Genomic DNA, 57671 nt, shown 5'->3' with positions numbered 1-57671 from the left:
CCACCCTGGTGCGAGCCGTCTACCACGAGCTGCCCGAGGTGCTCGAGCGGCTGGGCATCGAGAAGGTCCAGGGGGTCCTCTTCGACCTCGGCGTCTCCTCCATGCAGCTCGACGAGGCCGACCGCGGCTTCGCCTACGCGCAGGACGCGCCCCTGGACATGCGCATGGACCAGACGACCGGGGTCAGTGCGGCCGAGGTGCTCAACACCTACCCGCCCGGCGAGCTGGTGCGCATCCTGCGCGCGTACGGCGAGGAGAAGCAGGCCAAGCGCATCGTCTCGGCCATCGTCCGGGAGCGCGAGAAGGAACCCTTCACCAACAGCGCCCGGCTCGTCGAGCTGATCCGCGACGCCCTCCCGCAGGCCGCCAAGCGCACCGGCGGCAACCCCGCCAAGCGCACCTTCCAGGCCCTGCGCATCGAGGTCAACGCCGAGCTGGCCAGCGTCGAGCAGGCCATCCCGGCCGCCGTCGCCGCGCTCGCGGTGGGCGGCCGCGTCGTCGTGCTGTCGTACCAGTCGCTGGAGGACCGCATCGTCAAGAGCGTCTTCGCCGCCGGGGCCACCAGCACCGCGCCGCCCGGCCTGCCGGTCGTGCCCGAGCGCTACCAGCCGCGCCTGAAGCTGCTGACGCGCGGCGCCGAGCTGCCCACCGAGGAGGAGGTCGCCGAGAACCGGCGGGCCGCCCCCGCCCGGCTGCGCGGCGCCGAGCGCATCCGCGAGGACGTCGTCCCGTGACGCCCGCCGCCCGCCGGGGCGCCCGGCTCGGCCGGCTGCTGCCCCCGGGGGTGGCCGGGGCCCGGCGCACCCCCTTCGTCCTGCTCGTCGTGGTGCTGCTCGGCTCCGGCCTGATCTCGCTGCTGCTGCTGAACTCCGCGCTCAACCAGGGCTCCTTCGAGCTGAGCAAGCTCCAGCGCAGGACCACCGAGCTGACCGACGAGCAGCAGGCCCTCCAGCAGGAGGTCGACCAGCTCGCCGCCCCCGACGCCCTGGAGCGCCGGGCCCGGCAGCTGGGCATGGTCCCCGGCGGCAGCCCCGCCTTCCTCAACCCCGACGGCTCGGTCAGCGGCGTCCCGGGCCCGGCCTCCTCCCAGGTCCCGGCCGCCCCCGCTGCGTTTCTCCCGCCCACCCGCCCGGCGTTTCTCCCGCCCACCCGCCCGGCGTTTCTCCCGCCCACCCGCCCGGCCTTCGTACCGCCCGCACTCCCGCCCGCCGTCCCGCCAGCCGCCGTCCCGGCGCCGGTCCCCGCGGCGCCCATGGTCCTCCAGCCGCCGCTGCGGCCCGCCCTCGTCCGCCCCCCGGCGGGCACCGTCCCCGCCCTCCCCCCGCCACCGGCGGAGGGGAACCTCCGACAGATCAGGTAGGTGAGGCCGTGACGGCGCCCAGGCAGCCCCGCCGCCCGGTACCCGGGCCCGCGCGCCCCGTCGCGCGCCCGGCCCGCCCCCGGCCCGGCTCGCAGACCCTGCGGCTGGGCAGCCCGCGGCCCCGGCTGCGGCTGATCGGGGTCGGGTTCACGCTCGTCCTGATGGTCTTCACCGTCCGGCTGCTCCAGGTGCAGGCCGTCGACGCCAGCGCGTACGCGGCCCGGGCCAACGTCAACCGCTACATCCCGGTCACGCTGGCCGCCGAGCGCGGCGCCATCACCGACCGGGCCGGCATCGACCTGGCCACCACCGTCGACGCCTACGACATCACCGCCGCTCCCGACCTGCTCACGCCCGAGCGGGCCAAGACCCAGGGCGCCGCCCGGCAGGCCGCCGGGCTGCTCGCGCCCGTCCTCGGCGAGGACGCCGGGGTGCTGGAGCGCAAGCTCACCGCCAACCCCAAGTCGAAGTACGTCGTCCTCGCCCGCCGGCAGACCCCCCAGGTCTGGAAGAAGATCACGGAGCTGAAGAAGGCGCAGCAGGAGAAGGCCCGGCACACCAAGGGCACCAACGTCCTCGCCGGGGTCAACCGCGAGTCCCACAGCAAGCGCGTCTACCCCAACGGCGAGCTGGCCGCCGGCCTGCTGGGCTTCGTCAACGGCGACGGCCAGGGCGGCGGCGGCCTGGAGGCCCAGCTCAACGAGGTCCTCGCGGGCAAGAACGGCAAGCGCGTCTACGCCCAGTCCGGCGGCCGCCAGGTGCCCACCGGCGACGTCAAGGAACAGGCCGCGGTGCCCGGCTCGGACGTGGAGCTGACCATCGACCGGGACATCCAGTGGGCCGCCCAGAACGCCATCACCCAGCAGGTGCGGGACTCGGCGGCGGACCGCGGCTACGTCGTCGTGCAGGACACCCGCACCGGCGAGATCCTGGCCATGGCCAACGCCCCCGGCTACAACCCCAACGAACTGGACCGCGCCGACCGCGGCGCCATGGGCAACTTCGCCCTCCAGGACGCCTACGAGCCGGGCAGCGTCAGCAAGGTCATGACCATGGCGGCCGTCCTGGAGGAGGGCGTCGCCACCCCCTCGACCCACGTCGAGGTACCCAACCGGCTGCCGCGCGCCGACCGCGCCTTCGCCGACGACGTCGACCACCCCACCTGGCACCTGACGCTCAACGGAGTCCTGGCGAAGTCCAGCAACATCGGCACCATCCTGGCCAGCGAGCAGCTCGGCAAGAGCCGCGAGGAGGCCAGCAAGGTCCTCTACACCTACCTGCGGAAGTTCGGCGTCGGCCGCCCCACCGGCCTCGGCTTCCCCGGCGAGACGCCCGGCATCCTCGCCCGGCCGGGGGAGTGGACCGCCTCCCGGCCCTACACCATCCCCTTCGGCCAGGGGCTGTCCCTCAACGCCGTGCAGGCCGCCTCGGTCTTCTCCACCATCGCCGCCGGCGGCGAGCGCGTACAGCCCACCCTGGTGCGCGGCACCAAGGGCCCCGACCACCGCTTCACCCCCGCCCCGGCCCCGCCCCGCACCCGGGTGGTCGGCGAGAAGACCGCCCGGGAGCTGTCCGAGATGATGGAGTCGGTCGTCGACGACCAGGAGGGCACCGGGACCAAGGCGAAGATCCCCGGCTACCGCGTCGCCGGCAAGACCGGCACGTCCAACCGGGTGGATCCGGCCACCGGCCGCTACCACGGCTACACCGCCTCCTTCGCCGGCTTCGCCCCCGCCGACCAGCCCCGGATCACCGTCTACTGCGCCATCCAGAACCCCACGAAGGGCAGTTACTTCGGCGGCCAGATCTGCGGGCCGGTCTTCAGGCAGGTGATGGAGTTCGCGCTGAAGACCCTCCAGGTCCCGCCGTCGGGCTCGCAGCCGCCCCGGCTGCCGGTGAGCTACGACGGCCAGTGAGCCACCGGACACCTGGACCCGCCGTGACGACGATCACTCCCGACCCGGGGAACCACGGCCCGGCGCGCCCCTCGCTTCGCGACGAGGCGGGTGCGCCCGGTACGCTCACCGCCGTGCCCCACGCTGATCAGTCCCACACCACCCCCCAGGACGCCCCCGCCGTGACGACGTCCGTCACGAGCCCGGGAGCGCCCCGCCCCACCCGGGTCCGCCCTGTGCCCCTCGCGGAGCTGGCCGGTCAGCTGGGCATCCCCGCACCGCAGGGCGCGGGGGACACCGCGGCCACCGGCATCACCCACGACTCGCGGGCCGTCCGCCCCGGCGACGTCTACGCCGCGCTGCCCGGCGCCCGCTTCCACGGCGCCGACTTCGCCGCCCAGGCCGCCGGCCTCGGCGCCGTCGCCGTGCTGACCGACCCGGCGGGCGCCGAGCGCGCCGCCGCCACCGGCCTGCCCGTCCTCACCGTGGCCGACCCGCGCGCCCGCATGGGCGCCCTCGCCGCCGCCGTCTACGGCGAGCCCGGCCACGACCTGCTCCAGATCGGCATCACCGGCACCTCCGGCAAGACCACCACCGCCTACCTCATCGAGGGCGGCCTGCGCGCCCTGGCCGGGCCGACCGGCCTGATCGGCACCGTGGAGTCCCGCATCGGCGACGAGCGGATCAAGTCGGAGCGCACCACCCCGGAGGCCACGGACCTCCAGGCGCTCTTCGCCGTCATGCGCGAGCGCGGCGTCCGCTCGGTCGCCATGGAGGTCTCCAGCCACGCGCTGCGCCTCGGCCGCGTCGACGGCTGTGTCTTCGACGTCGCCGTCTTCAACAACCTCAGCCCGGAGCACATGGAGTTCCACACGGGCATGGAGGACTACTTCGCCGCCAAGGCCGAGCTGTTCACCGAGCAGCGCAGCCGCCTCGGTGTGGTGAACCTCGACGACGAGTACGGCCGCCGGCTCGCCGCGGGCGAGTCCGGGGTCCCCGTCGTCACCTTCTCCGCCGAGGGCCGCGAGGACGCCGACTGGCGCGCCGTCGACGTCGAGTCCGGCCCGTTCGACTCCACGTTCACCATCCAGGGCCCCGAGGGCCGCTCCGCACGGGCCAGAGCGCCGCTCGCCGGACCGTTCAACGTCGCCAACGCGCTCGCCGCCGTCGTCGCGCTCGTCGCGGCCGGCGCCGACCCGCAGGCCGCCGCCGACGGCGTCGCGGCCGTCCCCGGCGTGCCGGGCCGGCTGGAGCGCGTCGACGCGGGCCAGCCCTACCTCGCGGTGGTCGACTACGCCCACAAGACGGACGCAGTCGAATCGGTTCTCCGCGCGCTGCGCAAGGTCACCAAGGGCCGCATCCACGCCGTGCTCGGCTGCGGCGGCGACCGCGACGCCACCAAGCGCGCCCCCATGGGCCGCGCCCTCGCCCGGCTCGCCGACACGGCCGTGCTGACCTCCGACAACCCCCGCTCCGAGGACCCCCTCGCGATCCTCGCCACCATGCTTTCGGGCGCCGCCGAGGTGCCCGCCGCCGAGCGCGGCACCGTCCTCCTGCTGGAGGACCGCGCCGCGGCCATCGCCGCGGCCGTCGCCCGCGCCGAACCCGGCGACACCGTCCTGGTCCTGGGCAAGGGCCACGAACAGGGCCAGGACATCGCCGGGGTGGTACGCCCCTTCGACGACCGCAAGGTGCTGCGCGAGGCCATCGAGGCCGAGCGGCTGCGTTCGTCGACCAAGGACCGGAACGACCAGGGATGACAGACCGCCATGCGCGCACAACCCTTCCCCCGGAAGCCCTCCTCGACGGCCGGAGGTGAGGACCGGTGATCGCACTGTCCCTCGCCGAGATCGCCGCCATCGTGGGCGGGCAGCAGCACGACATACCGGACCCGGGGCTCACCGTCACCGGCCCGGTGGTCATCGACTCCCGTGAGGTGCGGCCCGGCGGCCTGTTCGCGGCCTTCGCCGGGGAGCACGTCGACGGCCACGACTTCGCCGAGCGCGCCGTCGCGGCCGGTGCCGTGGCCGTGCTGGCCGCCCGGCCCGTCGGCGTCCCCGCGATCGTCGTCGACGACGTCGTGGCCGCCCTCGGCAAGCTCGCCCGCGCCGTCGTGGGGAAGCTGGGCACCACCGTCGTGGGCCTGACCGGCTCGGCCGGCAAGACCAGCACCAAGGACCTGGTCGCCCAGCTCCTGACGGGCCTGGGCCCCACGGTGTGGACCCCGGGTTCCCTCAACAACGAGATCGGGCTGCCGCTGACCGCGCTGCGCGCCGACGAGGGCACCCGCCACCTCGTGCTGGAGATGGGTGCCCGCGGCATCGGCCACATCCGCTACCTGGCCGAGCTGACCCCGCCGCGCATCGGCGTCGTGCTGAACGTCGGCACCGCCCACGTCGGCGAGTTCGGCGGCCGCGAACAAATCGCCCAGGCCAAGGGCGAGCTGGTCGAGACGCTGCCGGCCGCGGCCGAGGGCGGCGTCGCCGTGCTCAACGCCGACGACCCCTTGGTGCGCGCCATGAGCGCCCGCACCAAGGCCCGTACGGTGCTGTACGGCGAGGCGTCCGATGCCGACGTCCGCGCCGAGGACGTCCGTCTCGACGCGACCGGACGGCCCTCCTTCACGCTCCACACACCCACCGGGTGCGGGGACGTGACCATGCGGTTGTACGGTGAGCACCACGTGTCGAACGCGCTCGCCGCGGCCGCCGTCGCCCATGAGCTGGGCATGCCCGCAGCGGAGATCGCCGCAGCGCTCTCCGGGGCGGGCCAGCTCTCGCGCTGGCGCATGGAGGTCACCGAGCGTGCGGACGGCGTGACGATCGTCAACGACGCCTACAACGCGAACCCCGAGTCCATGCGAGCCGCGCTGCGCGCGCTGGCCGCGATGGGCGAAGCCGCACAGGCTAGGGGCGGACGTACGTGGGCAGTACTCGGTCGGATGGCCGAGCTGGGCGAGGAGTCACTCGCCGAGCACGACGCGGTCGGGCGGCTCGCCGTCCGGCTCAACGTCAGCAAGCTCGTGGCAGTCGGGGGCAGGGAAGCGGCCTGGCTGCGGATGGGCGCCTATAACGAGGGTTCGTGGGGTGAGGAGTCGGTGCACGTGTCCGACGCGCAGGCGGCGGTCGACCTGTTGCGCAGCGAGTTGCGCCCGGGAGACGTCGTACTGGTGAAGGCGTCCAGGTCGGTGGGGCTGGAGCGGGTGGCCGAGCAGCTGCTCGCCGTCGACGGTGAGGTCGCCGGCTGATGAACCAGATCCTCTTCGCGGGTGTCATCGGTCTGTTCCTGACCCTCATCGGCACCCCGCTGCTGATCAAGTTCCTCGCCCGCAAGGGCTACGGCCAGTTCATCCGCGACGACGGCCCGCGCGGCCACGCCGGGAAGAAGGGCACGCCCACCATGGGCGGCATCGCCTTCATCCTGGCCACGCTCATCGCGTACGCCGTGACGAAGGTGATCACCAGCAAGGAGCCGACGACCTCGGGCCTGCTGGTGCTGTTCCTGACGGCGGGCATGGGCCTGGTCGGCTTCCTGGACGACTACATCAAGATCGTCAAGCAGCGGAGCCTGGGCCTGCGGGCCAAGGCGAAGATGGCCGGCCAGCTGATCGTCGGCATCGCCTTCGCCGTCCTCGCGCTGCAGTTCGCCGACACCCGGGGCCAGACCCCGGCGTCCACCCGGCTCTCGTTCACCCAGGACTTCGGCTGGTCCGTCGGCCCGGTGATCTTCGTGGTCTGGGCGCTGTTCATGATCCTCGCGATGTCGAACGGTGTGAACCTCACCGACGGCCTCGACGGCCTCGCCACCGGCGCCTCGGTGATGGTCTTCGGCGCGTACGTCTTCATCGGCACCTGGCAGCACGGCCAGTGGTGCGGCAACTCGCTGACCGCGGGCGCCGCCTGCTACGAGGTGCGGGACCCGCTGGACCTGGCCGTCGTGGCCTCCGCGCTGATGGGCTCCTGCTTCGGCTTCCTGTGGTGGAACACCTCGCCGGCCAAGATCTTCATGGGTGACACCGGCTCGCTCGCCCTCGGCGGCGCCCTCGCGGGTCTGGCGATCTGCTCCCGCACCGAGCTGCTGCTCGCCCTCCTCGGCGGCCTCTTCGTGCTGATCACGATGTCCGTGATCATCCAGGTCGGCTCCTTCCGCCTGACCGGGAAGCGCGTCTTCCGGATGGCTCCGCTCCAGCACCACTTCGAACTCAAGGGGTGGAGCGAGGTCCTTGTGGTGGTCCGCTTCTGGATCATCCAGGGCCTGTGCGTCGCCGTCGGACTCGGGATCTTCTACGCGGGATGGCTGGCGGTCAAGTGACCTCTGCGGAATTCAACGGCAAGCACATCACCGTCGCCGGCCTCGGCGTGAGCGGCATCAGCGCCGCCCGCGCCCTGGCCGGCCTCGGCGCCCGTGTCACCGTCGTCGACGGCGGGGACAGCGAGGCGCTGCGCGAGCGCGCGGACGCCCTGGAGGCCCGGGGCATCACGGTCCGCCTCGGCGACGCGGCCACCCTCCCCGAGGGCACCGACCTCGTCGTCACCTCGCCCGGCTGGCGGCCCGACAGCCCGCTCTTCGCGGCCGCCGCCGAGGCGGGCGTGGAGGTCGTGGGCGACGTGGAGATCGCCTGGCGGCTGCGCGACGAGGGCTCCGCCCCCTGGCTCGCGATCACCGGCACCAACGGCAAGACCACGACAGTGCAGATGCTCGCGTCCATCCTGCAGGCCGCGGGCCTGCGCACGGCCGCCGTGGGCAACATCGGCACGCCGATCATCGACGTGGTGCTCGGCGACCGGCCGTACGACGTGCTCGCCGTCGAGCTGTCCAGCTACCAGCTGCACTGGGCGCCCTCGCTGCGCGCCCACTCCGCGGCGGTCCTCAACGTGGCGCCCGACCACCTCGACTGGCACGGCTCCATGCGCGCCTACGCCGCCGACAAGGGCCGGATCTACGAGGGCAACACGATCGCCTGCGTCTACAACGCCGAGGACCCCCGCACCGAGCACCTGGTCCGCGAGGCCGACGTGGAGGAGGGCTGCCGGGCCATCGGCTTCACCCTCGGCGCCCCCGGCCCGTCCATGCTGGGCGTCGTCGACGGCCTGCTCGTCGACCGGGCCTTCGTGGAGAACCGCCACCAGCAGGCCCAGGAGCTGGCCGAGGTCTCCGACATCGCGCCCGCCGCGGGCCCCCCGGCCCCGCACAACATCGCCAACGCCCTGGCCGCCGCCGCCCTGGCCCGCGCCTTCGGCGTGGAGCCCCGGGCCGTGCGGGACGGGCTGCGCGCCTTCCGCCCGGACGCCCACCGCATCGCCCACGTCGCCGAGGTCGGCGGCGTCGCCTACGTGGACGACTCCAAGGCCACCAACACCCACGCCGCCCAGGCGTCGCTGGCCGCCTACGAGTCCATCGTGTGGATCGCCGGCGGCCTGGCCAAGGGCGCGACCTTCGACGAGCTGGTCACCGCCGCCGCCAAGCGGCTGCGCGGCGTCGTCCTGATCGGGGCCGACCGGGCGCTGATCAGGGAGGCTCTGGCGCGACACGCCCCGGATGTCCCGGTCGTGGACCTCGACCGGACCGACACTGGGGCGATGGCCGAGGCCGTCCGGCAGGCGGCCCGGCTGGCCGCACCAGGGGACACCGTGCTCATGGCCCCGGCCTGCGCCTCGATGGACATGTTCACCGACTACAACAAGCGCGGCGAGGCCTTCGCCGAGGCGGTACGGGCCCTGGCGGCCGGCCGCGCCGCGGACGAGTAGCCGCCGGACCCGCGGCGCGGGCCGGCGGCGCGGGACACCAGCGGAGGGGAACATGCGGATGCACGCGGAGTTCGCCGACGACGCCCTGCCGGGCGGCGCCTGGACGGCCCTGCGCGGCTCCCCGGCCCGCCCCCGGCCCGCCCGCGCGCCCCGTCCGGCGCCGCGGGCGGCCACGGGCGGCCCCCGCCCGCCCCGCGGCGGCCCGGGCGGCCTGCGCGGCCTGCACCTGCGCGCCAAGCGCGCCTGGGACCGCCCGCTGACCGCCTACTACCTGGTACTCGGCGGCTCCCTGCTGATCACCGTGCTCGGCCTGGTGATGGTCTACTCCGCCTCCCAGATCAAGGCGCTGCAGAACGGCCTCGCCCCCAGCTACTTCTTCCGCAAGCAGCTGCTGGCCGCAGCCATCGGCACCGTGCTGCTGCTGGCCGCCGCCCGGACGCCCGTCCGGCTGCTGCGCGCCCTGGCCTACCCGCTGCTCGCGGGCTCGGTCTTCCTGCTCTGCCTGGTCCAGGTGCCCGGCATCGGCCAGACCATCAACGGCAACACCAACTGGATCTCCCTCGGCGGGCCCTTCCAGCTCCAGCCCAGCGAGTTCGCCAAGCTCGCGCTGGTGCTCTGGGGCGCCGACCTGCTGGCCCGCAAGCATTCGAAGAAGCTGCTCACCCAGTGGAAGCACCTGCTGGTGCCGCTGGTGCCCGTCACCTTCCTGCTGCTCGGCCTGATCATGCTCGGCGGTGACATGGGCACCACCGTCGTCCTCACCACCGTGCTGCTCGGCCTGCTGTGGGTGGCGGGCGCTCCCACCAGGCTCTTCTCCGGTGTGTTCGGCGTCACCGCCGCCCTCGCCGTACTCTTCATCAAGACCAGTGCGAACCGCATGTCCCGGCTGGAGTGCATCGGGGCCACGGACCCGGGTGATCACGACCAGTGCTGGCAGGCGGTGCACGGGATCTACGCCCTGGCCAACGGCGGCTGGTTCGGAGCCGGGCTCGGGGCGAGTGTGGAAAAATGGGGTGAACTGCCCGAGCCGCACACCGACTTCATCTTCGCGATCACCGGCGAGGAGCTGGGCCTCGCGGGGACGCTGTCGGTGCTCGCCCTGTTCGCGGCTCTAGGCTATGCGGGTATCCGCGTGGCCGGACGCACGGAGGACCCCTTCGTGAGGTATGCCGCGGGAGGCGTGACCACCTGGATCACGGCCCAGGCCGTGGTCAACATCGGTGCGGTGCTCGGCCTGCTGCCGATCGCCGGAGTCCCGCTCCCGCTGTTCTCCTACGGAGGGTCCGCCCTGCTGCCGACCATGTTCGCCATCGGGCTCCTGATCGCCTTCGCGCGCGACGAACCCGGTGCGCGGGCGGCGCTGGCCATGCGGCAGCCTGGGGTGAGATGGAAGACGATGAGACGGCGCGTCAAGAAGCGGCCGTCCGGAGAGCGGTGAATTTCGGTGCATGTCGTACTCGCCGGTGGGGGGACCGCCGGCCACATCGAGCCCGCGCTCGCCCTCGCGGACGCCCTGCGCAGGCAGGACCCGACCGTGGGGATCACGGCGCTCGGCACGGAGCGGGGCCTGGAGACCCGGCTGGTGCCCGAGCGGGGCTATGAGCTGGGGCTGATCCCCGCCGTGCCGCTGCCCCGCAAGCCCACCCCGGAGCTGATCACCGTCCCCGGGCGGCTGCGCGGCACCATCAAGGCCGCCGAGCAGATCCTGGAGCGCACCAAGGCGGACTGCGTGGTCGGCTTCGGCGGCTATGTGGCACTGCCCGGCTATCTGGCCGCCAAGCGGCTGGGCGTGCCGATCATCGTGCACGAGGCCAATGCGCGCCCCGGCCTGGCCAACAAGATCGGCTCGCGCTACGCCGCCGGCGTCGCGGTGTCCACCCCGGACAGCAAGCTGCGCAACGCCCGCTATGTCGGCATCCCGCTGCGCCGCACCATTGCCACCCTGGACCGGGCCGCCATGCGCCCCCAGGCGCGGGCCGCCTTCGGGCTCGACCCCAACCTGCCCACGCTGCTGGTCTCCGGCGGCTCGCAGGGCGCCCGCAGGCTGAACGAGGTCATCCAGGCCGTCGTCCCGTTCCTCCAGCGCTCCGGCATCCAGGTGCTGCACGCGGTCGGCCCCAAGAACGAACTGCCGCGCGCAGACAACATGCCCGGAATGCCGCCCTATATCCCGGTATCGTATGTTGACCGGATGGACCTCGCGTACGCCGCGGCCGACATGATGCTCTGCCGCGCGGGCGCGATGACCGTCGCGGAGCTGTCCGCCGTCGGCCTCCCGGCCGCCTATGTCCCGCTGCCCATCGGCAACGGCGAGCAGCGGCTCAACGCCCAGCCCCTGGTCAAGGCGGGCGGCGGACTGCTGGTCGACGACGCCGAGCTCACTCCCGAGTGGGTGCAGAGCCAGGTGCTCCCGGTGCTGTCCAACCCGCACCGGTTGTACGAGATGTCCCGTGCCGCCGCCGAGTTCGGCCGACGGGACGCCGACGAACTGCTCGTCGGCATGGTGTACGAGGCGATTGCCGCACGCAGAGCGGGCTGACGGCCCGTAGGAGCAGGAGGCTGGAGCGTGGCCGGATCGACGACCGCCCGGCGCGGTGGCGAGAAGAACGCAAGGCCCAAGTCGTCCAAGTCGTCCAAGTCGCCGAAGCCGGCCAGGGCTTCCGCGGCGTCCAGGTCGTCGAAGCCGTCCCGCCCGTCGTCCGCCCGGCCCCGGCCGGGCGGCGGCTCCCGCAACGCCCGTACGCGCCCCTCGCGGCCCCGCCCGCGCGCCCTCCGGCGGCGCAGGCTCGTGCTGTGGGGGGCGCTCGCCGTTCTGCTCGGCGCGGGCGCCTGCTGGGCGCTCTACGGCTCCGACTGGCTGCGCGTCACCCGGGTGGACGTCAGCGGCACCACCGCGCTGACGCCCGACCAGGTGCGCACGGCGGCCGAGGTGCCCCTGGGCGACCCCCTGGCGTCGGTGGACACCGACGCCATCGAGGAGCGGCTGCGCACCCGGCTGAAGCGGATCGAGTCGGTTGACGTCGTACGGTCCTGGCCACACGCGATCGGTCTCAAAGTGACCGAACGACGGCCCAAGGCGCTCCTCGAAAAGGGCGGAAAGTTCATCGAAATCGACCGCGAGGGCGTGCGGTTCGCCACAGTCGATCAAGCCGTCGAGGGGGTGCCGCGGCTGGTACTGGAGGCCGTGGACTCGCCCAGCACCCGCCGGTTCGGCACCGAGCGGCTCGAACAGGAGGCGGTCCGGGTCTCGGCCGCCCTGCCTGCGGAGATCCGCGGCGACACCCAGGTCATCCGCGTACGCTCGTACGACTCCATCACCGTGGAGCTGACGGGCGGCCGGACGGTGGTCTGGGGCAGCGGCGAGCGGGGCGAGGCGAAGGCCCGTACGCTCACCGCACTGCTCAAGGCCGCCGGGGGCGCGAAGCGCTTTGACGTCAGTGCTCCCGGTGCCCCCGCGGTGTCCGGGAGTTGACGCCGATCCCGGCTGGCCAGCACCCTGGTTGGCTACGGCTATGGGTGATCACATAGGGTGAAAAGAAAAACGGGAGGTTCGGCGTGTTCGTTGAAGCCGCGCCACTTGTCGACTTAGTGTCCTGCTTCAGAGAACCCAGGGAACAGTGGCACCGGTAACCCTAAACTTCAACGTTAGGGTTCGGGTCGGCATTGAGAACCGCCCCCAGGCATACGTAACTCGAGGCGAGAGGCCTTCGACGTGGCAGCACCGCAGAACTACCTCGCAGTCATCAAGGTCGTCGGCATCGGCGGCGGTGGCGTCAACGCCATCAACCGGATGATCGAGGTCGGTCTCAAGGGCGTCGAGTTCATCGCGATCAACACCGATGCACAGGCCCTGCTGATGAGCGACGCCGACGTGAAACTCGACGTCGGCCGGGAACTCACCCGCGGCCTCGGTGCCGGCGCGAACCCCGATGTCGGCCGCAAGGCGGCCGAGGACCACCGCGAGGAGATCGAGGAGGTCCTCAAGGGGGCCGACATGGTCTTCGTCACCGCCGGCGAGGGCGGCGGCACCGGCACCGGCGGTGCGCCCGTCGTGGCCAACATCGCCCGCTCGCTCGGCGCCCTGACGATCGGTGTGGTCACCCGCCCGTTCACCTTCGAGGGCCGGCGCCGTGCCAACCAGGCCGAGGACGGCATCGCGAGCCTCCGCGACGAGGTCGACACGCTCATCGTCATCCCCAACGACCGGCTGCTGTCCATCTCGGACCGCCAGGTGAGCGTGCTCGACGCGTTCAAGTCGGCCGACCAGGTCCTGCTGTCCGGTGTCCAGGGCATCACCGACCTCATCACCACCCCGGGTCTGATCAACCTCGACTTCGCCGACGTCAAGTCCGTGATGTCCGAGGCCGGCTCGGCCCTGATGGGCATCGGCTCGGCCCGCGGCGACGACCGTGCGGTGGCCGCGGCCGAGATGGCGATCTCCTCGCCGCTGCTGGAGGCGTCCATCGACGGCGCCCGCGGCGTCCTGCTTTCCATCTCCGGCGGCTCCGACCTCGGTCTCTTCGAGATCAACGAGGCCGCCCAGCTGGTCAGCGAGGCCGCGCACCCCGAGGCCAACATCATCTTCGGCGCCGTCATCGACGACGCCCTCGGCGACGAGGTCCGGGTCACGGTCATCGCGGCCGGGTTCGACGGCGGCCAGCCGCCGGCCAAGGGCAGCCGGGACAAGGTCCTCGGCTCCTCCTACGGCTCCGCCCGCGAGGAGGCCGCCCCGGCCGCGGCCGCCGGCCGCCAGTCCGCCGCGCCGGCCGAGCCGGCCCGCCCGGCCTTCGGCGGCCTGGGCAGCGTGACCCCGCGCACCGAGGAGCCCGCGCCGGCCGAGCCGGCCCCGGTCGCCGAGGTCCCGCCGCCCCCGGTCGCCTCGCCCCAGGTCCCCCCGGCCCGCCCGTACCAGGACTCGACCGCCGAGGAACTGGACGTTCCCGACTTCCTGAAGTGACGTCGGTGATAGGGAACTCGGCCCCGCAGGCGCGGGGCGGGCCCCAGGTGGCCCACGCGAGCGGCGCGCACTTCGCCTTCACCGACAGGTGGGGCGGGGTGAGCGCCGCTCCGTATGCGGAGCTGAACCTGGGCGGCGCGGTCGGCGACGACCCGGCGGCCGTGCGGACCAACCGCGAGCGGGCCGCCCGGTCGCTGGGCCTCGACCCGGCCGCGGTGGTCTGGATGAACCAGGTCCACGGCCGCGATGTGGCGGTTGTGGACGGACCCTGGCAAACGGGTGAAATCCCCCGGGTCGATGCCGTGGTGACGGCGCGTCGGGGGCTTTCCCTCGCGGTGCTGACCGCCGACTGCACGCCGGTCCTGCTGGCCGACCCGGTCGCCGGGATCGCGGGCGCCGCCCACGCCGGGCGGCCCGGGCTGGTGGCCGGGGTCGTGCCGGCGGTCGTCGAGGAGATGGTCCGGCTCGGTGCCGACCCGGCCCGGATCGTCGCCCACATCGGCCCCTCGGTCTGCGGCCTCTGCTACGAGGTCCCGGAGACGATGCGCGCCGAGGTCGCGGAAGCCGTGCCCGAGGCCTGGTCCACCACCCGCCGGGGCACCCCGGCGGTGGACGTGGCGGCCGGGGTCGTGGCCCAGCTGGACCGAATGGGTGTCACCATCGGCGGCAAATCCCACATTTGCACGCTGGAGTCGGCGGACCACTTCTCCTATCGGCGCGAGCGCACCACGGGGCGGCTCGCGAGCTATGTGTGGCTGGACGAGCTGTGACGGACCGTAGAACCCAGTTGGCGGACAACCTCGCTCGGGTGGAGGAACGTATCTCTGCCGCTTGCGCCGCCGCCGGTCGCAAGCGCGAGGAGGTGACCCTGATCGTGGTCACCAAGACCTACCCGGCGAGCGACGTCCGCCTCCTCGCCGAACTGGGGGTCCGGCACGTCGCGGAGAACCGTGACCAGGACGCCGCCCCGAAGGCGGCCGAGTGCTCGGATCTGCCGCTTACCTGGCACTTTGTCGGTCAGTTGCAGACCAACAAGGTCCGGTCGGTGGTGAAATACGCCGATGCGGTGCACTCAGTTGACCGGAACAGACTGGTCACGGCGCTCTCGGCGGCGGCCGTCGGGGCCGGCCGGGAGCTGGACTGCCTGATCCAGGTGGCACTTGACGCCGAGTCCGGGAACCGCGGGGACAGAGGAGGCGTCGCTCCCGACGGGGTGCCGGCTCTCGCCGCGGAGATCGCGGCGGCCGAAGGGCTGCGGCCCGCGGGTCTGATGACGGTTGCTCCGCTGGCCGGGCCGTTTGCGGGGAGACCCCGGGCGGCGTTCGGCCGGCTGATGGAAATCGCAACGGACCTGCGCGCGGCCCATCCGACTGCGAACATGGTGTCCGCAGGGATGAGCGCGGACCTCGAGGACGCCGTGGCGGCCGGTGCGACACATGTACGTGTCGGCTCAGCGGTGCTCGGAGTCCGACCCCGGCTCGGGTAACGTCGCCAAGAAGTCGGACCACAGCAGAAAATATGGTCATTCCCGCCAAAAGGCGGGCGGACCACGTGGATCCGGGCGCCGTTGACGGAGCCGATCCACCACAGAGCGGAGGATGCGGAGAATGGCCGGCGCGATGCGCAAGATGGCGGTCTACCTCGGCCTCGTGGAGGACGATGGGTACGACGGCCCGGGGTTCGACCCCGACGACGAGTTCGAGCCCGAACCGGAGCCGGACCGGCGCCGACAGCACCAAACGCATCAAGCACAACAGACGCAATCGGACGAACCGGTTCGAGTCGCCCAGCCGCCCGCGCAGCGCGAACCCGCTCCGCTCGTAGCGGAAACGGGACGACCCGCCCGAATCGCCCCCGTGTCGTCCATCACACCCGAACGCCACTCTCTGGAGAAGAACGCACCGGTGATCATGCCCAAGGTTGTGTCCGAGCGGGAGCCCTACCGCATCACGACATTGCACCCCCGGACCTACAACGAGGCCCGTACCATCGGGGAACACTTCCGCGAAGGTACGCCGGTGATCATGAATCTCACCGAGATGGACGACACCGACGCGAAGCGGCTTGTCGACTTCGCCGCCGGTCTGGTCTTCGGACTCCACGGCAGCATCGAGCGGGTGACGCAGAAGGTGTTCCTGCTGTCTCCTGCTAACGTCGATGTCACGGCGGAGGACAAGGCCCGCATCGCAGAGGGTGGGTTCTTCAACCAGAGCTGAGACGCAACACCGGGCAATCCGGACAACGGCCAGTCAGGCCGAGTACGAGCAAGGGGAGAGGGACGCGCGAGATGGGCATCGCACAGCAGGTGATCTACATCGCGCTGTACTGCTTCCTGATCGTCCTGATCTTCCGGCTGGTGATGGACTACGTCTTCCAGTTCGCCCGCTCGTGGCAACCCGGTAAGGCGATGGTGGTCCTCCTGGAGGCCACCTACACTGTCACCGATCCGCCACTCAAGCTTCTGCGGCGGGTCATCCCGCCGCTGCGTCTCGGGGGCGTAGCGCTCGACCTGTCCTTCTTCGTACTGATGATCATCGTCTACATCCTGATCACCGTCGTGAGCCGGCTGTGAACGCGGCTGTGAACGATACGGTCTTGCCGATTGCCGACGACTACGTTGAGGTGAAGAAGAGATGCCGCTGAGCCCCGAGGACGTGCGGAACAAGCAGTTCACGACCGTCCGCCTCCGAGAAGGCTATGACGAGGACGAGGTCGATGCCTTTCTCGACGAGGTCGAGGCAGAACTGACCCGCCTGCTCCGGGAGAACGAGGATCTGCGCGCCAAGCTGGCCGCCGCCACGCGTGCCGCCGCGCAGAACCAGCAGCAGAACATGCGCAAGCCCGAGCCGCAGGACCAGCGACCCGGTGCTCCCGTGCCCGCCGCCATATCCGGCCCGCAGCCGGTGCCGCCGAACCAGCAGCAGATGGGTGGCCCGCCGCAGCTTCCGGGCGGTGCCCCGCAGCTGCCGGCCGGCCCAGGCGGCCACGGCCACGGTCCCCAGGGCCCGCACGGTCCCGGCCCGATGGGACAGAACGGTCCGATGGGTGGTCCGATGGGCGGACCCGGACCCATGGGACAGAACGGACCGATGGGGCAGAACCCCATGGCGCAGAACGGACCGATGGGCCAGAACGGCCCCATGGGTCAGAACGCCATGGCGCAGAACGGCCCCATGGGCGGCCCGCAGCTGCCCCAGCCCGGCCAGGGTCCGGGCGGCGACAGCGCGGCCCGAGTCCTTTCCCTTGCACAGCAGACGGCCGATCAGGCGATCGCGGAGGCCCGTTCCGAGGCCAACAAGATCGTCGGCGAGGCCCGCAGCCGTGCGGAGGGCCTGGAGCGGGACGCCCGTGCCAAGGCGGACGCCCTGGAGCGGGACGCGCAGGAGAAGCACCGCGTGGCCATGGGCTCGCTGGAGTCCGCCCGCGCCACGCTGGAGCGCAAGGTCGAGGACCTGCGCGGCTTCGAGCGCGAGTACCGCACGCGCCTGAAGTCCTACCTGGAGAGCCAGCTGCGCCAGCTGGAGAACCAGGCGGACGACTCGCTGGCCCCGCCGCGCACCCCCGCGACCGCGTCGCTGCCGCCGGCCCCCTCCATGAGCGGGTCGATGGCCCCGGCCGGTGCGGGTATGAGCGGTCACTCCATGGGCGGCAACCAGTCGATGGGCGGCAACCAGTCGATGGGCGGCCACGCCGCTCCCTCGACGGGCGGTCCGTCGTACGGCGGTCAGCAGCAGATGTCCCCGGCCATGACGCAGCCGATGGCTCCGGTGCGGCCGCAGGGACAGCAGCCGATGCAGGCGCCGTCGCCGATGCGGGGTTTCCTCATCGATGAGGATGACAACTGATCGCGGTTGCACCGCGGTGAGCATACGGGCCGGGGCCCCTGGGAATCCCAGGGGCCCCGGCCCGTTTTGCCGCGCCTTCGGCGCGGTTTTCGCCCACCCACCCGCCCATTACCCGGCACGGTCAGCAGGATCTCTTGGGTTCGCTGAACGATCCGGGTAAACGGGCGGGTGGGTGGGCGAAAACCCCCGGCGCGTCGGCGCCGGGGGCATCACCCGATTGCTTACGCCTTACGGAGGCGGAACGTCAGTCCGAGGCCCTCGTCGACGAACGGCTCGCCGTAGGAGTCGTCCGCTTCCCCGGATGCGAAGTCCGTGGCGAGGACCTCGTCCGCGATGAGGCTCGCGTGCTCGCCCAGAGCCGTGACGACCTCCTCGTCCGCGGAGACCCACCGCAGCGCGATGCGGTCCGCCACGTCCAGCCCGCTGTTCTTCCGCGCCTCCTGGATCAGCCGGATCGCATCGCGGGCCAGGCCCGCGCGCCGCAGCTCCTGGGTGATCTCCAGGTCGAGGGCCACGGTCGCACCGGAGTCGGAGGCCACCGACCAGCCCTCGCGCGGGGTCTCCGTGATGATCACCTCGTCCGGGGCCAGCGAGACCGTCTCGCCGTCGACCTCCACCGAGGCCGTCCCCTCGCGCAGGGCCAGCGACAGCGCCGCCGCGTCGGCCGCGGCGACGGCCTTCGCCACCGCCTGGACGCCCTTGCCGAAGCGCTTGCCCAGGGCACGGAAGTTGGCCTTGGCCGTGGTGTCGACCAGCGAGCCTCCCACCTCGGACAGGGAGGCGAGCGAGGAGACGTTCAGCTCCTCGGCGATCTGCGCGCGCAGCTCCTCGCCCAGCGCCTCGAAACCGGCCGCCGCGACCAGCGCGCGGGACAGCGGCTGGCGCGTCTTGACGCCCGACTCGGCGCGCGTGGCGCGGCCCAGCTCGACCAGGCGCCGGACCAGCACCATCTGCTTCGACAGCGTCGGGTCGACGAGCGCGGTGTCCGCCTTCGGCCAGGTGGCCAGGTGCACCGACTCGGGGGCCTGCGGGTCGACCGGGACGATCAGGTCCTGCCAGACCCGCTCCGTGATGAAGGGGACCAGCGGCGCCATCAGCCGCGTCACGGTCTCGACGACCTCGTGCAGCGTCCGCAGCGCGGCCGCGTCGCCCTGCCAGAACCGGCGGCGCGAGCGGCGCACGTACCAGTTGGACAGGTCGTCGACGAAGACGGACAGCAGCTTGCCGGCGCGCTGGGTGTCGTACGCCTCCATCGCCTCGGTGACCTGGGCGATCAGTGCGTTCAGCTCGCCGAGCAGCCAGCGGTCGATCAGCGGGCGGTCGGCCGGCGCCGGGTCGGTGTCACCCGGTGCCCAGCCGGACGTACGGGCGTAGAGGGCCTGGAAGGCGACGGTGTTCCAGTAGGTGAGCAGCGTCTTGCGCACCACCTCCTGGATCGTGCCGTGGCCCACGCGGCGCGCGGCCCACGGGGAGCCGCCGGCGGCCATGAACCAGCGGACCGCGTCGGCGCCGTGCTGGTCCATCAGCGGGATCGGCTGGAGGATGTTGCCCAGGTGCTTGGACATCTTCCGGCCGTCCTCGGCCAGGATGTGACCGAGGCAGACCACGTTCTCGTACGACGACTTGTCGAAGACGAGCGTGCCGACGGCCATCAGGGTGTAGAACCAGCCGCGGGTCTGGTCGATCGCCTCGGAGATGAACTGCGCCGGGTAGCGCTGCTCGAACAGCTCCTTGTTCTTGTAGGGGTAACCCCACTGGGCGAACGGCATGGAGCCCGAGTCGTACCAGGCGTCGATGACCTCCGGCACCCGGACGGCGGTGTGCGCGCAGCCCTCGGCGGTGCAGGTGAAGGTGACGTCGTCGATGTACGGGCGGTGGGGGTCCAGGTCGCTCTGGTCGGTGCCGGTCAGCTCCGACAGCTCGGCGAGCGAGCCGACGCAGGTGAGGTGGTCCTCCTCGCAGCGCCAGATCGGCAGCGGGGTGCCCCAGTAGCGGTTGCGGGAGAGCGCCCAGTCGATGTTGTTGTTCAGCCAGTCGCCGAAGCGGCCGTGCTTGACCGACTCGGGGAACCAGTTGGTCTTCTCGTTCTCCTCGAGCAGGCGGTCCTTGATCGCGGTGGTGCGGATGTACCAGGACGGCTGTGCGTAGTACAGCAGCGCGGTGTGGCAGCGCCAGCAGTGCGGGTAGCTGTGCTCGTACGCGATGTGCTTGAAGAGCAGGCCGCGCTCGGCCAGGTCGGCGACGAGCTTCTCGTCGGCCTTCTTGAAGAACTGGCCGCCGACCAGGCCGAGCCCCTCCTCGAAGGTGCCGTCCGGGCGGACCGGGTTGACCACCGGCAGGCCGTAGGCGCGGCAGGTCCGGAGGTCGTCCTCACCGAAGGCCGGGGCCTGGTGGACCAGACCGGTGCCGTCCTCGGTGGTGACGTACTCGGCGTTGACGACGAAGTTGGCGCCCTCCAGCTCGACCAGGTCGAACGGGCGGCGGTAGGCCCAGCGCTCCATCTCGCGGCCGGTGAAGGACTGCCCGGTGGCCGTCCAGCCCTCGCCCAGGGCCTTCTCCAGCAGCTGCTCCGCGACGATCAGCTTCTCGCTGCCGTCGGTGGCCACGACGTAGGTGACGTCGGGGTGCGCGGCGGCAGCCGTGTTGGAGACCAGCGTCCACGGGGTGGTCGTCCACACCAGGAGCGAGGCCTCGCCGGCCAGCGGGCCGGAGGTCAGCGGGAAGCGGACGAACACGGACGGGTCGACGACCGTCTCGTAGCCCTGCGCCAGCTCGTGGTCCGACAGGCCGGTGCCGCAGCGGGGGCACCAGGGGGCCACGCGGTGGTCCTGGACCAGCAGGCCCTTCTGGAAGATCTCCTTCAGCGACCACCAGACGCTCTGGACGTATGCGGGGTCCATCGTCCGGTACGCGTCGTCCAGGTCGACCCAGTAGCCCATGCGGGTGGTCAGCTCGGCGAACGCGTCGGTGTGGCGGGTGACGGACTCGCGGCACTTCTGGTTGAAGGCGGCGATGCCGTACGCCTCGATGTCCTGCTTGCCGGAGAAGCCCAGCTCCTTCTCGACGGCCAGCTCGACGGGCAGGCCGTGGCAGTCCCAGCCGGCCTTGCGGCCCACGTGGTAGCCCTGCATGGTGCGGAAGCGGGGGAAGACGTCCTTGAAGACGCGCGCCTCGATGTGGTGGGCGCCGGGCATGCCGTTGGCGGTCGGGGGGCCCTCGTAGAAGACCCACTCGGGGCGGCCCTCGGACTGTTCGAGGGTACGGGCGAAGATCTTCTGCTCGCGCCAGAACTCGAGCACGGCGTGCTCCAGGGCGGGCAGGTCGACCTGAGCGGGTACCTGGCGGTACTGCGTCATCGGCTTCCTCCGGCGGGACGGTTGTGCGCTGTCCGTCGGAGGGACGAGAAGGCGGCTTGCGCCGGGCTCCCGCGGTACCACCCTCCTTGGCCGCAGGCAGGCTCTGCCTCCGGCCCCCTCATTAGGGTCGCGACGCCGGTTCTACTGACCCCGAGGGGGCGTTCTTCCGGCGGCTCCGGGTTGATCTTCACCCCGCGCACGCCCCCCGGGCTCGCACCGTCCCCGGATCGCTGATGGCTGCGTGCGGCGCTACTCGTCCCATCCACGCCTTTCGCTGCGCCCAGTGTACGGGGCGCAGCCGCGAGCGGCCGACCGATTACGGGGCCGGAGGGCGGGCACAACGCAGGAGACCGGCGTGCCCCGTTGCCGCGTGCCCTGAGCCGATTTATCTTTCCCGCACGATTCACACGCAAGATCATAAAATGTGAAGGGATCGCGGCCATGGCGGAGAAGTCGGCGACGAGGGCCGTCCGGGCCGCGCCCGTTCGGGGGACGTCCGCCCTGCCGAAGTCCGCGAATGCCGGTGCGAATGCCGGTGCGGCGGCCAGGAAGATCACCAAAGCCGACGCGGTCGGCCGGGCGGCGCCCAAGAAGACGGCCGGAGGTGCGTCCGCCGCGAAATCGGCCGCCAAGAAGGCCGTCCCGGCCGAGAAGGCCGCGGCAGCCACGGCGGGCACCGCCAAGAAGGCTGCCGCGGGCAAGAAGGCGGCCCCCGCCAAGGCCGCGTCCGCGAAGAAGTCCGCGGCCGCCGCGAAGGCACCGGCGAAGAAGGCGGCCGCCAAGGAGGCGATCGCCAAGAAAACCGGTGCGAAGAAGACCACCGCAGAGAAGTCCGCGGCGGCGAAGGTCCCGGCGAAGAAGACAGCCACCAAGGAAGCCGCGGCCAAGAAGGCGATCGCGAAGGCCTCGGCCAAGAAGGCGGCCGCCGGGAAAGCCGCCCCGGAGAAAACCGCCGCGAAGAAGACCACGGCCGGGACGGCCGCCCCGGTCAAGGAGTCCGCGTCGGTCAAGAAGGCCGCATCCGCGGTCAAGAAGGCTCCGGCGGGGAAGACTGGCACGGTGGCCGGGACCGCCCCGCAGGGGAAGGCCAGGGCGGCGGGGGCCGCCGCCGAAACCGCCCCGGCCGCGAAGGCCGGGCCGAGGAAGAGAGCCGCACCGGCCGGGAAGGCCCCGGCAGGGAAAGCCGCACAGGCTGGGGAAGCGGAGCGCGCGCACAAGGCAACGGCCGGCAAGGCGCCCCGCAAGGCCGCCGCGCCGAAGCGGGCCGCGGCCCGCACCGCACCAGCAGAGCCAGCAGAGGCAGTGGAGAAGGCCGCACCGGCCGCAACGGCGGTGCCCGCTGAGGAGACGGGAGCCAGGACGGTGGCTGCGAAGAAGACCATGGGTGAGGCACAGGCCGCCAAGAAGGTGCCGGGAGCCCGCGCCGCGGGCACCGGGGTGCTCGCCGTGCGGCCGGGGGAGGAGCCCTGGTCGCCCGCCGAGGTGGCCGAGGCCCGGACGGAGCTGCAGAGCGACGCCCTGCGGCTCCAGGCCGAGATCGACGCCGCGGACGAGGCGATCAGCGGGCTGATGCGCGACTCGGGCGACGGTGCGGGCGACGACCAGGCCGACACCGGGACCAAGAACATCACCCGGGAGCACGAGCTGGCCCTGGCGGCCAACGCCCGGGAGATGCTGATCCAGACCCGGCGGGCGCTGGAGCGGCTGGACGCCGGGACGTACGGCCTCTGCGAGAACTGCGGCAAACCCATCGGGAAGGCCCGTATGCAGGCATTTCCCAGGGCCACCCTGTGCGTGGACTGCAAACAGCGGCAGGAACGTCGCTAGACCCGCCCGGCAGCGCGTGCCGTACCCTCGTCCTCAGTCAGCAGGGACGACATCCAGGGACTCACGTGACAGAGGCGGAACAGGCCGGACGGCCCACCGGGCCCACCGAGCGCGGCGGAGCCACGGCGGTGACGGCCGCGGGCGGCGGGAACAGCGGAACCGTCGGCAGGCGGCGCATCGCGGTGCTGCTCGTGGTGGCCGCCTTCGCCTACCTCCTCGACCTGGGCAGCAAGCTGCTCGTGGTGGCCCACCTGGAGCACCACGACCCCATTCGGGTGCTCGGCACCTGGCTCCAGTTCGAGGTGATCCGCAACCGCGGTGCCGCCTTCGGCATCGGCGAGGCGATGACGGTCGTCTTCACCGTCATCGCCGCGGCCGTGATCGTGGCGATCGCGCGCATCGCCCGCAAGCTCTACAGCCTGCCGTGGGCGATCGCGCTCGGCCTGCTGCTCGGCGGTGCCTTCGGCAACCTCACCGACCGGATCTTCCGGTCGCCCGGCGGCTTCGAGGGCGGGGTGGTGGACTTCATCGCCGCCCCGCACTTCGCGGTCTTCAATCTCGCCGACTCCGCGATCGTCTGCGGCGGCTTCCTGATCGTGATCCTCTCCTTCCGGGGCCTGGACCCGGACGGCACGGTCCACCAGGACTGACCCTCCGCGGACGGCTGCGCGGGCCCGCGCGTACGGGCCCGCCGGAGCCGTCCGTCATACTCGACAGGTGAGCACCATTCCCGAGATCCGCGCCCTTCCCGTACCCGACGGCCTGGAAGGCGAGCGCGTCGATGCCGCGATCGCCCGCATGTTCGGTTTCTCCCGTACCAAGGCGGCGGAGCTGGCGGCCGCCGGCAAGGTACAGCTGGACGGGGCCGCGGCCGGGAAATCCGACCGGGTGACCGGCGGGGCCTGGCTGGAGGTCGAGATGCCCGCGCCGCCCGCGCCGGTGCAGATCGTGGCCGAGCCCGTCGAGGGCATGGAGATCGTCCACGACGACGACGACATCGTCGTGATCGTCAAGCCGGTCGGCGTGGCCGCCCACCCCAGCCCCGGCTGGACGGGCCCCACCGTGATCGGCGGCCTGGCCGCCGCGGGCTACCGCATCTCCACCTCGGGCGCGGCCGAGCGCCAGGGCATCGTGCACCGCCTCGACGTCGGCACCTCCGGCCTGATGGTCGTCGCCAAGTCCGAGCGCGCCTACTCGCACCTCAAGCACCAGTTCCGGGAGCGCATCACCGACAAGCGCTACCACGCGCTGGTGCAGGGCCACCCGGACCCGATGAGCGGCACCATCGACGCCCCCATCGGCCGGCACCCGAACCACGACTACAAGTGGGCCGTCATCGCCGACGGCAAGCCGTCCGTGACCCACTACGACCTCATCGAGGCGTTCCGGGCCGCCAGCCTGCTGGACATCAAGCTGGAGACGGGCCGCACCCACCAGATCCGCGTGCACATGTCCGCCCACCGGCACCCCTGTGTCGGCGACCTGACGTACGGCGCGGACCCCACGCTCGCCAAGCGCCTGAAGCTCACCCGCCAGTGGCTGCACGCGGTGCGGCTCGGCTTCGAGCACCCCTCGGACGGCCGCTGGGTCGAGTTCGAGAGCGCCTACCCCGACGACCTGCAGAACGCCCTGGACAAGGTGCGCGCCGAGAGCGCGTAGCCGGCCGGCCCGGAGGGCGGGCCCGAGGCGGGTGAGGCAGGCTGGAAGCCTGCCGCGGCAGTCTCCCGCACCGACCCGCCCGGAGGGCATCCGTGGACCAGCTCGCCCTGCTGTTCGTGCTGCTGCTGGGGGCGCTGGTCACCGTGCCGCTGGGGGACCGGCTGGGGCTGCCGCCCCCGGTCCTGATGACGATCGGCGGGATCGTCCTCGCGCTGCTGCCGTTCGTGCCGAACGTCGCGATCCCGCCGGAGTTCATCCTCCCGCTGGTGCTGCCGCCCCTGCTCTACGCCACGGCCCAGCGCACCTCCTGGCGGCAGTTCGCGGCCAACCTGCGGCCGATCCTCCTGCTGGCGGTCGCGCTCGTGTTCGTCACGACCGCGGCCGTCGCCGCCGTCGCCAATGCGATCGTGCCCGGCATCTCGGTCGCCGCCGCGGTGGCGCTGGGCGCGCTCGTCGCCCCGCCCGACCCCGTGGCCGCCACCGCCGTCGCGGGCTCGGTGGGGCTGCCGCGCCGCCTCGTCTCCATCCTGGAGGGCGAGGGGCTCTTCAACGACGTCACCGCCATCGTGCTCTACCACGTGGCCATCGCGGCCGCCGTCAGCGGCAGCTTCTCGGTGCCGAGGGCGGTCGGCGAGCTGGTGCTGTCCGCGGTGGTGGCCGTCGTGGTGGGGCTCGCGCTCGGCTGGACCTCCAAGCGGCTGATGGACGTCCTCGGCGACGCCACGCTCCAGATCGGGCTCACCCTGCTGGTGCCGTTCGTCGCCTACGTCCTCGCCGAGGAGCTGCGCGGCTCCGGGGTGCTCGCGGTGCTGACCACCGCGCTCTACCTCGCCGAATACGCGACGGACGCCGACGACGTGCTGGGGCGGCTGGCCGGGCACACCTTCTGGGAGGTCGTCGACACCCTCGTCACCGGCGTCGCCTTCGGCCTCGTCGGCCTGGAACTCCACACCGCCGTCGCGACCGCCTCCGGCCGCTGGGGCGCGATGCTGGGCATCGGCGGCCTCGTCGTCGCCGTCGTGGTGGGCGTACGGCTGCTGTGGCTGCTGCCAGCCGCCTGGCTGGCCAGGAAGCTCCACAACCGCCGGGACGTCGACGAGGACGTCCCGATGAGCTGGCGCGAGACGGTGGTGATGTGGTGGTCCGGCATGCGGGGCGTGGCCTCCGTGGCGCTCGCCCTGGCCATCCCCCTGACCATGCACGACAAGTCGCCCTTCCCCGCCCGCGGCGAGATCCTCTTCATCGCCTTCGCCGTCATCATCGCCACCCTCGTCCTCCAGGGCCTGACGCTGCCCCGGCTGGTCAAGTGGCTCGGGCTGCGCGTGGACACCGACGCGACCCGGGAGCTGGAGCGGCAGCTGGCCGTCCGCGCGGCGACGGCGGCCAAGCACCGCCTGTGGGAGATCGTCGAGGAGGAGGACCTGCCCGAGGACATGATGGAGATGCTCGGCCGCCGCGCCTACGACATGGGGGCCCGGATCAGCCCCGACATGGTCGACGAGGAGCGCCGCGACGCGCACGCGCATCGCCTGGAACGGCTGCGCACCCTCCACCGCGTCCAGGGCGAGCTGCTGTCGGCGGCCCGGCGCGAGGTGCTGGCGGCGCGCAGCGAGGCGGGGGCGGACCCGGAGGTGGTGGACAGGGTGCTGCGGCACCTGGACGAACGGACGCTGCGCGGGGTCTGAGCCGGGCCGGGCCCTCCGCGCCGCCCCTCATTCCGTCTTCGTATCCGTTTCCGTCCCGGGGCCGGTGTCCGCCGCGCCGGGCGCGGGGGCCGTGCTGATGCGGGGGAGTGCGTACGGGTGCTCCCGGCGCAGCCAGGACACCAGCTCCTCGCGGACCACGCAGCGCAGGGCCCATATGTCGTCGGCGTTCCTGGCCGTCATCAGCGCCCGCACCTGGATGGTGGAGGGGGTGGTGTCGGTGACCACCAGGCCCCAGGCGCGGCCGTCCCACTCCAGGGTCGCCTTGAGGACGTCGTGCAGCCGCTCGCGGAGCAGGGCGAGGGGGGCGGAGTGGTCGAGGTGCAGGAAGACCGTGCCCGTCATCCGGGGGGTGCCGCGCGACCAGTTCTCGAACGGCCGTCCGGTGAAGTACGAGACCGGCATGGTGATGCGCCGCTCGTCCCAGGTGGCGACGACCAGATAGGTGAGGGTGATCTCCTCGATGGTGCCCCACTCGCCGCCGACCACGACCGTGTCGCCGATGCGCACCATGTCCCCGAAGGCGATCTGGAGCCCCGCGAAGAGGTTGCCCAGCGTCGGCTGGGCGGCCACACCGGCGACGACGCCGATCAGACCGGCCGAGGCCAGCACCGAGGTGCCCACGGTGCGCATGCCGGGGAAGGTCAGCAGCATCGCCGCCACCGCCACCACGACGACGACCGCCGTGACGACCCGCCGGATGAGCGTGACCTGCGTCCGCACCCGGCGCATCCGGGCCGGGTCGCGGGCCCCGGCGGCATAGCGGGCGTACCCGGCCTCGACCACCGCCGTGGCCAGCCGTACGGCCAGCCAGGCGCAGGCCCCGATCAGGGCCAGGGTGAGCACCTGGCCGAGGATCGTGTCGTGGCCGCCGCTCGCCACCTCCGCGGAGGGGTACCCCGCGCGCAGCAGCGCCGCGCACAGCACGAAGCGCAGGGGCATCCGGCAGCGGCGCAGCAGGCCCCACAGCGGGTCCTCCGGGCGTCTGCGGGCGACGTGGCGCACCACCAGGTCGGCGAGCCAGCCGACCACGACGGTCACGAGGAGCGCCCCGCCGAGGACCGCGAGCGGCCGCAGCACGACGTCCATGGGCACCAGCTCCTTCCGGCGTCCGCCGGTGCGCGCCCCTTCCGAACGTAACTGGCACGATGGGGGCACGCGATCCAGCTGTAAGGAAGTGTCTTCAGTGGCGTCCCCTACCACGATTGTCCTTTTCCATTCGGCCTACGGGCTGCGCCCCGCGGTGCACGCCGCCGCGGACCGGCTGCGGGCCGCCGGCCACGAGGTGCACGTGCCCGACCTCTACGAGGGACGGACGGCCGAGACCGTCGAGGACGGCATGGCGATCAAGGACGAGATCGGCCGGGAGGAGCTGCTGCGGCGGGCCGTGACGGCCGCCGCGCCGCTGTCCGCCCGTGGCCTGGTCTACGCGGGCTTCTCCCTCGGCGGGTCCATCGCGCAGAACCTGGCGCTGAACGACGAGAAGGCGCGGGGGCTGCTGCTTCTGCACGGCACGTCGGATCTGGCGGAGGACGCGTCGGTGGACGGGCTGCCGGTGCAGCTGCACGTCGCGGATCCGGATCCGTTCGAGCCGCACGACTGGCTGAACGCGTGGTATCTGCGGATGCAGCGGGCCGGGGCGGACGTGGAGGTGCACCGCTACCACGGCGCGGGCCACCTCTTCACGGACCCGGAGCTGCCGGACTACGACGCGGAGGCGGCGGAGACGGCGTGGCGGGTGGCGGGAGGGTTTCTGGAGGAGGTCGGGCGCGGGTAGTTGGTGGCGGGTTTCTTTTCCCCACCCCGCCCCTTCCCACAACCGGGGGCTCTGCCCCCGGACCCCCGGTCCTCAAACTCCCCCAGCTACCGCTGGGGGTGCCCCCAGGAGGTGCCCCCGGACGGGCTGAATTTCAGCCCGTCCGGCGTTTGAGGCTGCGCCCGATGTGCGGCTCCGCCGCGCGGCGCGCGAAGCGCGGCCCGGGGTCTGGGGCGAAGCCCCCCACGCGGCGGAGCCGCACATCGATACAGCCGGGAAGGGGCGGGGTGGGGAAAGCCCCGCAGGGCCACCCCTACCGCACCGGCTCCCCCACTCGCTCCAGCCGCTGCGTTCCCGACAGCGTGCGGTACGAGCGTGCCCACGCCGACGTCGCCTTCGGGTCTCGCTTGTCCGACAGAACGTAGTAGTCCATCTGCGCCCGCTCCGGCGTGACGTCGAGGACGCCGTAGCCGTGCGAGTCCATGTCGATCCACTTCGCGTGCCGGTTGGACGCCCGCAGGGCGGCCGCCGCGGCGAGGGAGACCGTGTGCGGCGCCACGTGCAGCGTGTCGTCGAGGTTGTCCGCCGTCACGGACGTGACCACGAACTCCGTGGCCACCGACGGCGACAGCGGATACGTCGCCGCCGTCTTCGGCACGTCGTTGGCCCACGCCATGTGGATGTCACCGGTCAGGAAGACCGTGTTGCGGATGCCGCGGTCCACGAGGTGGGCGATCAGCTCGCGCCGGTCGTCCGTGTAGCCGTCCCACTGGTCGGTGTTGACCGCGATGCCGCCCGCCGGCAGCCCCAGCATCTTCGCCAGCGGCTCCAGGATGTGCGCGGGCAGCGCGCCGAAGGCCACCGGGGAGATCATCACGGAGTTGCCGACCAGCCGCCACGTGGTGTCCGAGCCCGCCAGCCCGTCCTTGAGCCAGTCCAGCTGCACCCGGCCGGTGATGGTGCGGTCGGGGTCGTCCACCTTGCCGCTGCCGGGCTTGACCTGCTGGGAGCGGAACGACCGCAGGTCCAGCAGGTGCAGGTCGGCGAGCTTGCCGAAGCGCAGCCGCCGGTAGGTGGTGCCCTCGATGGAGGGGCGCACCGGCATCCACTCGAAGTAGGCCTGCTTGGCGGCGGCCATGCGCACCGACCAGTCGCCTTCGGCACCGGGGGTGTGGTTCTCGGCGCCGCCCGACCAGGAGTCGTTGGCGAACTCGTGGTCGTCCCAGATGGCGACGGTCGGGTGCGTCCGGTGCAGGGTCTGGAGGTCCGGGTCCGTCTTGTAGTGGCCGTGCCGGATGCGGTAGTCGGCGAGGGTGAGGATCTCGTGCGTGGGGGCGTGCTGCCGCACGACGTACTTGGCGGCGGGGTACTCGCCGGACTTGTACTCGTAGATGTAGTCGCCGAGGTGGAACACCGCGTCCAGGTCGCGCCGGTCGGCGAGGTGACGGTACGTCGAGAACCAGCCCGACTCCCAGTTGGCGCAGGACACCACGCCGAAGCGGACGCCCGGCACGGCCGCGTCGTGGGCGGGGGCGGTGCGGGTGCGGCCGACGGGGGAGGTGACGCCGCCGGCGGCGAAGCGGAAGAAGTAGGCGGTGGCGGGCCGCAGTCCGCGCACGTCGGCCTTGACGGTGTGGTCGGCGGCGGCCGTCGCCCGGGCCGTGCCGCGGGCGACGACGCGGGCGAAGCCGCTGTCCTCGGCCAGCTCCCAGCCGAGTTCGGTGTCCGGCCCGAGCCCGGAGCCGGGGACGGCCTCGGGGACCGGGGTGACCCGGGTCCACAGCAGGATGCCGTCGGGCAGCGGGTCGCCGGAGGCGACGCCGTGCAGGAAGGCGGGGCCGGAACCGGAACCCGGCGCCGGGGGAGCGGAGTCGGCGGCGGGCGCCGTCGCGGCTGCGGCGGCCGGGGCCGAGGGCAGCAGAGCGGCGGTCGCGGTGGCTGCGGCGGCCGTGACCGCGGTGCGCCGGGATATTCGGGTGATGTCGTGGGAGGTCACGGGCTGTCACTTTACTGCCCGGTAGAACCAGCGGTAAGGCCACGGACGGGCGCAACTCCAAGAGGACTTCAGGAGTTCGCCCGTCCGTCACGTCACTGCAGGCAACAGCCGCCGCTCGGGTTTACTTCTTGAGCGCCTGGTCCACCAGGGCGGTGAACTGGTCCGCGGTCCTGGGCGACCGGCCCTGCTCGTCACCGAGCACCTTGCCGTCCAGCTTGAAGCCCGGCGTGCCCTGGATGTCCTTGCCCTGGCCCACGACCTTGTCGAAGGCGTCGGACATCGCCAGCGCCCACTTGTCGTAGGTGCCGTCCTTGACGTCCTTGTCGAAGGCGGAGTTGCCCTTCAGGGCCGGGACCTGCTGGGCGATGTCGATCAGCTTCTCGTCGTCGGAGAAGGCGTCGTCCTGCTCGTCGGGGTGGTTCTTCTTGGCGAACAGCGCCTTCTTGTACTCCAGGAAGGCATCGGGGCCGACGTTGAGCGCCGCACCCAGCGCGCTCAGCGCGTTCTTCGAACCCGAGCCCTTGATCATGGGGTTGCGGTCGAGGAAGGTGCCCATCTTGTACTGGGCCTTGTACTTGCCGTCCTTGACGTCCTTCAGCACGGTGTCGCCCGCGGCCTGCTCGAACTCGGAGCAGACCGGGCAGCGCATGTCCTCGAAGACCTCGAGGGTGTTCTTGGCGTCCTGCTTGCCGATGACGACCGTGGTGCCCTGGTCCCCGGTGGTGTTGGCGGGGGCCTTGAAGGCCGTCTTCTTGGCGGCCGCATCCCAGTCCTCGCTGCTGACCTTCGTGTTCTTGCCGCCGTTCGTCGCGTTGGCGACGGCCATGCCGATGCCGACGGCGGCACCGAGGACGACCACGACCGCACCGCCGACCATCAGCTGGCGACGGGTCTTGTCCTTCTTCGCCTGCCGTTCGCGCTCGGCGCGCAGCCGCTCGCGCGCGGCGGCCTTGTTCTGCTGGTTGTTGCGCGTGCTCATGACGTCTTCTCCGCATGCTCGATACGTGGAGGGGAACCGTTCGCCGTGCTCGGGGCGCTCAGGCGCCTGCCGGGCACGGCGGCGGTCCCCGCCGCACGACGGAGTGGACGAGCAGGGGGAGCGCTCGGGCCGGAAGGGGATCCCGCACCGGTCGTACGGGCGCACGGGCCGGGCGGGCGTACGCGGCGAGCACCGCGACGGCCAGCAGCAGCGGCCGGAAGGCCAGCGAGGCCGCCGCGCGCAGCAGGCGGACCAGCGCCACCTCGCCGCGCCGCAGCCAGGCGGCGGCCAGCAGGCCGACCGCCACGTGCGCGGCGAGCAGCAGCCACGGGACCGCGGAGCTGTCCGGGAGGCCGCTCAGCAGGTTCCCGGTGTCGCCCTGGGCGGCCATCCGGGCCAGCGGGGTGCCGAAGTCGCCGCCCCCGCAGACCAGGTCGACGCCCATGGACCGCAGCGGGCCCGCGACGGGGCCGCCGGCCGGGCCGTAACAGGCGTGCTGGCCCGTGGTGAAGACGGTGTCGGCGGCCAGCTCCAGCGGCACGAGCAGCGCGGCGATGGGCCAGAAGCCGCGCTCCCGGCCGGCCAGCGCATAGGAGATCAGGAAGAACGCCCCCGTCAGCGACGCCACCGTGGACACCGGCAGCGGCATCCGGGAGAGCAGCACATGGGAGGCGGCGGACAGGGTGACGCAGAGAGCGGTGAACAGCGCGGCGCGCACCGCCCTGAACCGAACTCCCGTCCCCTCCATGAGCCGAAGTGTGCCACGGCAGCCGTCGGGTGTCGTGTCAAGTTTCGGTATCGGCGGGGGACGGGAGCGGGGTGCGAATGCGCAGGTGGTTCCGGTTACTTCAGCATTCCGTCGATGGCCGAATTGAGCTGCTCGTTGGTCATCGGGACGCCCGGGCCGTTGGCGGTCTGGACGGTGACCTTCTTGCCGTCGAGCTTGAGAGTGGGCGTTCCGGTGACGTCCTTGGCGCTGTCGAACTTGTCGGACACCTCCAGCGCCCACTTGTCGAAGGTGCCCTCCTTGACGTTCTTCTCGAACTCGGCGTTGCCCTTCAGCGCCGGGACCTGCTCGGCGACCTTCAGGAGGACGTCGTCCTTGGCGAAGGTGTCCTTGGTCTCGTCGGGGTGGTTCGCCTTGGCGTAGAGGGCCTTGTTGTACGCGGAGAAGGCCTCGGGGCTCACGTTCAGGGCCGCGCCGAGGGCGCTCAGCGCGTTCTTCGAGCCGGTGCCGGCGATCGCCGGGTTGCGGTCGATGAAGGTGCCGATGCGGTACGAGGCCTTGTACTTGCCGTCCTTGAGGTCCTTGTCGATCGTCCCGCCGACGTTCTGCTCGAACATCGAGCAGATGGGGCAGCGCATGTCCTGGTAGATCTCCAGGGTGTGCTGGGCGTCCTGCTTGCCGATGACGATCTCGGTGCCGTTGTCGCCACCGGTGTTGGCGGGCTTGACGAGGGTCTTGTCGGCGGCGGCCTTCCAGGCCGCGCTCGCGCCCGACTCCTTCTTGCCGCCCAGCTGGGTGGCGGCCACGGCGATGCCGCCGACGACCGCGAGGGCCGCGACGACCGCCGCGCCGACGACCAGCTGGCGGCGGGCCTTCGCCTTCTTCTGCTGCCGCTCGCGCTCGGCGCGCAGCCGCTCGCGGGCGGACTGCTTGTTGTCCCAGTTGTTGCGGTTGCTCATGGTGGTGCTTCTCCGTGGTGCTTGGTGGTGCGGGTGGTTCCGTTCAGCCGAGTGCGGGGCCGAGGGGTGGCCCGCGCCGCACCACGGAGTGCAGCAGCAGCGGTCGCGGCCAGGGCGCGCACGCGGTGCGCAGGGCCCGGACGACCCTTCCGTCCCGGAGCCAGGCCGTCGCCGCGAGCGTGGCGGCGGCGAGCAGCAGCGGCCGGAAGGCCGCGGCCGCGGCGGCGCGCAGCAGCCCGCCCAGGGCCGCCTCGCCGCGCCGCAGCCAGGCGGCGGCCAGCAGGCCGACGGAGAGGTGGGCGGCGAGCAGCAGCCAGGGCGCGGTGCCCGGGGCCGCGACGCCCGTCAGGGGCCGCCCCATGCTGCCGCTGCACAGCCAGGTGAACGCCCCGGGGGCGGCCCGGCCGCCGGAGCCGTAGCAGGTGTCCTGCCCGGCGGTGAAGAGCACGCAGGCGGCCAGCTGGAGCGGGACGAGCAGCCCGGCGATGCGCCAGTAGCCGCGCTCGCCGCCCGCCAGGGCGTAGGCCAGGGCGAAGACGGCGGCGGAGACGGCGGCGACGGTCGTCAGGGGCAGGGCCCGGCCGGACAGCAGCACGTGGGAGGCGGCGGACAGCAGTACGCACAGCGCTGTGAACAGCGCCGCGCGCAGTGCCCGCAGCCGTGCCGCCGATATGTCCATGGGGGAGGAGTCTGTCATGCCCTGTGATGAGGGTGGGCTAAAGGCCCGGGATCCGGCCGTTCCGGAAGAGGTCCACGAAGATCTGGTGGTCCGCGCGGGCCCGGGCGCCGTAGGTGTGGGCGAAGTCCACCAGCAGCTCCGGGAAGCCCTTCTCGTCGGCGGCGATGACGGCGTCGATGGCCCGCTCGGTGGAGAACGGCACCAGCGAGTGGCCGCTCTGGTCGTCGGCGGCGGCGTGCATGGTGGCGGTGGCCCGGCCCAGGTCGGCCACCACGGCGGCGATCTCCGCCGGGTCGTCGATGTCGGACCAGTCCAGGTCGACGGCGTACGGCGAGACCTCGGCGACCAGCTGCCCGTAGCTCCGGCCCCCCTCCTGGATCTCCGTCCAGCCCAGCCACGGGTCGGCGTGCGCCTGGAGGGCGCGCTGGGAGATCACCGTGCGGTGGCCCTCGTGCTGGAAGTACTGGCGCACCGAGGGGTCGGTGATGTGCCGGGAGACCGCCGGGGTCTGCGCCTGCTTCATGTAGATGACGACGTCGTTCTCCAGGGCGTCGCTGTTGCCCTCCAGGAGGATGTTGTACGAGGGCAGCCCGGCGCTGCCGATGCCGACGCCCCGGCGGCCGACGACGTCCTTGACGCGGTAGGAGTCCGGGCGGGCCAGGCTGGTGTCGGGGAGGGTCTCCAGGTAGCCGTCGAAGGCCGCGAGGATCTTGTAGCGGGTGGCCGCGTCCAGCTCGACGGTGCCCTCGCCGGACAGGAAGCGCCGGTCGAAGTCGCGGATCTCGGTCATCGTGGCGAGCAGCCCGAAGCGGGTCATCGAGCGGGCCTCGCGCAGGGCGTCGAGCAGCGGGCCGTCGGCGGTGTCCAGGGTGAAGGGCGGCAGTTCGCTGAAATCGGGGCCCTTGGCGCCGGTGGCCAGGGCGTGGATGCGCTCGCGGTAGGAGGCGGCGTAGATGCGCACCAGCTCGCCGATCTTCTCGTCGCTGAGCGCCTTGGCGTGGCCGAGGAGCGCGACGGAGGCGGCGAAGCGCTTGAGGTCCCAGGTGAAGGGGCCGACGTACGCCTCGTCGAAGTCGTTGACGTTGAAGACCAGGCGGCCGTTGGCGTCCATGTACGTGCCGAAGTTCTCGGCGTGCAGGTCGCCGTGGATCCACACCCGGCTCGTCCGCTCGTCCAGGTACGGGCCGGCCTCGCGCTCGTGCGCGAGATCCGCGTAGAAGAGGCAGGCGGTGCCCCGGTAGAAGGCGAAGGCGGAGGCGGCCATCTTCCGGAACTTGACCCGGAAGGCCGCGGGGTCGGCCGCGAGCAGCTCGCCGAAGGCGGAGTCGAATACGGCGAGGATCTCCTCGCCGCGCTGTGCGGCCAGGTCGTGCTCGGTGGCCATCGCGGGGTCCTCCTTGGGGGCACCCCCAGCGGTGGGCTGGGGGAGGGTCACGGGGCGAACGTCTGTGCTGCCGTCCTCAACGCGTGAGGCTACCCAGGCGTGCCCGCGGCTGTCGGTGGGGGCCGGTAACCTTCAAAACTGCCCCGAGACCGTCGACCGCCCCCCGGAGGACACCCACCGTGACCGCCTCGTCCAAGACGCCGTTCACGCACCTGCACGTGCACACGCAGTACTCGCTGCTGGACGGTGCCGCGCGGCTCAAGGACATGTTCGCCGCCTGCAAGGACATGGGCATGACACACATCGCCATGTCCGACCACGGCAACCTCCACGGTGCGTACGACTTCTTCCACCAGGCGAAGAAGGCCGAGATCACGCCGATCATCGGCATCGAGGCGTACGTCGCCCCTGAGTCGCGGCGCAACAAGCGGCGCATCCAGTGGGGCCAGCCGCACCAGAAGCGCGACGACGTCTCCGGCTCCGGTGGTTACACCCACAAGACGATCTGGGCGGCCGACGTCACGGGCCTCCACAACCTCTTCCGGCTGTCCTCCGACGCCTACGCCGAGGGCTGGCTGACCAAGTGGCCCCGGATGGACAAGGAGACCATCGCCCAGTGGTCCGAGGGCCTGATCGCCTCCACCGGCTGCCCCTCGGGCGAGGTGCAGACCCGGCTCCGCCTCGGCCAGTTCGACGAGGCCATCCAGGCCGCCAGCGACTACAAGGACATCTTCGGCGAGGGCCGCTACTTCCTGGAGCTGATGGACCACGGCATCGAGATCGAGCGCCGCGTCCGCGACGGCCTGCTGGAGATCGGCAAGAAGCTCGGCATCCCGCCGCTGGTCACCAACGACTCCCACTACACCTACGCGCACGAGGCCGAGGCCCACGACGCCCTGCTCTGCATCCAGACCGGCAAGAACCTCTCCGACCCGGACCGCTTCAAGTTCGACGGCTCGGGCTACTACCTGAAGTCCACGGAGGAGATGTACGCCATCGACTCCTCGGACGCCTGGCAGCAGGGCTGCGCGAACACCCGCCTGGTCGCGGAGCAGATCGACACCGAGGGCATGTTCACGGCCAGGAACCTCATGCCCAAGTTCGACATCCCCGAGGGCTACACCGAGGTCACCTGGTTCCGCGAGGAGACCATGCGCGGCATGGCCCGCCGCTTCCCCGGCGGCATCCCCGAGGACCGGATGCGCCAGGTCGAGTACGAGATGGACACCATCATCTCGATGGGCTTCCCCGGCTACTTCCTCGTGGTCGCCGACTTCATCATGTGGGCCAAGAAGCAGGGCATCGCCGTCGGCCCCGGCCGGGGCTCCGCGGCCGGCTCGATCGTCGCCTACGCGATGGGCATCACCGACCTCGACCCCATCCCGCACGGCCTGATCTTCGAGCGCTTCCTCAACCCCGAGCGCATCTCGATGCCCGATGTCGACATCGACTTCGACGAGCGCCGGCGCGCCGAGGTGATCAGGTACGTCACGGAGAAGTACGGCGCCGACAAGGTCGCCATGATCGGCACCTACGGCACCATCAAGGCCAAGAACGCGATCAAGGACTCCGCCCGCGTCCTCGGCTACCCGTACGCCATGGGCGACCGCATCACCAAGGCCATGCCCGCCGACGTCCTCGGCAAGGGCATCCCGCTCTCCGGCATCACCGACCCGAACCACCCGCGCTACAGCGAGGCGGGCGAGGTCCGCGGGATGTACGAGAACGAGCCGGACGTGAAGAAGGTCATCGACACCGCGCGCGGCGTCGAGGGCCTGGTCCGGCAGATGGGTGTGCACGCCGCCGGTGTGATCATGTCCAGCGAGACCATCACCGACCACGTCCCCGTCTGGGTCCGGCACACCGACGGCGTGACGATCACCCAGTGGGACTACCCGAGCTGTGAGTCGCTCGGCCTGCTGAAGATGGACTTCCTGGGCCTGCGCAACCTCACGATCATGGACGACGCCGTCAAGATGGTGAAGGCCAACAAGGGGATCGACATCGACCTCCTGGCCCTCCCGCTCGACGACCCCACGACCTTCGAGCTGCTCCAGCGCGGCGACACCCTCGGCGTCTTCCAGTTCGACGGCGGGCCCATGCGGTCCCTGCTGCGGCTGATGAAGCCCGACAACTTCGAAGACATCTCCGCCGTGTCCGCGCTCTACCGCCCGGGCCCGATGGGCATGAACTCGCACACGAACTACGCCCTGCGCAAGAACGGCCAGCAGGAGATCACTCCGATCCACCCGGAGCTGGAGAAGCCCCTCGAGGAGGTCCTGGCGGTCACCTACGGCCTGATCGTCTACCAGGAGCAGGTGCAGAAGGCCGCCCAGATCATCGCCGGGTACTCGCTCGGCGAGGCCGACATCCTCCGCCGCGTCATGGGCAAGAAGAAGCCCGAGGAGCTGGCGAAGAACTTCACGATCTTCCAGGCGGGCGCCCGGAAGAACAACTACTCGGACGAGGCCATCCAGGCCCTGTGGGACGTGCTGGTCCCCTTCGCCGGCTACGCCTTCAACAAGGCCCACTCCGCCGCGTACGGCCTCGTCTCGTACTGGACCGCCTACCTCAAGGCCAACCACCCCGCCGAGTACATGGCCGCGCTCCTCACCTCGGTGCGCGACGACAAGGACAAGTCGGCGATCTACCTCAACGAGTGCCGCCGCATGGGCATCAAGGTGCTCCCGCCGAACGTCAACGAGTCCGAGGCCAACTTCGCCGCCCAGGGCGACGACGTGATCCTCTTCGGCCTCACCGCCGTCCGCAACGTCGGCGCCAACGTGGTCGACTCGATCATCCGCTGCCGCAAGTCCAAGGGGAAGTACACCTCCTTCCCCGACTTCCTCGAAAAGGTCGAGGCCGTCGTCTGCAACAAGCGCACCGTCGAATCGCTGATCAAGGCCGGCGCCTTCGACACCATGGGCCACACCCGCAAGGGCCTCACCGCGCACTACGAACCGATGATCGACAACGTGGTGCAGGTCAAGCGCAAGGAGGCCGAGGGGCAGTTCGACCTCTTCGGCGGCATGGGCGACGACAGCGCCGACGACGGCCCCGCCTTCGGGCTCGACGTGGAGTTCTCCGACCTCGAGTGGGAGAAGTCCTACCTGCTCGCGCAGGAGCGCGAGATGCTCGGCCTGTACGTGTCCGACCATCCGCTCTTCGGCATCGAGCACGTCCTGAACGACAAGGCCGACGCCGCCATCTCCCAGCTCACCGGCGGCGAGCACGCCGACGGCGCGATCGTCACCATCGGCGGCATCATCTCCGGCCTCCAGCGCAAGATGACCAAGCAGGGCAACGCCTGGGCCATCGCCACCGTCGAGGACCTGGCCGGCTCCATCGACTGCATGTTCTTCCCCGCCACCTACCAGCTGGTCTCCACCCAGCTCGTCGAGGACGCCGTCGTCTTCGTCAAGGGCCGCCTCGACAAGCGCGAGGACATCCCGCGGCTGGTCGCCATGGAGCTGATGGTCCCCGACCTGTCCAACGCGGGCGCCAACGCACCCGTGGTCATCACCATCCCCACGGTGAAGGTCACCCCGCCGCTGGTGGAGAAGCTCGGCCAGGTGCTCACCCACCACAAGGGCTCCACCGAGGTCCGGATCAAGCTCCAGGGCGCCCGCAAGACCACCCTGCTGCGCCTGGACCGCCACCGGGTCACCCCCGACCCGGCGCTCTTCGGCGACCTCAAGCAGCTGCTCGGCCCCTCCTGCCTGGCCGGCTGAGGACGGCGCAGGACGGCGCAGGACGGCGCAGGGAGGATCCGAGCGACTACATATGGATGAGGGCGCGCCCGCCGGCAGCGGGCGCGCCCTCAAACGCATCGAAGCGCCGGTCAGTTGTGGCCGAACCGCTTCTGCTTGCCCTTGCGAGCCATGTCGGCCGGCGTGACCTGCGTCGCGCGATGCTCGGACTGGGACTCGATCGAGGACTTCTGGGCCTGCTGCTGACCGCGCTCGGCCGCGCTGGACTTCTGCGGCTGGCTCCGGTCCTGCTTCTTGTTCTTGGCCATACTGCTGTGCCTCCGGAATCGGGGTGACGCCCCCCATCGATCACCCTTGCACGTACGGATGAACGGCGCATTTCGGGTAATTACCGTCGGTGACAGGGGTACTTGTCGCCGTCCGCCCGTATCCGCCACGCCGAAGATCCAGTTCGGACTGATAACCCCCGCGTGGTCGGGCAGACTCCTGGGAAAAGCCAAGGAATCCGGGGCACGGCAGTGCCGGGGGGCGACCGCACGTCCGAACCGATGGAAAGAGGGTGGAACGTGGACCGCTGCGTCGTCCTGGTGGACGCCGGCTATCTGCTGGGCGCCGCCGCGAGCCTGTTGGCCGGCGAGCCCGCCCGCTCCCGCATCACGGTCGACCACGCGACCCTCATCCAGGGGCTGCGCGAGAGGGCCGAGGCCGAGACCCAGCGGGACCTGCTCCGCATCTACTGGTTCGACGGCGCCCCCGACCGGGTGCCCCAGCCCGAGCACCGCAGGCTCCGCGTGATGCCGCGGGTCACCGTCCGGCTGGGCGCCCTCACCCGCAGCGACGGCCGCTGGGCCCAGAAGGGCGTCGACGCCGCCATGCACGCGGAGCTGACGGAACTCGCCCGCAACCGGGCCTGCTCCGACATCGTGCTCGTCACCGGCGACGGCGACCTGCTGCCCGGCCTGATGTCGGCCAAGGAACACGGCGTCGCCGTCCACCTCTGGGCCGTCCAGGCCGCCGACGGCGACTACAACCAGTCCGAGGACCTCGTCGCCGAGGCCGACGAGCGGCGCGTCCTCGACCGCACCTGGATCACCCGCGCGGTGCGGGCCAAGGAACTCAACGGCTCCTGCGCCCCCCAGCCCGCCCCCCGCCCCGAGATCGCCGCCATCCTCTCCGCACCGCTGCCCGAGACGGCCGCCGCCACCGCCTCGAGCTGCCCCTCCGACACCGCCTCCGCCGAGCGCAACGGCACCCGCCCCGCGCCCGCCGCCTCCGTCACCGCCCCCGAGCGCGGCCCCGACACCCCCGCCCCCCGGGGCGTCCCCACCCCCAAGGACCTCGCCGGCCTCGGCCGCGGCCCCGCCGCGCTCCAGGACCGCAACGGCGGCGGGCAGGGCATGCCCGCGGGCAGCCCCAACGCCACCCTCCGCTGGTCCTCCGACAAGGGCTGGGTCGAGCGCCCCGGAAACGGCCTCGGCGAGCCCCCCGAGACGGCCTGCCTGCCCATGCTCGCCCAGCTCACCAACGCCGAGCAGCGCTGGGCCGACCGGGAGGAGGACATCACCACCGTCGGCGGCGACCCCTTCGAGGTCGGCCAGGTCTTCGCCCGCCGCTGGGCGGAGCGCATCACCGACTCCGTCCACCTCCAGCACCTCTCGACCGAGTACCCGCGCATTCCGCACCGCATCGACGGAGAGCTGCTCCGCTACGCCGCGCGCTTCGGCCTCCTTGCGCACAAGGACGACCAGATCGACGAGCACGACCGCTATGCGATCCGGGCGGGCTTCTGGCGCGAGATCGATGCGCGGACGGCGGCGGAGCACACGCAGGCGGGGGACTGAGGCGTCGACCGAGGGCGGTTCGGCACCGCCGGGCACGCAGCCGGTGGCTGATCGCCGTCGCGGCGGTGGTGAGGCCCCGGTCCCGCCCTTTCTCCCCCAGCCACCGCTGGGAGGTGCCCCCAGTTTCCCGGGGCTCACGCCCCGGACCCCGGGGGGATCCCACCCCGCCGCGACGGCGAGCAACCCCCGCCGGGCAGCCCGGCGGTGCCGGACTCACCGGGGCCGTGCCCGGAAATGGGCGCAACCGTGCCCCGGAGCGAGCCGCAGGCGCCGGGGCGCGTACTCTCATAGCTCGTGAGAACGGTCGGGAAACAGGCGGAGCGAGCCGCAGGCGCAACGGTGTGCACCGTGCGGGGACTCGTCAAGACCTACCCGGCCGCCCGCGGCCGCCGCGGCCGCCCGGCCGCGGACGCCGTCCGCGCCACCGACGGCATCGACCTCGACATCCGGCGCGGTGAGATCTTCGGCCTGCTCGGCCCCAACGGCGCGGGCAAGACCACGCTCGTCCGCCAGCTCACCGGCCTGCTGCGCCCCGACGAGGGCAGCGTCGAACTCCTCGGCCACGACCTGGTCCGGCACCCCGAGCGGGCCGCCCGCCTCGTCGGCTACCTCGGCCAGCAGTCCACCGCGCTGGACGAGCTGACCGTCGCCCTGGCCGCCGAGACCACCGGCCGGCTGCGCGGCCTCGGCCTGCGCGAGGCCCGCGCCGAGCGCGACGCCGTCCTCGACGAACTCGGCCTGACCCCGATCGCCGGCCGGCCGCTGAAGAAGCTCTCCGGCGGCCAGCGCCGCCTCGCCTGCTTCGCCGCCACCCTGGTCGGCGACCGCCCCCTGCTCGTCCTGGACGAGCCCACCACCGGCATGGACCCGGTGGCCCGCCGCGCCGTCTGGGCCGCCGTCGACCGGCGGCGCGCCGAGCGCGGTGCCACGGTCCTGCTCGTCACCCACAACGTCATCGAGGCCGAGACCGTGCTGGACCGGGTCGCGGTGCTCGAGCGCGGCCGGGTCATCGCCTGCGACACCCCCGCCGGGCTCAAGGAGCTGGTGGGCGACGAGGTCCGGGTCGACCTGGTCTGGCGCGCGGAGCCGCCGCTGGACGTCCCCGAGGTCGCCGCTCTGCGCGATGCGGCCCGTGAGACCGGCCGCCGCTGGTCGCTCCGGCTCGGCCCGGCCGAGGCCCGGGCCGCCGTCGCCGCGGTGACCGGCGGCCCCGCCTTCGCCGCGCTCGACGACTTCACGCTCGCCACGCCGAGCCTGGAGGACGTCTACCTCGCCCTGGGCGGCCGCGCCGAGGGGCTGGTGAAGGGGTGAAGTCCGTCGTCCGTTCCGACGTCCGTGCCGAACAGGAGCTGTGCCGCGTGAGTGCCGTATCCGCAGAGGCGGTGTCCGGGACGGTCCCGGACCAGGGCCGGGGCCGGTCGCGGTCCGGGGGCGACGGAGCCGCCCCCCTCGCCCCGCGGGCGAAGCTGCTGCCCGCGCTGGCGGCCGTCTACCGCGCCCAGCTGTCGCGCGCCCGCGTGGCGCGGATCCCGCTGCTGTTCGTGGCGACCTTCCAGTCCATCGGCATCATGGTCCTGATGCGCGGCGTCGTGGACGGCGGGGACGAGGCGCGGGCCGTCGTGGCCGGCTCCAGCGTGCTCGTCGTGGCCTTCGTCGCGCTCAACCTCCTCGCCCAGTACTTCGGCCAGCTGCGGGCCAGCGGCGGGCTCGACCACTACGCGACGCTGCCGGTGCCGCCGGCGGCCGTGGTGCTCGGGGCGGCCGCCGCGTACGCGTCCTTCACCGTGCCCGGCACCGTCGTCACCGCGGTGGCGGGCAGCGTGCTCTTCAAACTGCCGCTGGCCCACCTGTGGGTGCTGGCCGCGGTCATCCCCTTCTCCGGCGCGGCCCTCGCCGGGCTGGGCGCCGCCCTCGGCCTGCTCGCGCCGCGCCAGGAACTGGCGACGCTGTGCGGCCAGTTGGGCATGTCGGCGGCGCTGCTGCTGGGCGTGCTGCCGGCCGCGCACATGCCGGCGCCGATCGCCTGGGCGCGCGACCTGCTGCCCTCCACGTACGGCGTGGAGGCGCTGGCCCGGAGCTTCGACGCCCGCCCCGACTGGCTGCTGGTGGCCGCCGACCTCGGCGTGTGCGCGGCCGTCGGCGTGGTCTCGCTGGCCGCGGCGACCTGGGCCTATCGCCGGGCGGCCGTGCGGTGACGCGCCGCAGTGACCGTCCTGGGGCCGGAGCGGGTGCGGCCACCTGGCACGATGGCGGGGTGACCGCACCACTGACGCCGCAGGACGACTCCTCCTCTACCCCCTCTTCCCCCGCCGGGCACGCGGTGGACGACGCCGCCGCCCGGGAGCGGGCCCGCGAGGAGGTGCGGACCGAGCTGCGCCACGCCGGGATCGTGCTGGCGGCGGTCACGGTGTCCGGGGTGCTGATGGGCCTGCTGTGGCTGTGGCTGGCACCGCGGGTGCCGCTGATCTCCGACGGCAAGGCCGTCTACCTCCAGAACACGGAGGGCGAGCAGGCGATCGGTGCGGACGGCTGGTTCGCGCTGCTGGGCCTGGCGTTCGGCGCGGTGTGCGCGGCCGTGGTCTTCCTCCTCCGGCGCGCCGGGGGCATTGCGATCGTGGTGGGGCTGGCGGTCGGCTCGCTGCTGGGCTCGCTGATCGCCTGGCGGCTGGGTGTCTGGCTCGGCCCGACGGGCAATGTGGCTGCGCATGCGCGGGCGGTGGGGAAGGGGGTCGTCTTCGACGCGCCGCTGCGGTTGGGGGCGAAGGGGGCGTTGCTGGCGTGGCCGCTGGCGGGGATGGCGGTGCATCTCGGGTTGACGGCGCTGTTCGGGCCCCGGGACCCGGAGCCGCCGGTAGTACCGCACTGGCCGGAGGCGTAGGGGGTTTTCTCCCCCACCCCGCCCCTTCCCGGCTGTGTCGATTTGCGGCTCCGCCGCGTGGGGGGGCAAGCCCCCGGACCCCGGGGTGGTTGCTGCCCGGTGGGCCGGTTTGTGCCCACCCTCCCCCATTGCCTGAACGGCATGGGGGCACCCCCATCGCCTGGGGGCACCTCCCAGCGGTAGCTGGGGGAGGAACGCTTGCCCACAAACCGGCGGCAGCAGCAAATTCAGCCCGTCCGGCGTTTGAGGACCGGGGGTCTGGGGGCGGAGCCCCTAGTTTCGGGAAGGGGCGGGATTGGGGAAAGAAACCCCCTACGCCGGCCGACGTCCGTGGTTCGCGCGGCCCTTCTTCAGGCGCCAGCGGCGCTTGCGCGTGCGCTTCGACATGCGTGAACCCTCCCCGGCGGGAACGCACCCACGGCGCCCCCGACTCCGGTCGTAGCGAAGAGTTCGCCAACAGTCCATACCGGCCGTAGGCCAGGGCAGTCACCCCCGCGCGATCGGCGCCACCACCGCACCTGTGAGAAGCCCCAGGTCACCCGGCGCCAGCTCCACCTCCAGCCCCCGCCGCCCCGCCGACACGCAAATCGTCGCGTGGGAGCGCGCGGAGGCGTCCAGCACCGTCGGGAGCCGCTTGCGCTGCCCCAGTGGGGAGATCCCGCCCCGTACGTACCCGGTGGTGCGCTCTGCCGCCGCGGGGTCCGCCATCGCGGCCCGCTTGCCGCCGACCGCCGCCGCCAGGGCCTTGAGGTCCAGCGAGCCGGAGACCGGCACGACGGCGACCGTCAGCGTGCCGTCCACCTCGGCCACCAGTGTCTTGAAGACCTTCGCCGGGTCCACGCCCAGGGCCTCCGCGGCCTCCGCGCCGTAGGAGCCGGCCGCCGGGTCGTGGTCGTAGGAGTGCACGGAGAAGGCCGTACCGGCCTTCTCCAGTGCGACGATCGCAGGAGTGGCGGACTGCTGCCGCTTTTTCTTCGCCAATGCCTTCGCCAACGTTCCTGCTCCGTCCGTTCAGTCGAGGCTCAGTTGGGGCTGGTCGGTCGCCGTGTGAGGTCCACGGCCGGCAGCGACGGGAGCTTGCCCATCACCGCCGTCTCCGCGCGCAGGATCCGCAGCTCGTCCGCCAGCCGCGACGCCGTGTCCGGGGCCTGGAGCAGCCGCTGCTTGACCGGGGTGTCCAGCACCGCGGCCGCCGCGACCAGGTACGACAGCACCTGCGGCTCGCCCGGCAGATCCGCCCGGCCCGCCAGCGAGGCCTCGCTCGCCCCGGCCAGCCGCTTCTGGTACGCCCTGAAGGCCCGTACGACGCCGGAGGCCAGCGCCCCCGCCTCGTCGCCCATGCGCTCCTCGATGTGCTCGACCTCGCCGACGAGGTACGGGCCCGAGGCGTCGACCGAGCGCAGCCGGAAGCGGGTGGTGCCCGTGGCCAGCACCTCGTACGTGCCGTTGGAGCGCTCCCGGATCTGGGCCGCGTCGGCGACGCAGCCGACCCCGTGGAACGCCGTGATCGGGTCGGGCCCGAAGCCCGCGGCGGGGCCGGGCTCGGGGCGGTTCTGGTCGGGCAGGCCGGGCGCGCTGGGCGCGACCTCGTGGCCGTCGCGGATGGCGACCACCGCAAAGCGGCGCGGCGTGTCCTCGGGCAGCCGGGACAGGTCGCGCATCATCGCCCGGTACCGCTGCTCGAAGACGTTCAGTGGAAGCACGAGGCCCGGGAACAGAACCGAATTGAGCGGAAAGAGCGGAAGGCGCGCGGTGGTCACGGCCGGTAAGCCTAATGGGCGCCGGGCAACTGCTGCCCGGGTTACCGGCGACGTCACTGGCGACGGAGCAGCCGGGAGGCCCCCGCCGCGACCGTGGTGGCGAGTATCCAGCCGAGCAGCGTCAGCGCCGCGACCACCCACTGCGCGGCCCCGGCGGGCCGCCAGGCGGTGCCCTGGCCCAGGTCGATGACGGGCAGCAGCAGGTCCAGGGTGTACAGCTCGGGGTTCCACACCGGGCCTTCGCCCTCCTTCAGCGGCGGCAGGGGGTGCCCGGAGAAGTAGACCGTGCCCAGCGCCCACAACACCGCCATCCACACCGCCGCGAGGCCCGGCCGGTAGCCGTAGGCCACGGTCCAGTCCTGGAGGTAGCCCCAGGCCCGGCCCGCCGGGGGCAGGGTCTCGCGGCGGCGGCGCTGCTTGGCCAGCAGCACGGCCCGCGCGTCCGCGTCCTCGCCGCTGCTGCGCAGGGCGCCGGCCAGCCGCTCGTACGGCTCCGGGGCGTACTCCGGGGTGGCCGCTGCCACCCAGTCCAGGCGCAGGGCGAGCGGGAAGTGGCCGAGCGGTATCAGGTTCTCGTAGGCGAAGCCGGCCATCACCAGCCCGCCGGGCCCCGGCCAGCTGTCGAACCGGTCGATCAGGTTGGCCACCCTGGCGCCGGACAGCACCACCCGCCCGCGCTGCGGCCGCTCCCCGAGGAAGCGCAGCTCGGGCGTCTGCACGCGGCGCAGCGACAGCTCCTGGTCCGCCTCCATCACGAACCGCGCCTGGCTGAGGTCGACCGCGTCCCCGAACCGCCCGTCGTCCAGCCGCGCCCCGCCCAGGCACTCGAAGCGCTGCACCCGGGTGCCGTGCTCGGGCGTGGTGGCGGACAGGCCGTACGGGGGAGTGGCGCCGCCGCCGTAGCGGACGCCGCTGACGCCGGCGGGCGTGAGGTAGAGGGTGCGCTCCACGGTGAGCTGGGGGGCGTTGAGGGCGCGCCGCCCGTAGGGGTTGCCGAGGGTGGAGCCGCGCAGGCTCAGCGAGGCGCCGATCGTCGCGCCGCGCAGGCTCAGCTCGCCGTGCGAGCGCATCATCTCGGCCTGGAGGTCCTGCCCGACGGTCATGCCGTCGCCGGCTATGGACACCCCGCGCCGGTCGCGCCGCACGAGCAGCTGGTTGAGCAGCAGATCCGTGCCGATGTGCGCGTCGGTGAGCCGGATGCCGTGCTGGACGACGCAGCGCGGCAGGTGCAGGTCGCCCTCGGTGCGGATCCGGGCGGCCTCGATGCGGGGTATGGCGCAGCCGACCAGGCGCAGGGTGGTGAAGTGGCTCTCGGGCAGCAGCAGCTGCTGGTCGAAGCGGCAGTTGTGCAGCTCCACATAGGGCACGACGGTGCCGCCGGACAGGTCGAGGCTGCCGGTGATCCGCACCCCGTTGAGCTTGAGGGCGGAGACCCGGCCGGGGTTGGCGGGCGGGCCGTCCAGCAGCAGCCGGGCGACGATCTCGGCGCGCACGCTGCGCTCGGCGCCCCAGGCGTGCGGGCCGCCCGGGTCGTTCTGCTCGGGGTAGGGGGTGCGCAGGTCGTGGGTGCTGCCGTTGCGGAAGGCCTGCCACATCCCCCATTCGGCGGTGCTGAGGGCGAGCCCGGGCGGCGGTTCGCCGTCGAACGGCTCGGTCACGGTCGTCCCCCCTTCCCCTGCTACCGGTGCGTAGCCCCTGCTGTCAGCCCCTTTCCCGCCCGTGACCGTTCGGATACCGGCGGTGAGGTCACGATTGTCAGTCCTCGGTCAGGTAAAGATCAACACTTTGGCCGCGTATCACTGAGTGGTACGGGGAGCCGTGCGGCAGGGCGGGTCTGAGACAATTGACGGCGTGATCTCCCGAATCGATCTGCGCGGCGACACCTCCCTCGAGGACGGCATCGACCGCGACCTGCTGCCCCGTGCCGAACTGGACGTCGAGGCCGCCCTGGAGAAGGTGCGGCCCATCTGCGAGGACGTCCATCATCGCGGCACCGCGGCCCTGATCGACTACGCGGAGCGGTTCGACGGCGTGCGGATCGACCGGGTGCGCGTGCCCGCCGAGGCCATCGCCGGCGCCCTGGAGCAGCTGGACCCGGCCGTGCGGGCCGCCCTGGAGGAGTCCATCCGCCGGGCCCGCCTCGTCCACCGCGAGCAGCGCCGCACCGACAAGACCGTCACCGTCGTGCCCGGCGGCACGGTCACCGAGCGCTGGGTGCCCGTCGACCGCGTCGGCCTGTACGTACCGGGCGGCCGCGCCGTCTACCCCTCGTCCGTCGTGATGAACGTGGTTCCCGCCCAGGAGGCCGGCGTCCCCTCGCTGGCCGTCTCCTCGCCCCCGCAGAAGGAGCACGGCGGCCTGCCGCACCCGACGATCCTGGCCGCCTGCGCCCTGCTGGGCGTCGACGAGGTGTACGCCGCGGGCGGCGCCCAGGCGATCGCCATGTTCGCCTACGGCACCGAGGAGTGCCGCCCCGCCCAGCTGGTCACCGGCCCGGGCAACATCTGGGTGGCCGCCGCCAAGCGCCTCCTCAAGGGCCGCATCGGCATCGACGCCGAGGCCGGCCCCACCGAGATCGCGATCCTCGCGGACGCGACCGCCGACCCGGTGCACGTGGCCGCCGACATGATCAGCCAGGCCGAGCACGACCCGATGGCCGCCGCCGTCCTCGTCACCGACTCGCCCGAACTCGCCGATGCCACCGAGGCCGAGCTGAAGACCCAGGTCGCCGCCGCCAAGCACGCCGACGACCGGATCGTCCCGGCCCTGGCCGGCAAGCAGTCCGCGATCGTGCTGGTCGACGACATCGAGGCCGGGCTGAAGGTCGTCGACGCCTACGCCGCCGAGCACCTGGAGATCCAGACCGCGGACGCCGCGGCCGTCGCCGCCCGGGTGCGCAACGCGGGCGCGGTCTTCGTCGGCCCGTACGCCCCCGTCTCGCTCGGCGACTACTGCGCCGGCTCCAACCACGTCCTGCCCACCGGCGGCTGCGCCTGCCACTCCTCGGGCCTGTCCGTGCAGTCCTTCCTGCGCGGCATCCACGTCGTGGACTACACCCGCGACGCGCTCGCCGAGGTGACCCACCACGTGGTCACCCTTGCCGAGGCCGAGGACCTGCCGGCGCACGGTGCCGCCCTCAAGGCTCGGTTCGGGTGGAAGGTTCCCTAAGCACGTGACCCGTATCGACGATCTCCCCATCCGGGACGAGCTGCGCGGCAAGTCCCCGTACGGCGCCCCCCAGCTCGACGTGCCCGTACGCCTGAACACCAACGAGAACCCCTACCCGCTGCCCGAGCCCCTGGTCGCCCGCATCGCCGAGCGCGTCGCCGAGGCGGCCCGGCACCTCAACCGCTACCCCGACCGGGACGCGGTCGAGCTGCGCACCGAGCTGGCCAAGTACCTCACCCGCACCACGGGCCACGAGGTCACCATGGCCGGGGTCTGGGCGGCCAACGGCTCCAACGAGGTCATCCAGCAGCTGCTGCAGACCTTCGGCGGCCCCGGCCGCACCGCCCTCGGCTTCGAGCCCTCGTACTCGATGCACGCCCTGATCTCCCGCGGCACCGGCACCGGCTGGATCTCCGGCCCGCGCCGCGAGGACTTCACCATCGACGTCGGGCAGGCCGAGCGCGCCATCGCCGAGCACCGGCCCGAGGTCGTCTTCGTCTGCTCGCCCAACAACCCCACGGGCACGGCCGTCGAGGCGGAGACGGTCCTGCGGCTGTACGAGGCGGCGCAGGCCGCCAAGCCGTCGCTGGTCGTCGTGGACGAGGCGTACGGCGAGTTCAGCCACCGCCCCTCGCTGCTGCCGCTCATCGAGGACCGGCCGAACCTCGTCGTCTCCCGCACGATGTCCAAGGCGTTCGGCGCGGCCGGGCTGCGCCTCGGCTACCTCGCCGCCGACCCGGCCGTGGTCGACGCCGTCCAGCTGGTGCGCCTGCCGTACCACCTGTCGGCCGTCACCCAGGCCACGGCGCTGGCGGCCCTGGAGCACACGGACACCCTGCTCGGCTACGTCGAACAGCTCAAGGCCGAGCGCGACCGCATCGTCACCGAGCTGCGCGCGATGGGCTGCGAGGTGACCGATTCCGACGCCAACTTCGTGCAGTTCGGCCGCTTCGAGAGCAGCCCGGCCGCATGGCAGGCCATCCTCGACCACGGTGTGCTGGTACGGGACAACGGCGTACCGGGGTGGCTGCGGGTGACCGCGGGCACGCCGGAGGAGAACGACGCGTTCCTGGACGCGGTTCGCGCAGTACTGAAGGAGAACCAACGATGCTGAACACTCCGGGGGATGCCCCCCGGACCCCCAGCCGCGTGGGCCGCGTGGAGCGCACCACGAAAGAGACCTCCGTCCTCGTCGAGATAGACCTCGACGGCACCGGACAGGTCGACGTGTCGACCGGGGTCGGCTTCTACGACCACATGCTCGACCAGCTGGGCCGCCACGGTCTCTTCGACCTCACCGTCAAGACCGACGGCGACCTGCACATCGACACCCACCACACCATCGAGGACACCGCCCTCGCGCTCGGCGCCGCCTTCCGGCAGGCCCTGGGCGACAAGGTGGGCATCTACCGCTTCGGCAACTGCACGGTGCCCCTGGACGAGTCCCTCGCCCAGGTGACCGTCGACCTCTCCGGCCGCCCGTACCTCGTGCACACCGAGCCCGAGAACATGGCGCCGATGATCGGCTCCTACGACACCACGATGACCCGGCACATCCTGGAGTCCTTCGTGGCGCAGGCGCAGATCGCCCTGCACGTCCACGTCCCGTACGGGCGCAATGCCCACCACATCGTGGAGTGCCAGTTCAAGGCGCTGGCCCGGGCGCTGCGCTACGCCTGCGAGCGTGATCCGCGGGCGGCCGGAATCATCCCCTCCACGAAGGGAGCCCTGTGAACGGCCTCTCGACCGTCCTCATCGTCGTCGGGCTGTTCCTGATCGGCGGCATCATCTCGTTCGTCAAGCAGGGCATGCCCAAGAGCGTGGTCGTGCTGCTGGGCATCGGCGCGGCCATGTGCCTGACCGCCGGCCTCCTGCGCGTCGAAGGGCTGTGGTCATGACCGCCCCGAAGACCTCGAAGAAGAAGGTCGTCGTCTTCGACTACGGCTTCGGCAACGTCCGCTCCGCCGAGCGGGCCCTCGCCCACGTCGGCGCGGACGTCGAGATCACCCGCGACTACGACCGGGCCATGGCCGCCGACGGACTCCTCGTCCCCGGCGTCGGCGCCTTCGCCGCCTGCATGCAGGGGCTGCGGGCCGCGCGCGGCGACTGGCTCATCGGCCGCCGGCTCTCGGGCGGCCGACCGGTCATGGGCATCTGCGTCGGCATGCAGGTCCTCTTCGAGCGCGGCATCGAGCACGGCGTCGAGACCGACGGCCTGGACCAGTGGCCCGGCACCGTCGAGCCGCTCAAGGCGCCCGTCGTGCCGCACATGGGCTGGAACACCGTCACCCCCGCCGAGGGCTCGCAGCTCTTCGCGGGCCTCGACGCCGGCACCCGCTACTACTTCGTGCACTCCTACGCCGTGCGCGAGTGGACGCTGGAGGTCGGCAACCCCAACATGCGGCCTCCCCTGGTCACTTGGGCCACCCACGGCGAGCCGTTCGTCGCCGCCGTGGAGAACGGGCCCCTGTGGGCCACCCAGTTCCACCCCGAGAAGTCCGGCGACGCCGGTTCCCAGCTGCTGACCAACTGGATCGAGACCCTGTGATGACCAACGCGTCCAAGCTCGAACTCCTCCCCGCCGTCGACGTCCGCGACGGCCAGGCCGTGCGCCTCGTCCACGGCGAGTCCGGCTCCGAGACCTCCTACGGCGACCCGCTGGCCGCGGCCATGGCCTGGCAGCGCGCCGGCGCCGAGTGGCTGCACCTGGTCGACCTCGACGCCGCCTTCGGCACCGGCGACAACCGGGCGCAGATCGCCGAGGTCGCCGCGGCCATGGACATCAAGGTCGAGCTGTCCGGCGGCATCCGCGACGACGCCTCGCTCGCCGCCGCCCTCGCCACCGGCTGCACCCGCGTCAACCTCGGCACCGCCGCCCTGGAGACCCCGGAGTGGGTGGCCAAGGTCATCGCCGAGCACGGCGACCGCATCGCCGTGGGCCTGGACGTCCGCGGCACCACCCTGCGCGGCCGCGGCTGGACCCGCGACGGCGGCGACCTCTACGAGACCCTCGCCCGCCTCGACCGCGAGGGCTGCGCCCGCTACGTCGTCACCGACATCGCCAAGGACGGCACCCTCCAGGGCCCCAACCTGGAGCTGCTGAGGAACGTCTGCGCCCGCACGGACCGGCCCGTCGTGGCCTCCGGCGGCGTCTCCTCTCTTGACGACCTGCGGGCGATCGCCACCCTGGTACCGGAGGGTGTCGAAGGCGCCATCGTCGGCAAGGCCCTCTACGCCAAGGCGTTCACCTTGGAAGAGGCCCTGGAGGCAGTGTCCGTATGAGTGAGACCCCGGCCCCGCGGCGCGTGCAGACCGACAGCCCCTGGGAAGCGGAGATCGGCTTCGCGCGTGCCGTGGTGGCCGGGGACCGGGTGCACGTCGCCGGCACGATGCCGCTGGTGAACGGCGTCCTCCAGGGCGAGGGCGACCCCTACGAGCAGGCGCTCGCCGCCTTCGGCAACGCCCTGGAGGCGCTGCGCTCGGTGGGCCTCGGCCCCGAGGCCGTCGTCCGCACCCGGATGTACATCACCCATGCGCGTGATGTGGACGCGGTCGGCCGCGCCCACAAGGAGCTGTTCGACGGGATCCGGCCGGCCGCGACGCTGGTCGTGGTGTCCGGGTTCGTCGACTCGCGCGTACTGGTCGAAGTCGAAGTAGAAGCTTTCAGAGGAGAACCGGCGTGACCCTCGCCGTGCGAGTCATCCCCTGCCTGGACGTGGACAACGGCCGGGTCGTCAAGGGCGTCAATTTCCAGAACCTCCGCGACGCGGGCGACCCGGTCGAGATGGCCCGGATCTACGGCCAGGAGGGCGCCGACGAGCTGACCTTCCTCGACATCACGGCTTCCTCCGGCAACCGCGAGACCACCTACGACGTGGTGCGCCGCACGGCCGAGCAGGTCTTCATCCCGCTGACGGTGGGCGGCGGCGTCCGCACCGCCGACGATGTGGACAAGCTGCTGCGCGCCGGTGCGGACAAGGTCGGTGTCAACACCGCCGCCATCGAGCGCCCGGAGCTGATCCGGGAGATCGCCGAGCGCTTCGGCCGCCAGGTGCTGGTGCTGTCGGTCGACGCCCGCCGCACCTCCTCCGGCTCCTTCGAGGTCACCACGCACGGCGGCCGCCGGGGCACGGGCATCGACGCCGTCGAGTGGGCCCACCGGGCGGCGGAGCTGGGCGCGGGGGAGATCCTGCTGAACTCGATGGACGCGGACGGCACGAAGGACGGCTACGACACGGAGATGATCAAGGCGGTGCGCCGCCATGTGACGATCCCGGTCATCGCCAGCGGCGGCGCGGGCAAGCTGGCGGACTTCGCGCCGGCGGTGGAGGCGGGAGCGGACGCGGTGCTGGCCGCGTCGGTCTTCCACTTCGGCGACCTCCGCATCCCGGAGGTGAAGGGCGCGCTGCGGGAGGCGGGGTGCGTGGTGCGGTGAAATCCAGCCCGTCCGGCGTTTGAGGACCGGGGGTCCGGGGGCGGAGCCCCCGAATCCTGCCCCCGCGCGCAGCGCGAGGGGCCCGGGGTCTGGGGCGCAGCCCCCCACGCGGCGGAGCCGCAAATCGATACAGCCGGGAAGGGGCGGGGTGGGGCTACTTCCGCGTCAGCAAGATCGCACAGGCCACCACCGCCGCCAGCACAATCGCCGCCACCCCATACGACAACCGATGCCCCCGCAGCACCGGAACAAAGCGGTCCACCGCATACGCCCCGGGCCCCGCCAGCGCGATCGCCGTCGCCCCCACCGCCACCAGCAGCGTGAACTCCTCGCCGTTGGGCAGCAGGAACCCCCCACCCCACGTCACCGCCAGCGCATTGATCATCGTCCCCAGCACGGCCGCCGCAGCAAGCGGCGTGAGGAAGCCGAGCGCGAGCCCCGCTCCGCCCAGCGTCTCGCTGAGGCCGGCCACGACGGCCATCGCCCGGCCCGCCGGGTAACCGGCCTGGGTGAAGTAATTCGCGGTCCCGTCGATCCCCGGCCCACCGAACCACCCGAAGAGCTTCTGTGTCCCGTGCGTCACCATGATGATGCCCAGCATCAGACGCAACAGCAGGATGCCCGCCGAGAAGGCGGTCGCCGAGGCCGCGGCCCCGCCGCGATGGCGCGCATGGAGAGGGCTTCTGGTGCGGAAAGCCATGGTCGGCACCTTCTTCCCGGTGATCCCTCACCGGCGGGCACCCCTCACGCCTCACGCTTTACATACCCAGTTTCGCCTCGCGCAGCTTCGCCAGCGACTCCTTCTCGCCCTCCAGCTCCACCTTCGCCACGTCCTGCCGCCCGAAGGCGAAAAGGAGCAGCTCACCGGGTTCCCCGGTGACCGTGACCACCGGCGCGCCCCGCCGGGCCACCGCCGTCCGGCCGTCGGGCCGCCGCAGCACCAGGCCGACCGGCGACTTCCGGCCCATCAGGTGTGCCATCCGCTCCAGCCGGCCCCACAGGGCGTCGGCGAAGACGGGGTCCAGTACACGCGGCGTCCACTCCGGCTGGGCGCGGCGCACGTCCTCGGTGTGGACGTAGAACTCCACCGTGTTCGCCGCCTCGTCGATGGGCTTGAGCGCAAAGGGCGACAGCCGGGGCGGCCCGGTCCGGATGAGCTGGATCAGCTCCTCGTAGGGCTTCCCGGCGAACTCCGCCTGCACCCGCTCCAGCCGCGGGGCCAGCGGCTTGAGCACGACCCCGGCGGCCGCGTCGGACCGCCGCTCGCGCACCACGACGTGCGCGGCGAGGTCGCGTGCCCGCCACCCCTCGCAGAGGGTGGGGGCGTCGGGGCCGACGGTCTCCAACAGGTCTGCCAGAAGCAGACGTTCGCGCTGCGCATGGGTTGACATGCCGTCAGCCTACGACCGGGGCCCCGCGCGTGCCACGCCGCCCGGGCGTCAGGCGTGTCCCGCCCGCCTCACTTCGGCAGCGGGGCAGTCAGCTTCTTCCCGCCCTTCTCGTCGAGGGTGAGCGAGCAGGAGATCTTGTCGTCGGTGTGCATGGCGTACGAGCTGCGCAGCGGGTAGAGCACATAGAAGTAGTAGTCGCGGCCGTCGTCGATGGAGTGGCTGCGCTGCCGGGCGTCGGCCTCGCACAGCTCCGTGGCCTTGTCCTCGATCTCCTTCTGTGTACGGAACGTTCCGGTCAGCGTCCGGGTGGCTATCACCTCGGCGTCGTGCGGGCCGTTGCACGACCGCACCTCGACCTTCTCGAAGCCCTCGGGCCGCTGCGGGAAGTCGAAACATTGGCCGGTTTTCAGCACCACATAGGGCACGAAGTCCGGGTCGTCCGACGGAGAGCCCGAGCCGGACGAGCCGGACGAGCCGGAGGACACGCCCGTCGAGGGGTGCCCGGAAGGGTGCGCGGAGGGCGCGGACTTCGCCCTCGGGGCGTGCCGGCCGCCCGCGTCGCCCTTGGAGGTGAGGATGATGCCGGCCACGGCCAGCCCCGCCACCAGCACCGCCCCGCCGACGATCGCGGCGACCTTTGCAGGGTTGCGCCGGGCCGGCGGGGGCGGCGGAAAGCCGGGCTGCTGCCCGTAGGGCCCGTACGGCCCGTAGCCCTGGCCGTACCCCTGCCCCTGGCCCTGGCCGTACCCCGCTCCGTAGCCCTGCGCGGGCACTGGCCCCTGCCCGTAACCCTGCCCGTAGGGCTGCTGCGGCGGCATCGGCGACGCTGCCTGCGATGGCGTCTGCGGCGGCGTCGGCTGCGGCACCTGCGGGGGAAGCTGCGGAGACGGCGGAGTGGTCATGGCCACAGCATTCCGTACCGCACTGACAGCCCTGCCGACGGGATGCCCCTTCCGGAAGGCAGAATGGGCCCATGACCGGCAACGCCCGCCCCCTCTCCGGCCTCGACTCCGCCATCGCCGCCCGCCTCAAGCGCAGCACCGATGGTCTGATTCCGGCCATTGCGCAGCAGTACGACACCGGCGAGGTGCTCATGCTCGGCTGGATGGACGACGAGGCCCTCCACCGCACCCTCACCACCGGCCGCTGCACCTACTGGAGCCGCAGCCGCCAGGAGTACTGGGTCAAGGGCGACACCTCCGGGCACGTCCAGCACGTCAAGTCCGTGGCCCTGGACTGCGACGCGGACACCCTCCTGGTGAAGGTCGACCAGGTCGGCCCCGCCTGCCACACCGGCACCCGGACCTGCTTCGATTCGGACGTTCTGCCACTCGGCCACTAGGTGGACGTGCCCCCTGCGGGGCTCCGGGCGCCAGTAGGCTCCGCAGCATGGCTGCCACGACCGCATCTGTCTCTGCCCCGCAAGGAAACCACGGGGACGTCGTCCCCGACGCGGACACCTTCCGCACGCTCGCCAAGGACCGCCGCGTCATCCCGGTCACCCGCCGCTTCCTCGCCGACGGCGACACGCCCGTAGGGCTCTACCGCAAGCTCGCCGCCGGGCGCCCCGGCACCTTCCTCCTGGAGTCCGCGGAGAACGGCCGCACCTGGTCCCGCTACTCCTTCGTCGGCGTCCGCAGCGCCGCCACGCTCACCGTGCGCGACGGGCAGACCCACTGGCTGGGCACCCCGCCCGTGGGCGTCCCCACCGACGGCGACCCGCTCGCCGCCCTGCGCGCCACCGTGGAGACCCTGCACACCCCCCGCGACCTCATAGAGGGTGCGGGCCTGCCGCCCTTCACGGGCGGCATGGTGGGCTACCTCGGCTACGACATCGTCCGCCGCCTGGAGAAGATCGGCGAGCACCCCGGCGGCCGCGGCCCGGACAGCCTGGACCTGCCCGAGCTGACCATGCTGCTCACCTCGGACCTCGCCGTCCTCGACCACTGGAACGGCACGGTCCTGCTGATCGCCAACGCGATCAACCACAACGACCTGGAGACGGGCATCGACGAGGCGTACGCGGACGCCGTCGCCCGCCTCGACGCCATGACCGCGGACCTCGACCGGCCCGTCCCCACCGAGCCCACCGCCCTGCCGCCCTCCGAGCTGCCCGAGTACACCGCCCGCTGGGGCGGCCCCGCCTACATGGCGGCCGTGGAGGACGTCAAGGAGCGCATCCGGGCGGGCGAGGCCTTCCAGGTCGTGCCCTCGCAGCGGTTCGAGACGCCCTGCACCGCCTCGGCGCTGGACGTCTACCGCGTGCTGCGGGCGACCAACCCGAGCCCGTACATGTATCTCTTCCGCTTCGAGGGCTTCGACGTCGTCGGCTCCAGCCCCGAGGCGCTGGTCAAGGTCGAGGACGGGCGCGCCATGGTGCACCCCATCGCCGGGACCCGCCCGCGCGGCGCCACCCCGCAGGCCGACGCCGCGCTTGCCGAGGAGCTGCTGGCCGACCCCAAGGAGCGGGCCGAGCACCTGATGCTCGTCGACCTCGGCCGCAACGACCTGGGCCGGGTCTGCGAGCCCGGCAGCGTCGAGGTCGTCGACTTCATGTCGATCGAGCGCTACAGCCACGTCATGCACATCGTCTCCACCGTCACCGGCCGCCTCGCCGCCGGGCGCACGGCCTTCGACGTGCTCACCGCCTGCTTCCCGGCCGGCACCCTGTCCGGCGCGCCCAAGCCCCGCGCCATGCAGATCATCGAGGAGCTGGAGCCCACCCGCCGCGGCCTCTACGGCGGCTGCGTCGGCTACCTGGACTTCGCGGGCGACTCCGACACGGCCATCGCCATCCGCACCGCCCTGCTGCGCGACGGCACGGCCTACGTCCAGGCCGGCGCGGGCGTCGTCGCCGATTCCGACCCGGCGGCCGAGGACGCCGAATGCCGCAACAAGGCCGCGGCCGTGCTGCGCGCCGTGCACACCGCCAACCGCCTGGTGCCCCGGGGCTGACCCCCGGGCGCGCCCCCGCCCGGCCGGGGGCGCGCCCGACCCCCGTCCGCGCGGACGGGCGGCGGCAAGGGATAGTGGTATCCGTGAGCGCAGCCGTACCCCACCCCCGTCCCCACGCCGAGTCCGCCCCGCGCGCCGGGCGCGGCGGCAGGCGCAGCGTCGCCGCCGCCCTGGTCCTCGGCGCGGCCGGTGCCGCACTCGTCCTCTTCGCGGGCGGCCGCACCTGGTCCGAGAGCACCGCCGAGGTCGCCCAGGGCGCCGGCCAGCAGGCCAGCGGCCAGGACGTCACGGCGCTGCCCGGCGCGCTGGCCGTCGTGGGCCTCGCCGCGCTCGTCGCCGTCTTCGCGGTGCGCGGCGCGGGCCGCCTGCTCGTCGCCGGGCTGCTCGCGCTGAGCGGCGCGGGCGTCGTCGCCGCCACGCTCACCGGCCTCGGGGACACCGCCGCGCTGGAGGAGAAGGCCGCCAAGGCCGCGGGCCTCACCCGGGTCACCGTCGAGAACGTCACCCACACGGGCTGGCCCTGGGTCGCCGCCGCGGGCGGCGCGCTGCTGCTCCTCGCCGGGCTGCTCGCCCTGTGCTATGGCCGCCACTGGCCGGCCATGTCCGGCCGCTACGAGCGCGACGGCACCCCCCGCCCGCGCGCCCCGCGTACCGCCCCCGACCCGGACCGCCCCGAGGAGCTGTGGAAGGCCCTCGACCGGGGC

Annotated in this window: 53 protein-coding genes (2 of these 53 running past the window's edge); 37 read left to right on the top strand and 16 right to left on the bottom strand. The window is 72.4% G+C overall.

Features of this window, described 5'->3' with window-relative positions:
* The 16 genes from rsmH to AC1Z4A_RS07120 all read left to right on the top strand — a co-directional run.
* On the top strand, positions 1-734 hold the 3' portion of the coding sequence (gene rsmH, locus AC1Z4A_RS07195) for a 16S rRNA (cytosine(1402)-N(4))-methyltransferase RsmH (protein ID WP_483677004.1). 229 nt of this gene lie to the left of the window's left edge; the window shows 734 of its 963 coding nt (coding positions 230-963); its start codon lies beyond the left edge, outside the window; the stop codon is at positions 732-734.
* On the top strand, positions 731-1360 hold the full coding sequence (gene ftsL, locus AC1Z4A_RS07190) for a cell division protein FtsL (protein WP_483677003.1): 630 nt from the start codon (positions 731-733) through the stop codon (positions 1358-1360). The genes rsmH and ftsL overlap by 4 nt, the downstream gene beginning before the upstream one ends.
* An 8-nt stretch (positions 1361-1368) precedes the next feature.
* Entirely contained in the window at positions 1369-3276 is a 1908-nt protein-coding gene (locus AC1Z4A_RS07185; protein ID WP_483677002.1) for a peptidoglycan D,D-transpeptidase FtsI family protein, read from the top strand.
* Positions 3277-3299: 23 nt separating this feature from the next.
* Complete coding sequence (locus AC1Z4A_RS07180; RefSeq protein ID WP_483677001.1) at positions 3300-5015, top strand: UDP-N-acetylmuramoyl-L-alanyl-D-glutamate--2,6-diaminopimelate ligase; 1716 nt, start codon at positions 3300-3302, stop codon at positions 5013-5015.
* Between the two features lie 65 nt (positions 5016-5080).
* Entirely contained in the window at positions 5081-6502 is a 1422-nt protein-coding gene (locus tag AC1Z4A_RS07175; protein WP_483677000.1) for a UDP-N-acetylmuramoyl-tripeptide--D-alanyl-D-alanine ligase, read from the top strand.
* Positions 6502-7566 (top strand): phospho-N-acetylmuramoyl-pentapeptide-transferase, encoded by a 1065-nt coding sequence (gene mraY, locus AC1Z4A_RS07170; RefSeq protein WP_483676999.1) that lies wholly within the window; start codon positions 6502-6504, stop codon positions 7564-7566. Before AC1Z4A_RS07175 ends, mraY begins: the two co-directional genes overlap by 1 nt.
* Complete coding sequence (gene murD, locus AC1Z4A_RS07165) at positions 7548-9002, top strand: UDP-N-acetylmuramoyl-L-alanine--D-glutamate ligase (RefSeq protein WP_483676998.1); 1455 nt, start codon at positions 7548-7550, stop codon at positions 9000-9002. Before mraY ends, murD begins: the two co-directional genes overlap by 19 nt.
* Before the next feature lie 52 nt (positions 9003-9054).
* Positions 9055-10440, top strand: a complete 1386-nt coding sequence (ftsW, locus tag AC1Z4A_RS07160) for a putative lipid II flippase FtsW (RefSeq protein WP_483676997.1) — start codon at positions 9055-9057, stop codon at positions 10438-10440.
* Positions 10441-10446: 6 nt separating this feature from the next.
* Positions 10447-11541, top strand: coding sequence for an undecaprenyldiphospho-muramoylpentapeptide beta-N-acetylglucosaminyltransferase (gene murG / locus AC1Z4A_RS07155; RefSeq protein ID WP_483676996.1), 1095 nt, complete (start codon positions 10447-10449; stop codon positions 11539-11541).
* A gap of 27 nt (positions 11542-11568) precedes the next feature.
* Positions 11569-12474, top strand: a complete 906-nt coding sequence (locus AC1Z4A_RS07150) for a cell division protein FtsQ/DivIB (RefSeq protein WP_483676995.1) — start codon at positions 11569-11571, stop codon at positions 12472-12474.
* A gap of 240 nt (positions 12475-12714) precedes the next feature.
* Entirely contained in the window at positions 12715-13959 is a 1245-nt protein-coding gene (gene ftsZ / locus AC1Z4A_RS07145) for a cell division protein FtsZ (protein WP_483676994.1), read from the top strand.
* A 5-nt stretch (positions 13960-13964) separates the two neighbouring features.
* Positions 13965-14729: a peptidoglycan editing factor PgeF gene (gene pgeF / locus AC1Z4A_RS07140; RefSeq protein WP_483683528.1), complete on the top strand. Its 765-nt coding sequence runs from the start codon at positions 13965-13967 to the stop codon at positions 14727-14729.
* Positions 14726-15445 carry a YggS family pyridoxal phosphate-dependent enzyme gene (locus tag AC1Z4A_RS07135; protein WP_483676993.1) on the top strand — a complete coding sequence of 240 codons (720 nt, stop codon included), beginning with the start codon at positions 14726-14728 and terminating at the stop codon, positions 15443-15445. The genes pgeF and AC1Z4A_RS07135 overlap by 4 nt, the downstream gene beginning before the upstream one ends.
* 121 nt (positions 15446-15566) lie before the next feature.
* Positions 15567-16175, top strand: coding sequence for a cell division protein SepF (locus AC1Z4A_RS07130; RefSeq protein WP_361889782.1), 609 nt, complete (start codon positions 15567-15569; stop codon positions 16173-16175).
* A gap of 71 nt (positions 16176-16246) precedes the next feature.
* On the top strand, positions 16247-16531 hold the full coding sequence (locus tag AC1Z4A_RS07125) for a YggT family protein (protein WP_086567466.1): 285 nt from the start codon (positions 16247-16249) through the stop codon (positions 16529-16531).
* Between the two features lie 61 nt (positions 16532-16592).
* The gene (locus AC1Z4A_RS07120; protein WP_483676992.1) at positions 16593-17804 is read left to right on the top strand and encodes a DivIVA domain-containing protein; all 1212 of its coding nucleotides are present in this window, start codon (positions 16593-16595) and stop codon (positions 17802-17804) included.
* Between the two features lie 221 nt (positions 17805-18025).
* On the opposite strand, the gene ileS is transcribed toward AC1Z4A_RS07120, so the two are convergent.
* Positions 18026-21160, bottom strand: coding sequence for an isoleucine--tRNA ligase (gene ileS / locus AC1Z4A_RS07115; protein ID WP_483676991.1), 3135 nt, complete (start codon positions 21158-21160; stop codon positions 18026-18028).
* A 441-nt stretch (positions 21161-21601) separates the two neighbouring features.
* Here ileS and AC1Z4A_RS07110 point away from each other — a divergent pair, with 441 nt between their 5' ends.
* The 4 genes from AC1Z4A_RS07110 (at position 21602) to AC1Z4A_RS07095 (ending at position 26331) form a co-directional block, all read left to right on the top strand.
* Complete coding sequence (locus AC1Z4A_RS07110) at positions 21602-22987, top strand: TraR/DksA family transcriptional regulator (protein WP_483676990.1); 1386 nt, start codon at positions 21602-21604, stop codon at positions 22985-22987.
* A gap of 65 nt (positions 22988-23052) precedes the next feature.
* Positions 23053-23637 carry a signal peptidase II gene (locus AC1Z4A_RS07105; protein WP_483676989.1) on the top strand — a complete coding sequence of 195 codons (585 nt, stop codon included), beginning with the start codon at positions 23053-23055 and terminating at the stop codon, positions 23635-23637.
* Positions 23638-23704: 67 nt separating this feature from the next.
* Entirely contained in the window at positions 23705-24646 is a 942-nt protein-coding gene (locus AC1Z4A_RS07100; RefSeq protein WP_483676988.1) for an RluA family pseudouridine synthase, read from the top strand.
* A gap of 92 nt (positions 24647-24738) precedes the next feature.
* On the top strand, positions 24739-26331 hold the full coding sequence (locus AC1Z4A_RS07095) for a Na+/H+ antiporter (RefSeq protein ID WP_483676987.1): 1593 nt from the start codon (positions 24739-24741) through the stop codon (positions 26329-26331).
* A 27-nt stretch (positions 26332-26358) separates the two neighbouring features.
* Here the strand turns inward: AC1Z4A_RS07095 and AC1Z4A_RS07090 are convergent, their stop codons facing one another.
* Complete coding sequence (locus AC1Z4A_RS07090) at positions 26359-27438, bottom strand: mechanosensitive ion channel family protein (protein WP_483676986.1); 1080 nt, start codon at positions 27436-27438, stop codon at positions 26359-26361.
* 97 nt (positions 27439-27535) lie between these two features.
* On the opposite strand from AC1Z4A_RS07090, the gene AC1Z4A_RS07085 reads away from it, so the two are divergent.
* Complete coding sequence (locus AC1Z4A_RS07085; RefSeq protein WP_483676985.1) at positions 27536-28126, top strand: dienelactone hydrolase family protein; 591 nt, start codon at positions 27536-27538, stop codon at positions 28124-28126.
* A 292-nt stretch (positions 28127-28418) separates the two neighbouring features.
* Here AC1Z4A_RS07085 and AC1Z4A_RS07080 read toward each other — a convergent pair whose 3' ends face one another.
* The 6 genes from AC1Z4A_RS07080 to AC1Z4A_RS07055 all read right to left on the bottom strand — a co-directional run bounded on the left by AC1Z4A_RS07080 (position 28419) and on the right by AC1Z4A_RS07055 (position 34829).
* Positions 28419-30101, bottom strand: coding sequence for an alkaline phosphatase D family protein (locus AC1Z4A_RS07080; protein WP_483676984.1), 1683 nt, complete (start codon positions 30099-30101; stop codon positions 28419-28421).
* Between the two features lie 121 nt (positions 30102-30222).
* A complete protein-coding gene (locus tag AC1Z4A_RS07075) occupies positions 30223-31080 on the bottom strand; it encodes a thioredoxin domain-containing protein (RefSeq protein WP_483676983.1) in 858 nt (285 codons plus the stop codon).
* A 58-nt stretch (positions 31081-31138) separates the two neighbouring features.
* Complete coding sequence (locus AC1Z4A_RS07070; RefSeq protein WP_483676982.1) at positions 31139-31828, bottom strand: hypothetical protein; 690 nt, start codon at positions 31826-31828, stop codon at positions 31139-31141.
* 95 nt (positions 31829-31923) lie between these two features.
* Positions 31924-32766 (bottom strand): thioredoxin domain-containing protein, encoded by an 843-nt coding sequence (locus AC1Z4A_RS07065; protein WP_483676981.1) that lies wholly within the window; start codon positions 32764-32766, stop codon positions 31924-31926.
* Between the two features lie 43 nt (positions 32767-32809).
* Positions 32810-33463 (bottom strand): hypothetical protein, encoded by a 654-nt coding sequence (locus AC1Z4A_RS07060; RefSeq protein ID WP_483676980.1) that lies wholly within the window; start codon positions 33461-33463, stop codon positions 32810-32812.
* Between the two features lie 19 nt (positions 33464-33482).
* Entirely contained in the window at positions 33483-34829 is a 1347-nt protein-coding gene (locus tag AC1Z4A_RS07055; protein WP_483683527.1) for a DUF2252 domain-containing protein, read from the bottom strand.
* Positions 34830-35008: 179 nt separating this feature from the next.
* Here AC1Z4A_RS07055 and dnaE point away from each other — a divergent pair, with 179 nt between their 5' ends.
* Positions 35009-38560 carry a DNA polymerase III subunit alpha gene (dnaE, locus tag AC1Z4A_RS07050; protein WP_483676979.1) on the top strand — a complete coding sequence of 1184 codons (3552 nt, stop codon included), beginning with the start codon at positions 35009-35011 and terminating at the stop codon, positions 38558-38560.
* A 110-nt stretch (positions 38561-38670) separates the two neighbouring features.
* Here the strand turns inward: dnaE and AC1Z4A_RS07045 are convergent, their stop codons facing one another.
* Positions 38671-38847 (bottom strand): hypothetical protein, encoded by a 177-nt coding sequence (locus AC1Z4A_RS07045; protein WP_483676978.1) that lies wholly within the window; start codon positions 38845-38847, stop codon positions 38671-38673.
* A 258-nt stretch (positions 38848-39105) separates the two neighbouring features.
* Between AC1Z4A_RS07045 and AC1Z4A_RS07040 the strand changes: the two genes are divergently transcribed.
* The 4 genes from AC1Z4A_RS07040 (at position 39106) to AC1Z4A_RS07025 (ending at position 43258) form a co-directional block, all read left to right on the top strand.
* Positions 39106-40380: an NYN domain-containing protein gene (locus AC1Z4A_RS07040; RefSeq protein WP_483676977.1), complete on the top strand. Its 1275-nt coding sequence runs from the start codon at positions 39106-39108 to the stop codon at positions 40378-40380.
* Between the two features lie 339 nt (positions 40381-40719).
* Positions 40720-41691: an ABC transporter ATP-binding protein gene (locus tag AC1Z4A_RS07035; protein WP_483683526.1), complete on the top strand. Its 972-nt coding sequence runs from the start codon at positions 40720-40722 to the stop codon at positions 41689-41691.
* Between the two features lie 47 nt (positions 41692-41738).
* Positions 41739-42575 carry an ABC transporter permease gene (locus AC1Z4A_RS07030; RefSeq protein WP_483676976.1) on the top strand — a complete coding sequence of 279 codons (837 nt, stop codon included), beginning with the start codon at positions 41739-41741 and terminating at the stop codon, positions 42573-42575.
* Between the two features lie 59 nt (positions 42576-42634).
* A complete protein-coding gene (locus AC1Z4A_RS07025) occupies positions 42635-43258 on the top strand; it encodes an ABC transporter permease (RefSeq protein ID WP_483676975.1) in 624 nt (207 codons plus the stop codon).
* 312 nt (positions 43259-43570) lie between these two features.
* Here AC1Z4A_RS07025 and AC1Z4A_RS07020 read toward each other — a convergent pair whose 3' ends face one another.
* The 4 genes from AC1Z4A_RS07020 to AC1Z4A_RS07005 form a co-directional block, all read right to left on the bottom strand.
* Positions 43571-43645 (bottom strand): 50S ribosomal protein bL37, encoded by a 75-nt coding sequence (locus AC1Z4A_RS07020; protein WP_466319588.1) that lies wholly within the window; start codon positions 43643-43645, stop codon positions 43571-43573.
* A gap of 99 nt (positions 43646-43744) precedes the next feature.
* On the bottom strand, positions 43745-44239 hold the full coding sequence (gene ybaK, locus AC1Z4A_RS07015; RefSeq protein WP_483683525.1) for a Cys-tRNA(Pro) deacylase: 495 nt from the start codon (positions 44237-44239) through the stop codon (positions 43745-43747).
* A 41-nt stretch (positions 44240-44280) separates the two neighbouring features.
* The gene (locus tag AC1Z4A_RS07010; RefSeq protein WP_483676974.1) at positions 44281-45018 is read right to left on the bottom strand and encodes an LON peptidase substrate-binding domain-containing protein; all 738 of its coding nucleotides are present in this window, start codon (positions 45016-45018) and stop codon (positions 44281-44283) included.
* 53 nt (positions 45019-45071) lie between these two features.
* A complete protein-coding gene (locus AC1Z4A_RS07005) occupies positions 45072-46676 on the bottom strand; it encodes an oxidoreductase (RefSeq protein WP_483676973.1) in 1605 nt (534 codons plus the stop codon).
* 193 nt (positions 46677-46869) lie between these two features.
* Between AC1Z4A_RS07005 and hisD the strand changes: the two genes are divergently transcribed.
* Genes hisD through hisF form a run of 8 tightly spaced genes read left to right on the top strand, consistent with a single transcriptional unit; the run spans position 46870 to position 52621 of the window.
* Positions 46870-48186, top strand: a complete 1317-nt coding sequence (gene hisD, locus AC1Z4A_RS07000; protein WP_483676972.1) for a histidinol dehydrogenase — start codon at positions 46870-46872, stop codon at positions 48184-48186.
* Between the two features lie 4 nt (positions 48187-48190).
* A complete protein-coding gene (locus AC1Z4A_RS06995; protein WP_483676971.1) occupies positions 48191-49300 on the top strand; it encodes a histidinol-phosphate transaminase in 1110 nt (369 codons plus the stop codon).
* Positions 49294-49920, top strand: coding sequence for an imidazoleglycerol-phosphate dehydratase HisB (gene hisB / locus AC1Z4A_RS06990; RefSeq protein ID WP_483676970.1), 627 nt, complete (start codon positions 49294-49296; stop codon positions 49918-49920). Before AC1Z4A_RS06995 ends, hisB begins: the two co-directional genes overlap by 7 nt.
* Positions 49917-50084 (top strand): hypothetical protein, encoded by a 168-nt coding sequence (locus tag AC1Z4A_RS06985; protein WP_483676969.1) that lies wholly within the window; start codon positions 49917-49919, stop codon positions 50082-50084. Before hisB ends, AC1Z4A_RS06985 begins: the two co-directional genes overlap by 4 nt.
* Positions 50081-50734, top strand: a complete 654-nt coding sequence (gene hisH, locus AC1Z4A_RS06980) for an imidazole glycerol phosphate synthase subunit HisH (protein ID WP_483676968.1) — start codon at positions 50081-50083, stop codon at positions 50732-50734. The genes AC1Z4A_RS06985 and hisH overlap by 4 nt, the downstream gene beginning before the upstream one ends.
* Positions 50734-51468: a bifunctional 1-(5-phosphoribosyl)-5-((5-phosphoribosylamino)methylideneamino)imidazole-4-carboxamide isomerase/phosphoribosylanthranilate isomerase PriA gene (gene priA, locus AC1Z4A_RS06975; RefSeq protein ID WP_483676967.1), complete on the top strand. Its 735-nt coding sequence runs from the start codon at positions 50734-50736 to the stop codon at positions 51466-51468. Before hisH ends, priA begins: the two co-directional genes overlap by 1 nt.
* Entirely contained in the window at positions 51465-51869 is a 405-nt protein-coding gene (locus AC1Z4A_RS06970) for a RidA family protein (RefSeq protein WP_483676966.1), read from the top strand. Before priA ends, AC1Z4A_RS06970 begins: the two co-directional genes overlap by 4 nt.
* On the top strand, positions 51866-52621 hold the full coding sequence (hisF, locus tag AC1Z4A_RS06965) for an imidazole glycerol phosphate synthase subunit HisF (protein ID WP_483676965.1): 756 nt from the start codon (positions 51866-51868) through the stop codon (positions 52619-52621). Before AC1Z4A_RS06970 ends, hisF begins: the two co-directional genes overlap by 4 nt.
* Before the next feature lie 154 nt (positions 52622-52775).
* Here hisF and AC1Z4A_RS06960 read toward each other — a convergent pair whose 3' ends face one another.
* From AC1Z4A_RS06960 to AC1Z4A_RS06950, 3 genes are all read right to left on the bottom strand, one after another.
* Positions 52776-53321, bottom strand: a complete 546-nt coding sequence (locus AC1Z4A_RS06960) for a DoxX family protein (RefSeq protein WP_483676964.1) — start codon at positions 53319-53321, stop codon at positions 52776-52778.
* Positions 53322-53379: 58 nt separating this feature from the next.
* Positions 53380-54012: a TIGR03085 family metal-binding protein gene (locus AC1Z4A_RS06955; RefSeq protein ID WP_483676963.1), complete on the bottom strand. Its 633-nt coding sequence runs from the start codon at positions 54010-54012 to the stop codon at positions 53380-53382.
* A 68-nt stretch (positions 54013-54080) separates the two neighbouring features.
* Positions 54081-54914, bottom strand: coding sequence for a hypothetical protein (locus tag AC1Z4A_RS06950; protein WP_483676962.1), 834 nt, complete (start codon positions 54912-54914; stop codon positions 54081-54083).
* Positions 54915-54985: 71 nt separating this feature from the next.
* Between AC1Z4A_RS06950 and hisI the strand changes: the two genes are divergently transcribed.
* From hisI to AC1Z4A_RS06935, 3 genes are all read left to right on the top strand, one after another.
* Entirely contained in the window at positions 54986-55354 is a 369-nt protein-coding gene (gene hisI / locus AC1Z4A_RS06945; protein ID WP_483676961.1) for a phosphoribosyl-AMP cyclohydrolase, read from the top strand.
* Positions 55355-55401: 47 nt separating this feature from the next.
* Complete coding sequence (locus tag AC1Z4A_RS06940) at positions 55402-56967, top strand: anthranilate synthase component I (protein ID WP_483676960.1); 1566 nt, start codon at positions 55402-55404, stop codon at positions 56965-56967.
* Positions 56968-57050: 83 nt separating this feature from the next.
* Positions 57051-57671 carry the 5' portion of a TIGR02234 family membrane protein gene (locus tag AC1Z4A_RS06935; RefSeq protein WP_483676959.1) on the top strand. It continues 30 nt past the right edge of the window, so only the first 621 of its 651 coding nucleotides appear in the window; the start codon lies at positions 57051-57053; its stop codon lies off the right edge, out of view.

It is taken from the genome of Streptomyces sp. 17_S59, from assembly GCF_056930295.1.
The sequence above is the reverse complement of the archived record's forward strand: the minus strand, read 5'-3'. Positions and strand labels throughout refer to the sequence as shown.

Bases quoted from the DNA above. Each gene is read 5' to 3' on its own strand.
- mraY (WP_483676999.1), top strand. From the start codon at position 6,502: ATGAACCAGATCCTCTTCGCGGGTGTCATCGGTCTGTTCCTGACCCTC.
- murD (WP_483676998.1), top strand. From the start codon at position 7,548: ATGGCTGGCGGTCAAGTGACCTCTGCGGAATTCAACGGCAAGCACATC.
- ftsW (WP_483676997.1), top strand. From the start codon at position 9,055: ATGCGGATGCACGCGGAGTTCGCCGACGACGCCCTGCCGGGCGGCGCC.
- AC1Z4A_RS07130 (WP_361889782.1), top strand. From the start codon at position 15,567: ATGGCCGGCGCGATGCGCAAGATGGCGGTCTACCTCGGCCTCGTGGAG.
- AC1Z4A_RS07125 (WP_086567466.1), top strand. From the start codon at position 16,247: ATGGGCATCGCACAGCAGGTGATCTACATCGCGCTGTACTGCTTCCTG.
- AC1Z4A_RS07120 (WP_483676992.1), top strand. From the start codon at position 16,593: ATGCCGCTGAGCCCCGAGGACGTGCGGAACAAGCAGTTCACGACCGTC.
- ileS (WP_483676991.1), bottom strand. From the start codon at position 21,160: ATGACGCAGTACCGCCAGGTACCCGCTCAGGTCGACCTGCCCGCCCTG.
- AC1Z4A_RS07110 (WP_483676990.1), top strand. From the start codon at position 21,602: ATGGCGGAGAAGTCGGCGACGAGGGCCGTCCGGGCCGCGCCCGTTCGG.
- AC1Z4A_RS07090 (WP_483676986.1), bottom strand. From the start codon at position 27,438: ATGGACGTCGTGCTGCGGCCGCTCGCGGTCCTCGGCGGGGCGCTCCTC.
- AC1Z4A_RS07075 (WP_483676983.1), bottom strand. From the start codon at position 31,080: ATGAGCACGCGCAACAACCAGCAGAACAAGGCCGCCGCGCGCGAGCGG.
- AC1Z4A_RS07070 (WP_483676982.1), bottom strand. From the start codon at position 31,828: ATGGAGGGGACGGGAGTTCGGTTCAGGGCGGTGCGCGCCGCGCTGTTC.
- AC1Z4A_RS07065 (WP_483676981.1), bottom strand. From the start codon at position 32,766: ATGAGCAACCGCAACAACTGGGACAACAAGCAGTCCGCCCGCGAGCGG.
- AC1Z4A_RS07060 (WP_483676980.1), bottom strand. From the start codon at position 33,463: ATGACAGACTCCTCCCCCATGGACATATCGGCGGCACGGCTGCGGGCA.
- AC1Z4A_RS07055 (WP_483683527.1), bottom strand. From the start codon at position 34,829: ATGGCCACCGAGCACGACCTGGCCGCACAGCGCGGCGAGGAGATCCTC.
- AC1Z4A_RS07045 (WP_483676978.1), bottom strand. From the start codon at position 38,847: ATGGCCAAGAACAAGAAGCAGGACCGGAGCCAGCCGCAGAAGTCCAGC.
- hisB (WP_483676970.1), top strand. From the start codon at position 49,294: ATGCTGAACACTCCGGGGGATGCCCCCCGGACCCCCAGCCGCGTGGGC.
- hisH (WP_483676968.1), top strand. From the start codon at position 50,081: ATGACCGCCCCGAAGACCTCGAAGAAGAAGGTCGTCGTCTTCGACTAC.
- priA (WP_483676967.1), top strand. From the start codon at position 50,734: ATGACCAACGCGTCCAAGCTCGAACTCCTCCCCGCCGTCGACGTCCGC.
- AC1Z4A_RS06970 (WP_483676966.1), top strand. From the start codon at position 51,465: ATGAGTGAGACCCCGGCCCCGCGGCGCGTGCAGACCGACAGCCCCTGG.
- AC1Z4A_RS06960 (WP_483676964.1), bottom strand. From the start codon at position 53,321: ATGGCTTTCCGCACCAGAAGCCCTCTCCATGCGCGCCATCGCGGCGGG.
- AC1Z4A_RS06955 (WP_483676963.1), bottom strand. From the start codon at position 54,012: ATGTCAACCCATGCGCAGCGCGAACGTCTGCTTCTGGCAGACCTGTTG.
- AC1Z4A_RS06950 (WP_483676962.1), bottom strand. From the start codon at position 54,914: ATGACCACTCCGCCGTCTCCGCAGCTTCCCCCGCAGGTGCCGCAGCCG.
- hisI (WP_483676961.1), top strand. From the start codon at position 54,986: ATGACCGGCAACGCCCGCCCCCTCTCCGGCCTCGACTCCGCCATCGCC.
- AC1Z4A_RS06940 (WP_483676960.1), top strand. From the start codon at position 55,402: ATGGCTGCCACGACCGCATCTGTCTCTGCCCCGCAAGGAAACCACGGG.